The sequence below is a fragment of the Burkholderia sp. NRF60-BP8 genome (assembly GCF_001522585.2).
In the GTDB taxonomy this organism is placed as follows: domain Bacteria; phylum Pseudomonadota; class Gammaproteobacteria; order Burkholderiales; family Burkholderiaceae; genus Burkholderia.
Map to the genome: position 1 here is coordinate 170,817 of NZ_CP013372.1, position 57,671 is coordinate 228,487.

48 protein-coding genes (2 of these 48 cut by a window edge) are annotated in these 57,671 nt (G+C 67.8%); 29 read left to right on the plus strand and 19 right to left on the minus strand.

The features are described from left to right. On the minus strand, positions 1–428 hold the 5' portion of the coding sequence (locus WS54_RS00800; RefSeq protein WP_059786516.1) for a condensation domain-containing protein. Its footprint begins 934 nt before the window's first position; 428 of the gene's 1,362 nt are visible here — the first part of the coding sequence; it begins with the start codon at positions 426–428; the stop codon falls past the left edge of the window. 394 nt (positions 429–822) lie between these two features. Here WS54_RS00800 and WS54_RS00810 point away from each other — a divergent pair, with 394 nt between their 5' ends. Genes WS54_RS00810 through WS54_RS00830 form a run of 5 tightly spaced genes read left to right on the plus strand, consistent with a single transcriptional unit; the run spans position 823 to position 7,034 of the window. Beyond that, positions 823–1,605: a DUF3050 domain-containing protein gene (locus WS54_RS00810; protein ID WP_059786519.1), complete on the plus strand. Its 783-nt coding sequence runs from the start codon at positions 823–825 to the stop codon at positions 1,603–1,605. Beyond that, positions 1,602–1,991 (plus strand): cupin, encoded by a 390-nt coding sequence (locus WS54_RS00815; protein WP_059503763.1) that lies wholly within the window; start codon positions 1,602–1,604, stop codon positions 1,989–1,991. Before WS54_RS00810 ends, WS54_RS00815 begins: the two co-directional genes overlap by 4 nt. Beyond that, on the plus strand, positions 1,988–2,914 hold the full coding sequence (locus WS54_RS00820) for a diiron oxygenase (RefSeq protein ID WP_059786520.1): 927 nt from the start codon (positions 1,988–1,990) through the stop codon (positions 2,912–2,914). Before WS54_RS00815 ends, WS54_RS00820 begins: the two co-directional genes overlap by 4 nt. A 9-nt stretch (positions 2,915–2,923) precedes the next feature. Further along, entirely contained in the window at positions 2,924–6,490 is a 3,567-nt protein-coding gene (locus WS54_RS00825) for an amino acid adenylation domain-containing protein (protein WP_059786523.1), read from the plus strand. A 55-nt stretch (positions 6,491–6,545) separates the two neighbouring features. After that, entirely contained in the window at positions 6,546–7,034 is a 489-nt protein-coding gene (locus tag WS54_RS00830) for an SRPBCC family protein (RefSeq protein ID WP_006479988.1), read from the plus strand. A 28-nt stretch (positions 7,035–7,062) separates the two neighbouring features. On the opposite strand, the gene WS54_RS00835 is transcribed toward WS54_RS00830, so the two are convergent. After that, complete coding sequence (locus tag WS54_RS00835) at positions 7,063–8,049, minus strand: LysR family transcriptional regulator (RefSeq protein ID WP_059786527.1); 987 nt, start codon at positions 8,047–8,049, stop codon at positions 7,063–7,065. A gap of 119 nt (positions 8,050–8,168) precedes the next feature. Further along, on the minus strand, positions 8,169–8,942 hold the full coding sequence (locus WS54_RS00840) for an AraC family transcriptional regulator (RefSeq protein ID WP_179955199.1): 774 nt from the start codon (positions 8,940–8,942) through the stop codon (positions 8,169–8,171). A gap of 116 nt (positions 8,943–9,058) precedes the next feature. Here WS54_RS00840 and WS54_RS00845 point away from each other — a divergent pair, with 116 nt between their 5' ends. The 15 genes from WS54_RS00845 to WS54_RS00915 all read left to right on the plus strand — a co-directional run bounded on the left by WS54_RS00845 (position 9,059) and on the right by WS54_RS00915 (position 27,354). Further along, a complete protein-coding gene (locus tag WS54_RS00845) occupies positions 9,059–10,552 on the plus strand; it encodes a TolC family protein (RefSeq protein WP_059786532.1) in 1,494 nt (497 codons plus the stop codon). A gap of 59 nt (positions 10,553–10,611) precedes the next feature. Then, positions 10,612–11,736: an HlyD family secretion protein gene (locus WS54_RS00850; protein WP_012338921.1), complete on the plus strand. Its 1,125-nt coding sequence runs from the start codon at positions 10,612–10,614 to the stop codon at positions 11,734–11,736. Continuing rightward, positions 11,733–13,316, plus strand: coding sequence for a DHA2 family efflux MFS transporter permease subunit (locus WS54_RS00855; protein ID WP_059786535.1), 1,584 nt, complete (start codon positions 11,733–11,735; stop codon positions 13,314–13,316). Before WS54_RS00850 ends, WS54_RS00855 begins: the two co-directional genes overlap by 4 nt. Before the next feature lie 322 nt (positions 13,317–13,638). Continuing rightward, positions 13,639–13,974, plus strand: coding sequence for an ArsR/SmtB family transcription factor (locus WS54_RS00860; protein WP_059786538.1), 336 nt, complete (start codon positions 13,639–13,641; stop codon positions 13,972–13,974). Positions 13,975–13,994: 20 nt separating this feature from the next. Continuing rightward, the gene (locus WS54_RS00865) at positions 13,995–14,489 is read left to right on the plus strand and encodes an arsenate reductase ArsC (RefSeq protein WP_059786541.1); all 495 of its coding nucleotides are present in this window, start codon (positions 13,995–13,997) and stop codon (positions 14,487–14,489) included. A gap of 65 nt (positions 14,490–14,554) precedes the next feature. Then, on the plus strand, positions 14,555–15,625 hold the full coding sequence (gene arsB, locus WS54_RS00870) for an ACR3 family arsenite efflux transporter (protein WP_059786618.1): 1,071 nt from the start codon (positions 14,555–14,557) through the stop codon (positions 15,623–15,625). A 47-nt stretch (positions 15,626–15,672) separates the two neighbouring features. Beyond that, the gene (gene arsH, locus WS54_RS00875) at positions 15,673–16,413 is read left to right on the plus strand and encodes an arsenical resistance protein ArsH (protein WP_059786542.1); all 741 of its coding nucleotides are present in this window, start codon (positions 15,673–15,675) and stop codon (positions 16,411–16,413) included. 124 nt (positions 16,414–16,537) lie between these two features. Continuing rightward, complete coding sequence (gene arsN2, locus WS54_RS00880) at positions 16,538–16,999, plus strand: arsenic resistance N-acetyltransferase ArsN2 (RefSeq protein ID WP_059786545.1); 462 nt, start codon at positions 16,538–16,540, stop codon at positions 16,997–16,999. Positions 17,000–17,232: 233 nt separating this feature from the next. Beyond that, the gene (locus tag WS54_RS33480; protein WP_159086620.1) at positions 17,233–17,964 is read left to right on the plus strand and encodes a hypothetical protein; all 732 of its coding nucleotides are present in this window, start codon (positions 17,233–17,235) and stop codon (positions 17,962–17,964) included. A 129-nt stretch (positions 17,965–18,093) separates the two neighbouring features. After that, complete coding sequence (locus WS54_RS00890; RefSeq protein WP_059786548.1) at positions 18,094–19,503, plus strand: circularly permuted type 2 ATP-grasp protein; 1,410 nt, start codon at positions 18,094–18,096, stop codon at positions 19,501–19,503. Between the two features lie 61 nt (positions 19,504–19,564). Continuing rightward, positions 19,565–20,515: an alpha-E domain-containing protein gene (locus tag WS54_RS00895; RefSeq protein WP_059786551.1), complete on the plus strand. Its 951-nt coding sequence runs from the start codon at positions 19,565–19,567 to the stop codon at positions 20,513–20,515. A 12-nt stretch (positions 20,516–20,527) separates the two neighbouring features. Then, positions 20,528–21,328: a transglutaminase family protein gene (locus WS54_RS00900; protein ID WP_059786554.1), complete on the plus strand. Its 801-nt coding sequence runs from the start codon at positions 20,528–20,530 to the stop codon at positions 21,326–21,328. Continuing rightward, the gene (locus WS54_RS00905; RefSeq protein ID WP_082725204.1) at positions 21,325–22,152 is read left to right on the plus strand and encodes a peptidase; all 828 of its coding nucleotides are present in this window, start codon (positions 21,325–21,327) and stop codon (positions 22,150–22,152) included. Before WS54_RS00900 ends, WS54_RS00905 begins: the two co-directional genes overlap by 4 nt. A 273-nt stretch (positions 22,153–22,425) precedes the next feature. Continuing rightward, positions 22,426–25,275 (plus strand): two-partner secretion domain-containing protein, encoded by a 2,850-nt coding sequence (locus WS54_RS00910; protein WP_082725205.1) that lies wholly within the window; start codon positions 22,426–22,428, stop codon positions 25,273–25,275. Positions 25,276–25,599: 324 nt separating this feature from the next. Further along, entirely contained in the window at positions 25,600–27,354 is a 1,755-nt protein-coding gene (locus tag WS54_RS00915; RefSeq protein WP_159086621.1) for a ShlB/FhaC/HecB family hemolysin secretion/activation protein, read from the plus strand. Between the two features lie 40 nt (positions 27,355–27,394). Here WS54_RS00915 and WS54_RS00920 read toward each other — a convergent pair whose 3' ends face one another. Both WS54_RS00920 and WS54_RS00925 read right to left on the minus strand, forming a co-directional pair. Continuing rightward, positions 27,395–28,249 carry a hypothetical protein gene (locus tag WS54_RS00920; RefSeq protein WP_059786621.1) on the minus strand — a complete coding sequence of 285 codons (855 nt, stop codon included), beginning with the start codon at positions 28,247–28,249 and terminating at the stop codon, positions 27,395–27,397. A 26-nt stretch (positions 28,250–28,275) separates the two neighbouring features. Continuing rightward, complete coding sequence (locus WS54_RS00925) at positions 28,276–29,874, minus strand: hypothetical protein (protein WP_059786564.1); 1,599 nt, start codon at positions 29,872–29,874, stop codon at positions 28,276–28,278. Positions 29,875–30,225: 351 nt separating this feature from the next. Between WS54_RS00925 and WS54_RS00930 the strand changes: the two genes are divergently transcribed. The 4 genes from WS54_RS00930 (at position 30,226) to WS54_RS00945 (ending at position 36,347) form a co-directional block, all read left to right on the plus strand. Next, positions 30,226–30,537 carry a hypothetical protein gene (locus WS54_RS00930; RefSeq protein ID WP_059786567.1) on the plus strand — a complete coding sequence of 104 codons (312 nt, stop codon included), beginning with the start codon at positions 30,226–30,228 and terminating at the stop codon, positions 30,535–30,537. Positions 30,538–30,623: 86 nt separating this feature from the next. Further along, positions 30,624–31,337 carry a glycosyltransferase family 25 protein gene (locus WS54_RS00935; RefSeq protein ID WP_236872725.1) on the plus strand — a complete coding sequence of 238 codons (714 nt, stop codon included), beginning with the start codon at positions 30,624–30,626 and terminating at the stop codon, positions 31,335–31,337. A 408-nt stretch (positions 31,338–31,745) separates the two neighbouring features. Next, on the plus strand, positions 31,746–35,219 hold the full coding sequence (locus WS54_RS00940; protein ID WP_236872726.1) for a YadA family autotransporter adhesin: 3,474 nt from the start codon (positions 31,746–31,748) through the stop codon (positions 35,217–35,219). A gap of 738 nt (positions 35,220–35,957) precedes the next feature. Next, entirely contained in the window at positions 35,958–36,347 is a 390-nt protein-coding gene (locus WS54_RS00945; RefSeq protein WP_059786576.1) for a GreA/GreB family elongation factor, read from the plus strand. Positions 36,348–36,567: 220 nt separating this feature from the next. Here the strand turns inward: WS54_RS00945 and WS54_RS00955 are convergent, their stop codons facing one another. Together WS54_RS00955 and WS54_RS00960 are read right to left on the minus strand one after the other, a co-directional pair. Continuing rightward, positions 36,568–36,786, minus strand: a complete 219-nt coding sequence (locus tag WS54_RS00955; RefSeq protein WP_059786584.1) for a hypothetical protein — start codon at positions 36,784–36,786, stop codon at positions 36,568–36,570. A gap of 326 nt (positions 36,787–37,112) precedes the next feature. Then, positions 37,113–38,774, minus strand: a complete 1,662-nt coding sequence (locus WS54_RS00960) for an APC family permease (RefSeq protein ID WP_059786586.1) — start codon at positions 38,772–38,774, stop codon at positions 37,113–37,115. Between the two features lie 572 nt (positions 38,775–39,346). Here WS54_RS00960 and WS54_RS00965 point away from each other — a divergent pair. Next, the gene (locus WS54_RS00965) at positions 39,347–40,303 is read left to right on the plus strand and encodes a glycoside hydrolase family protein (RefSeq protein WP_236872727.1); all 957 of its coding nucleotides are present in this window, start codon (positions 39,347–39,349) and stop codon (positions 40,301–40,303) included. On the opposite strand, the gene WS54_RS00970 is transcribed toward WS54_RS00965, so the two are convergent. The 8 genes from WS54_RS00970 to WS54_RS01005 form a co-directional block, all read right to left on the minus strand. After that, positions 40,304–41,368, minus strand: a complete 1,065-nt coding sequence (locus WS54_RS00970; RefSeq protein WP_236872728.1) for a hypothetical protein — start codon at positions 41,366–41,368, stop codon at positions 40,304–40,306. It abuts the gene before it with no gap. After that, complete coding sequence (locus WS54_RS00975) at positions 41,358–42,647, minus strand: lipopolysaccharide biosynthesis protein (RefSeq protein WP_059786627.1); 1,290 nt, start codon at positions 42,645–42,647, stop codon at positions 41,358–41,360. The genes WS54_RS00970 and WS54_RS00975 overlap by 11 nt, the downstream gene beginning before the upstream one ends. Continuing rightward, positions 42,644–43,819 (minus strand): polysaccharide pyruvyl transferase family protein, encoded by a 1,176-nt coding sequence (locus tag WS54_RS00980; protein WP_236872729.1) that lies wholly within the window; start codon positions 43,817–43,819, stop codon positions 42,644–42,646. The genes WS54_RS00975 and WS54_RS00980 overlap by 4 nt, the downstream gene beginning before the upstream one ends. Then, positions 43,816–45,021, minus strand: a complete 1,206-nt coding sequence (locus tag WS54_RS00985; protein ID WP_059786588.1) for a glycosyltransferase family 4 protein — start codon at positions 45,019–45,021, stop codon at positions 43,816–43,818. The genes WS54_RS00980 and WS54_RS00985 overlap by 4 nt, the downstream gene beginning before the upstream one ends. Then, positions 45,018–47,288 carry a polysaccharide biosynthesis tyrosine autokinase gene (locus WS54_RS00990; RefSeq protein ID WP_059786634.1) on the minus strand — a complete coding sequence of 757 codons (2,271 nt, stop codon included), beginning with the start codon at positions 47,286–47,288 and terminating at the stop codon, positions 45,018–45,020. Before WS54_RS00990 ends, WS54_RS00985 begins: the two co-directional genes overlap by 4 nt. Next, entirely contained in the window at positions 47,285–47,782 is a 498-nt protein-coding gene (locus WS54_RS00995) for an arsenate reductase/protein-tyrosine-phosphatase family protein (RefSeq protein ID WP_059786589.1), read from the minus strand. The genes WS54_RS00990 and WS54_RS00995 overlap by 4 nt, the downstream gene beginning before the upstream one ends. Next, on the minus strand, positions 47,779–48,981 hold the full coding sequence (locus tag WS54_RS01000) for a polysaccharide biosynthesis/export family protein (RefSeq protein ID WP_108041752.1): 1,203 nt from the start codon (positions 48,979–48,981) through the stop codon (positions 47,779–47,781). Before WS54_RS01000 ends, WS54_RS00995 begins: the two co-directional genes overlap by 4 nt. 126 nt (positions 48,982–49,107) lie before the next feature. After that, positions 49,108–50,496: an undecaprenyl-phosphate glucose phosphotransferase gene (locus tag WS54_RS01005; protein WP_059786592.1), complete on the minus strand. Its 1,389-nt coding sequence runs from the start codon at positions 50,494–50,496 to the stop codon at positions 49,108–49,110. Positions 50,497–51,205: 709 nt separating this feature from the next. Here WS54_RS01005 and WS54_RS01010 point away from each other — a divergent pair. The 4 genes from WS54_RS01010 to WS54_RS01025 all read left to right on the plus strand — a co-directional run bounded on the left by WS54_RS01010 (position 51,206) and on the right by WS54_RS01025 (position 54,870). After that, on the plus strand, positions 51,206–52,036 hold the full coding sequence (locus tag WS54_RS01010; protein ID WP_059786594.1) for a peptidylprolyl isomerase: 831 nt from the start codon (positions 51,206–51,208) through the stop codon (positions 52,034–52,036). Between the two features lie 544 nt (positions 52,037–52,580). Further along, the gene (locus tag WS54_RS01015) at positions 52,581–53,192 is read left to right on the plus strand and encodes a cysteine hydrolase family protein (protein ID WP_059786595.1); all 612 of its coding nucleotides are present in this window, start codon (positions 52,581–52,583) and stop codon (positions 53,190–53,192) included. 62 nt (positions 53,193–53,254) lie between these two features. Beyond that, positions 53,255–53,917, plus strand: coding sequence for a cysteine hydrolase family protein (locus WS54_RS01020; RefSeq protein WP_059786637.1), 663 nt, complete (start codon positions 53,255–53,257; stop codon positions 53,915–53,917). Between the two features lie 59 nt (positions 53,918–53,976). Beyond that, a complete protein-coding gene (locus tag WS54_RS01025; RefSeq protein ID WP_059786597.1) occupies positions 53,977–54,870 on the plus strand; it encodes a LysR family transcriptional regulator in 894 nt (297 codons plus the stop codon). 55 nt (positions 54,871–54,925) lie between these two features. Here the strand turns inward: WS54_RS01025 and WS54_RS01030 are convergent, their stop codons facing one another. The 4 genes from WS54_RS01030 to WS54_RS01045 all read right to left on the minus strand — a co-directional run. Then, complete coding sequence (locus tag WS54_RS01030; protein ID WP_059786599.1) at positions 54,926–55,246, minus strand: helix-turn-helix domain-containing protein; 321 nt, start codon at positions 55,244–55,246, stop codon at positions 54,926–54,928. A 294-nt stretch (positions 55,247–55,540) separates the two neighbouring features. After that, the gene (locus tag WS54_RS34490) at positions 55,541–55,723 is read right to left on the minus strand and encodes a hypothetical protein (RefSeq protein WP_442861310.1); all 183 of its coding nucleotides are present in this window, start codon (positions 55,721–55,723) and stop codon (positions 55,541–55,543) included. Continuing rightward, positions 55,720–56,055, minus strand: a complete 336-nt coding sequence (locus WS54_RS01040) for a SymE family type I addiction module toxin (protein ID WP_082725207.1) — start codon at positions 56,053–56,055, stop codon at positions 55,720–55,722. Before WS54_RS01040 ends, WS54_RS34490 begins: the two co-directional genes overlap by 4 nt. A 285-nt stretch (positions 56,056–56,340) precedes the next feature. Then, positions 56,341–57,671 carry the end of a hybrid sensor histidine kinase/response regulator gene (locus WS54_RS01045; protein WP_059786601.1) on the minus strand. Its footprint extends 1,705 nt past the window's final position, so 1,331 of the gene's 3,036 nt are visible here — the last part of the coding sequence; the start codon falls outside the window, past its right edge; it ends in the stop codon at positions 56,341–56,343.

A 57,671-nucleotide genomic window follows, 5' to 3' on the forward strand; every position in this document is an offset into this window, starting at 1 on the left:
TGCGCGTAGCCGTGATACCAGTAGTAGTGTCCCGGCGCGATGCGGTACAGCGTATGGCGGAAGAACGGCCCGCGCGCCAGCTCGATCGCGCCCGTGCAGTGCGCGCGCATGCCGGCGAGCGCGATGGCGTGTGCGTCTTTCGTGCCGGCGAGGTCGACGTGTTCGAGCGTCCAGTGGTCGGCGAGCGCGGCGTCGAGCACACGCACGGGCGTGTCGCCATCCAGCACGATGCGCGTCGTGTGCAGCGTCTGCGCCTCGCGAATCACCTGCCGCAGCGCGCGTTCGAATGCGCCGGTGTCGAGTGCGCCGCGAATTTCGAAATACTCGGCCGCGTAGATGTGCGTCGACGGGACGGGATACGCGAGCGCGGCCTCCCAGAAATCCCGCTGCGGCGCGGACAGCGGCAATTGAAGCGTCGAATCGGTCACGTCGTTTCTCCTGGAAAGCTTATTCCGGTGGATGAATTAAATGCGCATTTGTTTAATAAAAAATACATATTCGCATCGTGCATTTCATTTTTGATGAATCGCAATTCTTATCCTAGACAGCCCGATTTGCGGCTGTCAATTCCGTGCGGTTCTGTTTGTAATTCTTCAAAGCCTTGCTGGTAAAGGCTTTTGTGGATGGGTGGGTGGTCTGGTCCGGAAAGAATATGAGAATGTCCGTTTTCAATAGGCGGCAAATTATCAGCTTATTTAGCATCGACGCCTGAAATTGCTGCGCAAGCCGAAAACGGCATGCAGGCAATTCGCCGGAAACGGTTTCCGGCGCCGGAAGCCGGCGCGGTGGGCTGGCGCGAGCGGACATTACTAGGAGAGTCCCGTGAATCAACTGGAAGGGCTGGAGCGAAAAATCGGCGAGCAGCACGAGCGGCTCGCGCATCATCCGGTGTTCGGATCGATCCGTACCATCGACGAGCTGCGCGTGTTCATGGAATGGCACGTGTTTGCCGTGTGGGACTTCATGTCGCTCGTGAAGCGGCTGCAGCAGGATCTGACGACCGTCGCGGTGCCGTGGGTCGCGCCGCGCAACGCGAATGCGTCGCGCCTGATCAACGAGATCGTGCTCGGCGAGGAATCGGACGAAACGCCGAACGGCCACATGAGCCACTACGACCTGTACCTGCACGCGATGCGCGATGTCGGCGCGTCGACGTCACGCATCGAGGAAATGGTGTCGCTGGTGCGCTCGGGCTTCTCGGTGTCGGCCGCGCTGAAGGCCGTCGATGCGCCGGAGCCGGTGATCCGCTTCGTCGAGGCGACGATGGCCGCGTGCACGTCGGGCGCGACGCACCAGGTGCTCGGCAACTTCTTCTACGGCCGCGAGAACGTGATTCCCGACATGTTCCGCACGCTGCTCGACGAATGGAAGATCGAGCGCTCGTCGATTCCGCTGCTCGTGTATTACCTCGACCGCCATATCGAAGTGGATTCGGGCGAGCATGGGCCGGCGGCGCGCGCGATGATCCGCGAAGCGGCGGACGGCGACGCGGCGAAGCTCGAGGAAGCGCTGCAGGCCGGGCTCGACGCGATCGACGAGCGGATGCGTCTGTGGGACGGGCTGCTCGCGCATCTCGGCCACACCCGCAACGTGGTGCCGGCATGAACGCGCGCGGGCTCTCCGAGCGCATCGTCGATTTCGCGGCACTCGACTGGGAGCACCCGGCGGCGTTCGACGACGGCATCGACCAGGTCGTGCTCGTCGATACGCTGGACGAGCACGCGAAGCGCGGCATCCGGACCCGGATCGTGCGGTTCGATCCCGGCGCGGGCACGCGCGTGCCGTTCCTGCACGACTACCACGAGGAAGTGCACCTGATCGACGGCGACCAGAGCCTGGTCGACGTCGTGACGCGCGAGTCTCGCGCGACGTATCGGGAAGGCAGCTACTTCGTGCGTCCGGCCGGCACGCCGCATGGCCCGTTTCGCAGCGACGCGGGCTGCCTGCTGCTCGAAATCCATTACTACGGTTCCCCGGAGGACACGCGATGACGACCGCCGTCACATACGTGAGCCACGTCGATCGCTGGGAGGCGCGCGCGACCGTGCGATCGCGCCCGCGGCGGATCGTCGAGGACGACGAACTGCGCTATTACCCGCTCGAACGCCAGCCGCTGTGCGCGCATCCGGTGATCGTCGACGCGGGCGACGCGGTGCGCGACTTCGTCCTGCTGCAGAGCTTCTACAAGTACATTCAGGACGTGATCATCTTCGAGACGGAGATCGTCAACGCCACCGCGTTGCGAATCGCGCGCGGCCGGTTCGCGCACCCGTTTCCGTTCGCGTGCCGGCAGGATGCGATGACCGTCGTGATCGACGAGGACTACCACGCGTACGTCGCGATGGACTATCTGCGGCAGGTCGAGGAGGCCACCGGCATCGCGCCGCTGCCGCCGAACAGCGAGATCGAGCTGTCGCGCGCGATTCCGCGCGCGGTCGAGCGGGTCGGCGCGCAGTATCGCGACGGCATGGAGCTGCTGTGCGTCGCGATCTCGGAGAACACGGTCACGGCGGAAGTCGCGGCGTTCTCGCGCGACGCGACGCTGAAGCGCTCGGTGAAGGGCGTGATGGCCGATCACCTCGCGGACGAAGGCCGTCACTCGGCGTTCTGGATCAATCTCGTGAAGCTGTACTGGTCTGAGATCGACGAACTCGCGCGGCTCGCGCTCGGCGAAGGGCTGCCGTGCTTCCTGCGCGAATACCTGAGCGCCGACCTGCAACTGCAGTTCGATCGCCGCCTGATCGATGCGCTCGATCTGCCGGCCGCCGAGCGTGCACGGATCGCGGACGACATGGTCGGCGCGTATCCGATCACGAGCCAGCATCCGATGATCGTCAACATCCGGCAGTTCTTCCGGATGAGCGGCCTGCTCGATCACGCGCCGACCCGCGCGGCCTTGTCCGACTACCTGTGAGTCACGTCGATGAAAGCGATCATCATTGCGATCGGCGGCCAGACCCGTCTCGCTGCACGGCTGGCGGCTGAACTCGAGGCGACCGGCCATACCGTCTGCATCGCCGACGGACGCGACGGCCCGCTACGCGACGCGGCCGACGCGCTGCTGTTGCCGGCGCCGGCACCCGACACGTTGCGCAACGCGGCCGAGTGGTCGATCGTCTGCGGCGCGCCGGACCCGGCCGTACACTGCGCGCACGCTCGGCCGCTACGGTGCGAGATCGTCGCCGATGCCTTTCCGCCGCGCGAGGCACGCGTCGCGTGGCTCACGGACGCGGCGCCGGGCGACACGCGCGAGCTGGCCCACGCGACGCTCGCGTTCGGCGTGGCGCTCAACGGTGCCGATCTCGCGGACGAGATCGCCGCGTGCGCGGTCGATCTGATGCACGAAGTCGCGAGCGGGATCGCCCGCGAGCTGAGCGATCCGAACGACGCGCCGCGCGCGACACCGCCCGGGCCGGCCAACGTCGTGCTCGATCTCGAACGGCTGGCCGGCTGGCACGCGTCGAACGATACGATGGCCGAATGGCCGTGCGAACCGTCGCTGCCCGAACTCGTATCGCGTGCGGCGGCCGGTGCGCCGGATGCCTGCGCGCTCGTCGCGGCCGACGGCCAACTGACCTATCGCGAGCTGGTCACGCGCGCCCGCCAGGTTGCCGCGCGCATCGCCGCGCGGCCGGCCGCGCCGCGTGTGGTCGCGGTGCGACTCGACAAGGGCGTCGCGCTGTACCCGGCGATCGTCGGCGTGCTGGGCGCCGGCGCGACCTGCGTGCCGCTCGATCCCGCGTTTCCACCCGAGCGGGCCCGCACGATCCTGCGTGAATCGGGGGCGCAGGCGCTCGTCGTCGGCGGGGCGGTCGAGCCGGCGCTGCTCGACGGATTCGACCTCGACGTGATCGACTGCGGCGCGCACGCGGAAGCGGACGCGCACGCCTCGCCCGATGCGCTGGCCGGCCAGTGGCCGCTCGAACGGGATGCGGACCGCGATGCGCGCTGCGCGGTCGCGATCTACACGTCGGGGTCGACCGGCGTGCCGAAAGGCGTGATGCTGTCGCACCGGAACATCGTGCAGTTCTGCCACTGGTATCGCGCGCACGTGTCGCTCGATGCGTCGTCGCGCGTGCTGCAGTTCTCGACGGTGGCGTTCGATGCGTCGCTGCTCGACATGTTCCCGACCTGGCTCGCCGGCGCGACGCTGGTCGCGCCGAGCGAAGCGCAGCGCCGCGAACTCGACGCGCTCGCGACGCTCGTCGCCGACGCGCGCATCACGCACGCGTTCCTGCCGCCCGCGCTGCTCGCGGCGCTGCCGGATTGCGACTGGCCCGCGCTCGCGCACCTCGTCACGGGCGGCGACGTGTGCGACCCCGACACGATCGCGCGCTGGAGCGCGAACCGGCGGCTGCACAACATCTACGGGCCGACCGAATGCACGGTGCTCGCGACGACGGGCGAACTGCGCGCCGGCGACAGCAACCGGCGCATCGGCCGGCCGATCGCGAACGCGCGCTGCCACGTGCTCGCGGCCGACGGCCGTCCGGTGCTCACCGGCGAGGAAGGCGAGCTGTGCATCGCCGGCGCGGGCGTCGGGCTCGGCTATCTCGGCCGGCCCGACCTGAGCGCCGAGCGTTTCGTCGCCGATCCGTACGATGCGCCCGGCGCGACGATGTACCGGACCGGCGACATCGCCAGCTGGGAGCCGGACGGCACGCTGCGCTACGTGGGCCGCCGCGACGCGCAACTGAAGATTCGCGGTTTTCGCGTCGAGCCGGGCGAGATCGAGACGGCCGCGCTGGCGGCGGGGCTGTACCGCCAGTGCGCGGTGGTGCCCGACGAGCGCAAGCGCATCCGCCTGTTCGCCGCGAAGCCGGTCGACGCGGCGGCGACGCCCGATGCGCTGCGCGCCGTGCTGGCCGCCACGCTGCCCGACTACATGGTGCCGTACGACATCACGACGCTCGACGTGCTGCCCGCGACGCCGAACGGCAAGATCGATCGCGCCGCGCTCGCGCGCCTGCCGGTGTCGCGTGCGGGGAGCGACACGCGCGATGCACCGCGTGGCGCGCTGGAGCTTCGTCTCGCCGCGATGTGGGCGACGCTGCTCGAACTCGCGCCGGACGAGATCGGCCGCGATGCGTCGTTCTTCGAACTGGGCGGCCATTCGCTGCTGGTGTCGCGGCTGATGCTTGCGGTGAAGCGCGAGTTGGGCGGCAACGCGGCGCTCGCGCGTTTCATGGAGCGGCCGACGATCGCCGCGCTCGCGGCGCTGCTAACCGACGAGTCGGGCGAGCGCGGTGCGAACGTGCCGGCGCGCGTGCACGACGATCGCCGCCTGCCCGACGACGTGCGACTGCCGGCCGACCAGCCGGCGGGCGACGGCCCCGGCGCGGTGTTGTTGACCGGTGCGAACGGCTTCCTGGGCAGCTTCATCCTCAGCGAACTGATCAGTCATACGAATCAGATCGTCTACTGCGTCGTGCGCGGCGACGACGACGCGAGCGCGCGCAGGCGGCTCGACGAAGCGGCGTTCGTCAACGGGCTCGGCCATCTGTGCGGGCATCCGCGCGTGCGCGTGCTGCGCGGCGATCTCGGCGCGCCGCGTCTCGGCTTGTCGGACGCGGTGTGGCAGACGCTCGCGGCCGAGGTCGGCGCGATTCATCATAACGGCGCACACGTGAACCACGTGTACGACTACCCGTACCTGCACGCGGAGAACGTCGGCTCGACGCTCGAGCTGCTCCGCCTGTGCTGCAGCGGTCGCCGCAAGGCGCTGCATTTCGTATCGACGCTATCCGCGGCGAGCGCGACGGGCCCGACGGGCCGCCTGATCGAGGCGGCCCCGTCGGAGGCCGGCCCTGCCTTCGTCAACAACGGCTACAACCTGACGAAGTGGGTGTCCGAGCATCTCGTTGCCGAAGCGGCTGCGCGCGGGATCGACACGACGATCCTGCGGCCCGGCAACATCACGGGCCATTCGCGCACGGGGCTGTGCCAGCCGGGACGCAACCGGATCCTGCTGCTGCTCAAGGGCGCGGTGCAGCTCGGCTGCGCGCCGCTCGCGACCGAGGGCGGGTTGTTCGACCTGAGTCCGGTCGACTACCTGGCGCGGGCGATCGTCGCGTGCACGCTCGACGGTGCGCGCACCGAGCGCGTGTTCCATCTGCACAACCCGCGCCCGCTCGACTGGGCCGGCTACCTGCGCGCACTCGCGCGGCGCGGCTATCCGCTGCGTTTCGAGGCGCCCGAGGTCTGGCGCGAACGGCTATTGTCGATCGACGAATCGAATGCGCTGTTCGACGTCGTCGCGTTCTATCTCGACGACCGGCAGGACGACATCGGCGACATGGCCGTCATCGACCACGCGCGCACCGAGGCGACGCTGCGCCGGCTCGGCGTCACGTATCCGGACAAGGACGACGCGCTGCTCGATGCGCATTTCGGCTATCTCGCCGAATGCGGCTTCATGCCGCCGCCGCCCGAGCCGACGCCGCGCGCGAACGACGCCCGCCGCGACGCCGAGCCCGAACCCGCGTGGTGAAGACGTACCCCATTTGATCAATCGCTGTCATCGCATCATTCATCAAGGAGGCATCATGCTGCAACGTACTGCAACGCAACCCCGTCCGTCCACGCTCGTCTACGCGCCGCAAACGCCGATCCTGTCCGGCTCGGCCGATCTCGACGTGCCGGCGCGTGACGCGTGGCGCGTGGTCGGCGATTTCGCCGGCTTCTCGCGCTTCATCACGGGGCTCGACCATACCGACATGATCGGCGAAGGCGTGCGCTCGCTGCGCATCAAGCATTTCGCGGACGGCAACGTCGTCGTCGAACAGCTCAACAGCCACGACGACGAAGCGATGGTGATGACGTGGAGCCTGATCCATACGTCGTTCGACATCGGCAATCTGTGGGCGCTGATGCGCGTCGAGCCGCGCGGCGACCAGGCCTGCACGGTGACGTGGGACATCGCCGGCGAACCGTCGCACGGCGGCGCCGCGCGCCAGCCGGAATTCGACGCGTTCGTCACCGGCTTCCTCGACATGGCGATGACGAACCTGCGTGCGCTGTTCAAGCCGCAGTAACCGTGCATTGCCCGCCGGTGCCGTGCCGCTACGCGGCGGCGCCGGCCCACGCGCCGGCCTTGCCCGGCGCGTGGTTTTTTTTCCTGGCCGGTGGTGCGCACGCGTCGTCGTGCATCTGTGCGAACGCATCGCGTAGCGCGGCCTTCATGAAGTCGACCCACGCGCGCGTTTTCGCATCGAGATGCTGACGTGACGCGTACACCAGGAACACGCCGATTTCCTCCGCCTGGTAGTCGGGCAGTACACGCACCAGCGCGCCCGAGCGCAAGTCTGCCGCGGCGACGAAGTCCGGCAGCAAGCCGATCCCCGCGCCTTCGCGCACCGCGATCGCGAGCGACGCGGCGACGTCGGCCGTCATCGACGGATCGACGTCCACCGTCTGTGCTTCCGCGCCGTTCCACAGCGTCCAGATGCGCTCGTGATACGCGGGCGCAACCAGCTGTACGCAGCGATGGTGAACCAGCGCGCCGGGCGAATCGGGCGTGCCGTGCGCATCGAGATACGCGGGCGATGCGCACAGCACGCTGCGGATGCGGCCGACGTCGATTGCGACCTGTTCGGAACTCGGCAGGCTCGGCATTGCGATCACCGCGACGTCGTAGCTGTCGCGCACCAGTTTCGGCAAGTGCGGCGCGAGCGTCAGGTCGACGCTGACGTCCGGGTAGCGCGCCTGGAATTGCCCGATCAGCGGAATCACGAAATGGTTCGCGATGCTGGCGCTGCAATGCGCGCGCAGCCGGCCGTGCGGATGCACGCGCGCGTCGCGCGCCTCCCGCTCGCTCGCATCGACGGCCAGCGTGATGTCGCGGGCGCGCGCCAGATAGCGCTCGCCCGCTTCGGTCAGGCACATCGAACGCGTCGTGCGGTTCAGCAACCGGATGCCGAGACGATGCTCGAGCGACGCGACGAGCCGGCTGACGTGTGCGGTCGTGATGCCGAGCCGTTTGCCGGTCTCGGTGAAGGTGCCCGCGTCCGCGAGCGTGACGAACGCCTGCATGCTTTGAATCAGATCCATCGGGATGACGAAACCTCTGGCTGGCCAGGTGGCAATGCCGCTACTGTAGCGACGGCTGCGGCACGCCGCGCGCGCGCATCAGCGATCGATCATCGCAAAACGGACAATCGACGGACGGATCAGCGTCGCCGGAAGTATTCGCTCGGCGCGACGCCGAGCGTCTTGCGGAACATCGCCGCGAACGCGCTGGGGCTGTCGTAGCCGTGTTCGAGCGCGAGTTCGAGGATCGGCGTGCCGGCGGCGAGGCGCGGCAGGCTCAGCAGCAGCCGCGCGTGGCGGCACCACGCGCCGTGCGTCATGCCCGTCTCGCGTTTGAATGCACGGGCGAGCGTGCGCTCGTTCATGTGTGCGTCGCGCGCCCACGCCTGCAGCGTGACGACCGACGACGGGTCGTTGATGAGCCGCGTGCACAGCGCGACGAGCGTGGGATGGTGCGGCATCGGCACGTGCAGCGACAGCGACGGCGCGATCTCGATCTCGTCGAGGATCAGTGCGAGCACGCGGCCCGCGCGGTGCGACAGGTCGTAGTCGGCGGGCAGGTCGCAGGCCGTCACGATCAGTTCGCGCAGCAGCGTGCCGACTTCGATCACCCGGCATTCGGCCGGCAGGCTCGGCCGCACTTCCGGGCCGACGAACACGGTGCGCATCTGCACGTCGCCGGCCGAGCGGATCTCGTGCTGCGTGCCGCCCGGCACCCACACCGCGCGGCCCGTCGGCACGACCCAGCTGCCCGCGTCCGCGTGCACGATCATCACGCCGGAAATCGCGTGGATCAGCTGGCCCTGGCGGTGCGAATGCGGCGGGTACGCCATGCCCGCCGGCGAGTCGGAGGCGACGACGGCGATCTGCTTGTCGCGCGCCTGGCGCTCGAGTGCGATGAAGAAATTTTCCAATTGATCGGGATTGTCCTTTTCTCGACGACGAATGCGCTTTACGCGCGAGATCGACCGCATAGGTCGAAATTACCATAAGCCCATCGTTTGTTCGACCTCCTTGCCACTGCCACCCGATGCGCGTTCCGTCCATTCCGTCCGCTTCGCCCGTTTCTCCCGCCGTCGAGACACGCTTGCCGCGCGTGCGGCGCGCCACCTGTGCGGCCGTGCTGCTGGCGTCGGCCGCGCTGGCCGCGTGTTCGGTCGGCGAGCCGTATCGGCCGCCGGTGTCCGACGCGACGCGCACCGGGCCGTTTGACGCGGTGGCCGACGTGCCGGCCGCGGCCGCCGGCGAACCGCCGCAACGCTGGTGGCGGCTGTACGACGATCCCGTACTCGACGGCCTCGTGCGCGATGCGCTGGCGCAGAACCGCGATCTCGCCGCGGCCGTCGCGCGGGTCGAGCGTGCGCGTGCCGTGTTCGACGAGGCGGGCGTCGCGCGGTTGCCCGACACGACGGCCGGCTTCGGCGTCGACTACGGCAAGCACGCGCCCGACCAGATCGTTGCGGCGGCCAAGGACACCGATGCGCGGACGCGCTGGGGTTTCGCGCCGTCGTTCTCGCTGTCGTGGGAAGTCGATCTGTGGGGCCGCGTGCGCCATCTGGTCGATGCCGCGCAGGCCGACGCCGACGCGGTGCAGGCCGCGTCCGATGCGATGCGCGTCGTGGTGGCCGCCGAGACGACGGCCGCGTATGCGCAGGTGTGCGCATACGGCGAGCGGATCGACGTGGCCGAGCAGTCGGTCGGCATCGCGGACCGGCTGGCCGCGCTGACGGCGAAGCAGCGCGCGCACGGGCTCGTGTCCGACCTCGAAGTGGCGCGTTCGCGCGCGTTCGCCGACGACACGCGCGCCGATTTGCCGGCGCTCGTCGGCTCGCGGCGCGCGGCGCTGTACGAACTCGCGGTGCTGACCGGGCGCGCGCCCGGCGCGCTGCCCGACGCCGCCGCGCATTGCCGCACCGCACCCGTGCTGGCGCGGCCGTTCCCGGTCGGCGACGGCGCGTCGCTGCTGCGCCGCCGCCCCGACCTGCGCGAGAGCGAGCGCCAACTGGCCGCCGCGAATGCGCGGATCGGCGTGGCGACGGCCGAGCTGTATCCGTCGATTTCGCTCGGCGGCTCGGTGAACTGGCTGTCGACCGGCGGCGATCCGTCGACGCTCGGCGACAAGTACGCGATCGCCTGGGGCGTCGGCCCGCTGATCACGTGGCGCTTTCCGAACATGGCGGCGAACCGCGCGCGGCTCGCGCAGGCCCGCGCCGACGACACGCTCGCCCGCGCGCAGTTCGATGCGCAGGTGCTGCGCGCGCTGAAGGAAACCGAACAGGCGCTGGCTCGCTACGGCGCCGCGTGGCGCCGCCGCGCCGCGCTCGAAACCGCGCGTGCCGAGCATGCGCGCGCCTATCGCCTCGCCGAGCTGAACTACGAAGCCGGCGCCCTCGATTTCCTCGGCGTGCTCGACGCGCAGCGCAGCCTCGTCGCGGTCGATTCGGCGCTGGCCGAGTCGACGCAGCAGGTCTCGCTCGACCAGGTCGCCGTGTTCAAGGCGCTCGGAGGCGGCTGGCAACCGTAGCCGGCTGCGTTCGCCGCGTCCCTGTCCGTTCTCTTGCACGCCAACTCATCATTCCGATCATGAGCACGACTGCCGTACCCGAAAAAGCCAAAACCGCCCGGTTCTCCCGGCGCCAACTGATCGCCGCGGGCGTCGTGCTCGCCGTCATCGCGCTCGCCGTGTTCGGCTGGCACTGGTGGACCGTCGGCCGTTTCATCGAAAGCACCGACGACGCGTATGTCCGCGCCGACGTCGTGACCGTCAGCTCCCGCGTGTCGGGTTACGTCACGCAGGTCGCCGTCGACGACAACCAGCCGGTGAAGCGCGGCGACGTGCTCGTGCGGCTCGACGACCGCGACTATCGCGCGAAGGTCGACGATGCGCAGGCCGCCGTCGCGGCGGCCGACGCGACGCTGCAGGCCGAGCAGGCGGCGGCCGCGACGCTCGACGCGCAGATCGGCCAGCAGCGCAGCCAGATCGCGCAGGCCGACGCCGATGCGGCCGCCGCGCGCGCCGAAGCCGCGCGGCGCGACGCCGATGCGACGCGCTACAAGCAACTGCTGGCCGAATCCGCCGCGAGCGGGCAGCGCTGGGAGCAGGCCCACGCGGACGCATTGAAGGCGCGCGCCGAGCTGACCCGCGCCGGCGCGGCCGTGCGGGTGCAGACCGACCAGCAGACCGTGCTGCAGCGCCGCCGCGAACAGAGCACCGCGGCGATCGCGCAGGCACGCGCCCGGCTTGCGGCGGCCCAGGCGAAGCTGGCGCTCGCGCAGCTCGATCTCGATCACACGGTGATCCGGGCGACGCGCGACGGCAGCGTCGGCCAGCGCGCGGTGCGGGCGGGCCAGTACGTCGAAGTCGGGATGCCGCTGCTCGCGGTGGTGCCGCTGAGCGACGTGTACGTCGTCGCGAACTTCAAGGAAACGCAGTTGGGCGCGATGCACGACGGCCAGCCCGTCCAGATCGACGTCGACACCTATTCGGGCCATACGCTGCACGGCCGCGTGATCGGCCTCGCGCCGGGCTCCGGGGCGCAGTTCGCGCTGCTGCCGCCCGACAACGCGACCGGCAACTTCACGAAGATCGTGCAGCGCATCCCGGTGAAGATCCGCGTCGATGCGCCGCCGGCCGGTGTCGTGCTGCGACCCGGGATGTCGGTGATCGCGCGCGTCGACACGCGCGGCACGCAAGGGGCCGGCACGTGAGCACGACGACCGCGCAGGCTGCGCACGAAGACACCGTTTCGCTGCGCGCGTGGGTCGCGGTGCTCGGCGGCGTGTTCGGCTGCTTCATGGCCGGCATGAACGTGCACGTGACCAATGCGTCGCTGCCCGACATCCGCGGCTCGCTCGGCGCGAGCTTCGAGGAAGGCTCGTGGATCACCACCGCGTACCTCGTCGCCGAGATCGTCGTGATTCCGCTCACCGGCTGGCTCGTGCAGGTGTTTTCCGCGCGACGCGTGCTCTTGGTCGGCGCGACCGGCTTTCTCGCGTTTTCGCTCGCGTGCTCGGTCGCGCCGAGCATCTCGACGATGATCGTCGCGCGGGCGCTGCAGGGCGCGTTCGGCGGCGTGCTGATCCCGCTGTCGTTCCAGCTGATCGTCACCGAATTGCCGCCGTCGAAACATCCGCTCGGGATGGCGCTGTTCGCGATCGCGAACAACGTCGCGCAGGCGGCGGGGCCGTCGGTCGGCGGCTGGCTCACCGACATGTATTCGTGGCGCTGGATCTTTTATCTGCAGATTCCGCCGGCGATCGCGCTGGTCGCGGCGATCGGCTGGGCGATCCGGCCCGTGCCGGTGCAGCTCGGGATGCTCAGGCGGGCCGACTGGTTCGGCATCACGACGATGGCGGTGGGCCTGAGCGCGTTGCAGATCGTGCTGGAGGAGGGCGGACGCAAGGACTGGTTCGCGTCGGACCTGATCGTCGAGCTGTCGATCGTCGCGGCGCTCGGGCTGGCGGCGTTTGTCGCGATCGAGCTGCGGCGCAAGGAGCCGTTCATCAACCTGCGGCTGCTCGGCCAGTACAACTTCGGGATCGCGAGCCTGATGCAGTTCCTGTTCGGCGCGGTGGTGTTCGGCGTGGTGTTCCTCGTGCCGAACTACTTTGCCGAGCTGCACGGCTACAGCGCGCGCGACATCGGCCTCGCGATGATTCCGTACGGGCTCGTGCAGTTCGCGATGTCGTTCCTCACGCCGCCGTTGATGCGCCGCACCAGCCCGCGGACGACGATCGTGCTCGGCTTCGTGCTGGTCGCGGCCGGGTGCCTGATGAACATTCACCTCGACGCCGACGCCGCGTCGAACGTGATCGTCCCATCGCTGATCGTGCGCGGCATCGGGCAGTCGTTCGTCGTGATCGCGCTGGCGGTGATGGCCGTCGACGGGATCGAGAAGGCGCAGCTCGGGTCGGCGTCGGGCGTGTTCAACATGGTCCGCAACGTCGGCGGCGCGATCGGCATCGCGGTGATGAGCCAGATCGTCGTCGAGCGGCAGAAGCTGCATGCGATGCGCATCGGCGAGGCGGTCACGCCGTTCTCCGAGGCGTTCCAGGAGCGCATGGCGATGCTCGCGCGGCTGCTCGCGCGCGTGCATGCGCCGCGCGCGGACGTGCTGCCGGGCGGATCGTTCTCCGGCGTGCATGAACTTGCGCTGGGGCTCGTCAACCAGCGCGTGATGCGCGAGGCGCTGCTGATGGCGTACAGCGATACGTTCCTGATCGCGGGAATCGCGATGATCGGGTGTACGGCGGCGGCGTTCATTCTCAAGGGGAAGAAAAAGGCGTGAGGGCCGGCTGTGTGCGGGCCGTGCGTCTATTTCCTGCATCGTGAGGAACCCGTGAGGTTAGCGTGTGCCGGCGCTCGTGCGCGACACGCTATGCACTATGCGTTGCGCGGCAAGAGAACGACAAATGGCCGGGCCGCTGTGGCTGACCTCGATCCGGAGTGCCGTGTCCGTCGCCGTCCCGCGAAGATCGCCGCCGATCTCCGTCTCGATCTACCGCTCCGTGCTTTGCAGGTTCGCGAAGGCGACGGACCGCATCCTTTCGCTGCATCGCCGAATACTGTCGGCGGTTTCCATTATTTTATATTTCGACTATTATCGAAATATGGAAACGAACCAGACCGTCGCCGCCTTGTCGGCGCTCGCCCACGAATCCCGGCTCGCCGTGTTCCGCGCGCTCGTGCAGGCCGGGCCGCGGGGCCTACCCGCGGGGCAGATCGCCGTTTTGCTCGACGTGCCGCCATCGTCGCTGTCCTTTCATCTGAAGGAACTGGCCCATGCCGCGCTCGTCACGAGCCGGCAGGAAGGCCGCTTCGTCATCTACAGCGCGAACTTCGCGACGATGAACGGCCTGCTGGCCTATCTCACCGAGAACTGCTGCGGCGGCAATCCATGCTCGCCGGTGTCCGCGTGTTCGACGTCCGGCACGCAAACCTGTTGACGCGTTCGCGCGCATTGCCCATGACCACCCACGTACTGATCCTCTGTACCCACAACTCGGCGCGCAGCGTGCTGGCCGAGGGGATGCTCAACCATTGGGCCGCGAAGCTCGGCAAGGACGTGCGCGCGTACAGCGCGGGCAGCGCGCCGAGCGGCCGGCTCAATCCATTCGCGCTGGACGCGCTGACGAACGCTGGCGTCGACACGAGCGGCTACCGCAGCAAGCGCTGGGACGAATTCGTCGGCGCCGGCGCGCCTGAAATGCGCGTCGTCATCACGGTATGCGACAGCGCGGCCGCCGAAACCTGCCCGTACTGGCCCGGCAGCCCGGTGAAAGTGCACTGGGGCTATGCCGATCCATCGAATGCGCCGGGCGGCGATGAAGGCAAGCGTCTCGCGTTCGAACTCACGCGCGAGGCGCTCGGCTACCGGATGCTGCAATTGCTGGCGCTGCCGCTCGATCGCATGAGCAACGCCGAACTCCAGGCGGCACTCGTGGAGATTTCCCGAAACTGACTGCGCGCATGGCGACCGGCGAGAAGCCGCTGGCCGCTCGCGACACCGAGATCGATACCCGTCCAATGAACGCACCCGACGTCTCGCCGGCAGGCAAGGCGGCCGCCATGCCCGCCATCAATTTCTTCGAACGCTATCTGACCGTCTGGGTGGCACTGTGCATCGTCGCCGGTATCGCGCTCGGGCAAGCGCTGCCCGGCCTGTTTCAGCACATCGGCCGGATGGAATATGCACACGTCAACCTGCCGGTTGGCCTGCTGATCTGGGTGATGATCGTTCCGATGCTCGTGAAGGTCGATTTCGGCGCGCTGCATGAAGTGCGTCGGCATGTGAAAGGCATCGGCGTCACGCTCGTCGTGAACTGGCTCGTCAAGCCGTTCTCGATGGCGCTGCTCGGCTGGCTGTTCATCCGGCATCTGTTCGCGTCGCTGCTGCCGGCCGACCAACTCGACAGCTACATCGCCGGGCTGATCCTGCTGGCCGCTGCGCCGTGCACGGCGATGGTATTCGTGTGGAGCCGGCTGACGGGCGGCAATCCGCTGTTCACGCTGTCGCAGGTCGCGTTGAACGACAGCATCATGGTGGTCGCGTTCGCGCCGCTGGTCGGGCTGCTGCTCGGGATGTCCGCGATCACGGTGCCGTGGGCGACGTTGATCACGTCGGTCGGGCTCTACATCGTCATCCCCGTGATCGTCGCGCAGGTCTTGCGCAAGCGGCTGCTCGCCAAAGGGCAGGCGGCATTCGACGCCGCGATGTCGAAGATCAGCCCGTGGTCGATCGCCGCGCTGCTCGTGACGCTCGTGCTGCTGTTCGCGTTTCAGGGCGAAGCGATCCTCAAAGAGCCGCTGGTCATTGCGCTGCTCGCGGTGCCGATCCTGATCCAGGTGTTCTTCAACTCGGCGCTCGCTTACTGGCTCAATCGCGCGGTGGGCGAGAAGCACAACGTTGCGTGCCCGTCCGCGCTGATCGGCGCGTCCAACTTCTTCGAGCTGGCCGTCGCGGCCGCGATCAGCCTGTTCGGCTTTCATTCGGGCGCGGCGCTGGCGACCGTCGTCGGCGTGCTAGTCGAGGTGCCGGTGATGTTGCTGGTGGTGCGCGTCGTCAACCGGTCGAAAGGCTGGTACGAGCGCGCGTGAACGAACGGGCGTATCCATCTGCATGAACGACATCCTGATTCATCGCCATGACACGGAGGGCAAGCGTGCTTGATCTTTCGAACGACCTGCCGCAACTCGATCTCGAATCGTTTCGCGTGCCGGATGCCGGACAGTTGTGGCCGGCTTCTCCGTCCACGCATGCGCCGCGGTTCCTGTTGCTGTACGGCTCGCTGCGCGAGCGCGCCTTCAGCCGCCTGCTGATCGAGGAAGCCGCACGCCTGCTGACGGCGATGGGCGCCGAGGTGCGCGTGTTCAATCCGAGCGGCCTGCCGCTGCCCGACGATGCGCCGGAGAGTCATCCGAAGGTCGTCGAGCTGCGCGAACAGGTGCAGTGGTCGGAAGGCATGGTGTGGTGCTCGCCCGAACGGCATGGCGCGATGACCGGGATCATGAAGGCGCAGATCGACTGGATTCCGCTGTCGATGGGCGCCGTCCGGCCGACGCAGGGCAAGACGCTTGCGGTCATGCAGGTCAGCGGTGGCTCGCAGTCGTTCAATGCGGTCAATCAGATGCGCGTGCTCGGCCGCTGGATGCGCATGCTGACCATCCCGAACCAGTCGTCAGTGGCGAAGGCGTTCGCGGAATTCGACGAAGCCGGGCGGATGAAGCCTTCGGCCTATTTCGATCGGGTGGTGGACGTGCTGGAGGAACTGGTCAAGTTCACGCTGCTGACGCGCGATGTCGGGCCGTATCTCGTCGATCGGTACAGCGAGCGGAAGGAGAGTGCGGAGGCGTTGTCGAAGCGGGTGAATCAGCGGAGTATCTGATGCGAGGCAGCGTAATGACCTCCCGGTGATTCGTGGAGCATCGCCGGCCACTTGCGCGTCGATCCTGATCACACGCTTGAATCGCAACTGTTTTGCCGAGTCTTTACTGTCGAGGATTGACGCCATGCAACTTCGCGCTGCCGCTGTATCGGATCTGACCTCGATCGAGGCGCTGCTTCGTGCTGCCGGCTTGCCTGTCGCCGGTGTGGCGGATCATTTGCTGAATTTCATCGTAGCGATGGATGCCGACGGCATGACGGCATGCGGCGGCATCGAGTATCACGGCGATTTTTCGTTGATTCGATCGATCACGGTGGCTGAAGGCGCGCGTGGAAACGGTCTGGGAAAAGCGATCGTTTCCCGGCTGCTGGATGCGTGTCGCGGTCGTGCTGTCGAGGCGGTCGTATTACGTACGACGACTGCGGAAACCTATTTTGCCCGATCGGGTTTCGTGCGCATCGCGCTCGGCGATGTCCCAGCGCCCCTGTTGGCATCCGGTCAGTTCGCCGGTGTGTGCCCGGCATCCGCAACCGTCATGCTTCTTGACATGAATATCGAGCCGAGCAGGACCGGCGCCGCGTCGTGATGATTGCTGCGACCGCCGGAGCCGGCCTGCATCGCATTACCCATTAGCGTTTCGTTACTTCCAGCATGACGGCGTCAGACATGTGGCCGCGCCCACTGACCGCCATCGAATGCCCGCGCTTCAGCCGGTCGTGAACGAAGTCCGGCCGACAGTCGACGTTTCGTGTTTCGCACCCAAGGCGTAGACGGTATGCCGACCCAGGACCGGGCGGCGACCGTTTGCCGGCAGGGACGGTGACGACCAATCTGTGCCGTCTGATTGTGCGGGCGTGTATTCGTCACCTTGTTGCCCATGCAACAGTCAAACCCGGCGAATGTAGCCGTCATGCTCCGCGTGGCTTGCCGCATCAACGGATATCAAGCCGAATCAGACGGGTCCGATTCACGCGTGCCCGTGTCATTCATAGAATCGCATGCATGTTGTCGGCAACGGTCGACATCGGTCGGGTATCCGAGAATCCGTTCAATTCGAATGTGCGATTTACCGGCATACCGAACGCAACGCAGCATCATCACTTTCATCTCGCGCGAACGGGGTTCGTTTCGCGCCGAGGACGGAGCCACATGAACATCATGGGCCATCAGCACATCATCGGGCGGCTTCCGGCAGCGCTTGCGACCTTCTTCAGCGGCGCGCCGCAACGACGCACGGCGATCCTCGCAGCGCTCGGCGGCCTGCTGTTCGCATTCGAGTGTGTCGCAGCATCGCGTTCGCCCGACATCGACGATTCGACCCGCAAGGTGCGTGAATCGGCAGCTCGTGCGGCGGCGCATGCGAAGGCGCGTTATCCGCGCAAGCCCGCCGCGTCGTCCGACACCGCGAAGGCGCTCGGCATGACCGATGCGGAGCTGACGTCGTGGCTGACCGACATTCGCCAGCAGGCCGCGTCACCGATCCTCCGTCCGCCTCGGGATGGCGACGTCCAGCTTCATCCGACGCGTTCAGCGCGTCCGACGGATTCGTGATCCGGCCCACCGGCATTTCCTCCCGCGACCCGGCCCGATCGCCGGTCGCATCCGTCGCCCGTTCCCGCGCGCATCGCGTCACGCCGCGCCGCGCGACGTGACACGTCCAACCATAAAACGGAGACCCGCATGCAGTTCTACGACGAGATGCATCTCGAAGGCGGCGCCGTTCGGCCCCATTACGACGAATTCGGACGCTGGCTGAGCCGGCAGACCGACGACACGATGCGCCGCAAGCGCGCCGAAGCCGACCTGATGTTCCGCCGCGTCGGCATCACGTTCGCGGTGAACGGCGACGAGTCGGGCGGCGAGCGGCTGATACCGTTCGACCAGATTCCCCGCATCGTGCCCGCCGATGCATGGCGCACGCTCGAAGCCGGCCTGAGGCAGCGCGTGCAGGCGCTCAACCTGTTCCTGCACGACGTCTACCATCGTGGCGACATCGTGCGCGCGGGTGTCGTGCCGGCCGCGCAGATCTATGCGAACGCGCAGTATCGTCCGGAGATGCAGAACGTCGGCGTGCCGCGTGACATCCGCGCGCACATCGCGGGCGTCGATCTCGTGCGCGCCGGCGACGACGGCGCGTTCTACGTGCTGGAAGACAACCTGCGCGTGCCGTCGGGCGTGTCGTACATGCTGGAGAACCGCAAGATGATGATGCGGCTCTTTCCCGACCTGTTCGTGCGCAACCGCATCGCGCCGGTCGCGCACTATCCGGACCTCCTGCTGGAAACACTTCGCGCCAGCGCGCCGGACGGCGTCGACGATCCGGCCGTCGTCGTGTTGACGCCCGGCATGTACAACTCCGCGTACTTCGAGCACACGTTCCTTGCGCAGCAGATGGGCGTCGAACTCGTCGAGGGCAAGGACCTGTTCGTCGACAACGGGCACGTGTACATGCGCACGACCCACGGACCGAAGCGCGTCGACGTGATCTACCGCCGGCTCGACGACGATTTTCTCGATCCGCTCGCATTCCGCAGCGATTCGGCGCTCGGCGTGCCGGGGCTGCTCGGCGCGTATCGCGCGGGGCGCGTGTCGATCGCGAATGCGATCGGCACCGGCATCGCGGACGACAAGTCGATCTATCCGTTCGTCCCCGACATGATCCGCTTCTATCTCGACGAGCAGCCGATCCTGAACAACGTGCCGACTTACCAGTGCCGCAAGCCCGACGATCTCGCCTACACGCTCGCGCACCTGTCCGATCTCGTCGTCAAGGAAGTGCACGGCGCGGGCGGCTACGGGATGCTCGTCGGCCCGGCCGCGACGAAGGCCGAAATCGACGCGTTTCGCGCGCGGCTCGTCGCCCAGCCCGACAACTACATCGCGCAGCCCACGCTCGCGCTGTCCACCTGTCCGACCTTCGTCGAAGCCGGCGTCGCGCCGCGCCACGTCGACCTGCGTCCGTTCGTGCTGTCGGGCCGCACCGTGAAGATGGTGGCGGGCGGGCTCACGCGCGTCGCACTGAAGGCAGGCTCGCTGGTGGTGAATTCGTCGCAGGGCGGCGGCACGAAAGACACGTGGGTCGCGGGATGAGCGGCACGCGCAGGCGCGATCGAGACGGCGACGGCCCGGATCACAAGACAAAGGAGGCAGCATGCTGAGCCGCACCGCGGATCATATCTACTGGATGGCGCGTTATCTGGAGCGGGCGGAGAACACCGCGCGCATCGTCGACATCAACCTGAAATCGCTGCTGCTGCCGCACGACGACGAACGTCAGCGCCGCACGCTGCGTGCGCTGCTGCGCTCGGTCGAACTCGAGCCGGCGTTCGCCGCGAAGCATGGCGAACCGGCGCCCGCGACGGTCGTCGCGTTCCTCGTCGCGGACCGCGACAATCCGTCGAGCATCGTGTCCTGCCTGCGCAGCGCGCGAGAGAATGCACGCGCGGTGCGCGGCCTGCTGACGACGGAGTGGTGGGAGACGATCAATCACACGTGGATCGAATGCGTCGAGCAACTCGCGTCGGATGCACTCGCGGCCGATCCGCACGCGTTCCTCGAATGGGTGAAGTCGCGCGTGCACCTGGCGCGCGGCGTATCGATCGGCACCGCGATGCGCGACGACGCATATTACTTCTCGCGCCTCGGCACGTTCCTCGAACGCGCGGACAACATCGCTCGGATGCTCGACGTGCGCTTCCTCGACATCGAGCAGGCCGCAGCCGACGGATCGCCGGACGGCATCGACGAGTTCTACTACTGGACGTCGATTCTCACGTCGGTGTCGGGAATGGAGATCTATCACAAGGTCTATCGCGACGTCGTGACGCCCGATCGCGTCGCCGAACTGCTGCTGCTGAACCCCGCGATGCCGCGTTCGTTGCGTGCGGCGATCGACGATTTCTGCATGACGCTCGACAAGCTGAAGAACGGCGCGTCGGCCGAATGCGAGCGCGAGGCCGGCCGGCTGCGGGCGGAACTGCACTACGCGGATATCCGCAAGATCCGCGCGCAGGGGCTGCATGCGTTCCTGAACGAATCGCTCGAGCGTGTCTATGCGCTCGGCAACATGGTCTCGCGCACGTTCATGATGTCCGCGAGCTGAACCGGGGTTTCCATGTATCTGACCATTCGACACGAGACGACCTATCGTTACTCGGCACCGCTCACCTATTCGATCCAGCAGATCCGGATGACGCCGCCGTCGCTGCCGTCGCAGTATGTCGCGGGCTGGCGGATCGCCGCGCCCGGCCTGCTCGACGCGTCGACCGACACCTACGGCAACGCACTGCATTCGCTGGTCGTCACGCGGCCGCTGACCGAGATCGCGCTGCACGCACACGGCGCGATCGACACGCAGCCGCTCGATGACGGCCGGCTCGGGCTCGACCCCGGGCCCGTGCCGATCGAGCATTACACGTGCGCGACGCGGCTGACCGAAGCCGACGACGCGATCCGCGCGCTCGCCGCGCCGCTCGACGCGAGCGACGCGCCCGGCGCGTTCATCGCGCTGGCGGAGCGGATCGCGGACACGGTTGCCTACCGGCAGGGGATCACCGCGGCGACGAGCACGGCGGCCGACGCGCTCGCGTTGCGGCACGGCGTGTGCCAGGACCACGCGCACCTGATGCTGGCGTGCTGCCGCGCGCGCGGTGTGCCGGCACGCTATGTGAGCGGCTATTTCGACGCGGGCGACGTGCCGCATGCCGCGAGCCACGCGTGGGCCGACGTGTGGGTGCGCGAGCTCGGCTGGGTGTCGGTCGACATCACGCATGCGCGCTTTGCGGGCGAAGCGTATTGCCGCGTCGCGACCGGCCGCGACTACGAGGCGGCCGCGCCGGTGCGCGGCATGCGCATCGGCGGCGGCGACGAATCGCTCGACGTCAAGGTGGACGTGCAGGCGGGAGGTGCGCGATGACCTATTGCGTGGCCATGCGCGTCGACGAGGGGCTCGTGTTCCTGTCCGATACGCGCACCAATGCGGGCATCGATCATGTGAGCACGTTCCGCAAGATGGTGGTGTTCGAGGTGCCGGACGAACAGGTCGTCGTGCTGCTGTCGTCCGGCAATCTCGCGATCACGCAGGCCGTCACGCAGCGTCTCGCGTCGCAGCCGGATACCGATCCGCAATCGATCTGGCGCGTGCGCTCGCTGCACGACGCGGCACGGCTCGTCGGCGATGCGGTGCGGGCCGTGCATGCGCGCGATGCGCAGTCGTTGCGCGAGTTCGGCGTCGATTTCAACTGCGGCTTCATCGTCGGCGGGCAGGTGCGCGGCGAAGCGCCGCGACTGTTCCAGATCTATGCGGCCGGCAACTTCATCGAGGCGTCGCCGTTGAGCCCGTACGTGCAGATCGGCGAGGCGAAGTACGGCAAGCCGATCATCGACCGGATGCTCGACGAATCGATGCCGCTCGCGGACGCGACGAAGTGCGCGCTGATCTCGATGAATTCGACGATCCGTTCGAACATGTCGGTCGGGCTGCCGGTCGATTTGCTCGTGTACGAACGCGATGCGCTGCGCGCGACGAAGTTCGCGACGTTCGACGAGGACGATCCGTATTACTGGATGCTGCACGCGACGTGGGCGGAGCGGCAGCGTTCGATGTTCGACGAGATTCCGAACCTGCCCTGGGACGAGGTGGCGGCGGTGCCGCCGCCGAGGGCGGCGCCGGAGCGGACGGCGTTGCGGGACGGTGCGGAGATGGAGCGCGAGCGCGAATCCGGAAGGACGATCTGGTAGGCGAAACCGGCCACCTCGTCTGGTCTGCATGACGAATCTTCAAGGGAAGAATTCAGCCTGGTCCGAAAGCATCCAAGCCCCGTCCTGCCGTGCGGCAGAATCATCCTGGTCTGATGGACTCGCCGAACTGGCCTGCGTAGCATCCGCCGAATGCATCGGTCGTTGTATCTCGTGTGTCGGAATTTCTTGCCCGTTCGGCTGTTCGGTCCGATGCAACCGCGAACGGGTACGTGAGAGATCGATCCGATATAGACCAATTTGGAAAAAATCAGAATGAAATCGAAGCAGTCCTATGAATCAGTAGAGCGACAAGCGCGCCGATGCGTGCTCAAGCCGCTCGCGATGCTGGTGCCGCTGATCGCGGCCGGCCACGCCTATGCGGTCCAGGGCGGCACGATCGCGGCCGGCGCCGGCAGCATCGCGCAAAACGGCCTGAACACGCAGATCGACCAGACGTCGTCGAAGATGATCGTCAACTGGAAGAACTTCGACATCGGCAAACACGAAACGGTCAACATCGCGCAGCCGGATGCGAATGCGGCAATCCTGAACCGCGTGCAGTCGGCGGACCTGACATCGATTCAGGGCGCGCTGAACGCGAACGGGCGCGTGTTCGTCGTGAACCCGAACGGCATCGTGGTCGGCAAGGGCGCGACGATCAACGCGAACAGCGTGGTGCTGTCGGCGGCGGACGTATCGGACAGCGACTTCATGTCGAACCGCACGCTGACCTTGCAGAACGGCAACGGCGCGACGGGCACCGTGCGCAACGACGGCTCGATCAATACGAAGAGCGGCGCACTGCTGGCCGGCGCACGCGTGATCAACGGCCCGGACGGTACCGTGTATGCCGATAACGGCAACATCGCTTTGGCGGCCGGCGGCAAGGTGATGCTCCAGCTCGACCCCGACGGCGGCATGGAGTCGGTCTACGTTAGCACGGGAGCGCCGGGCGCCCTGGCGGCCAACGACGGGCGAGTGTATACCGATAGCGGTTGGGTACGGCTCGAAGGGTACACGACCGACGCGTTGCGTTCCGAAGTCGTACGCAATACCGGTTACGTCACGGCAGGATCGCTCCGCGATCTGGGCGCGCCGGAGGGCGCAGGCACCGTGACGCTCCGTGCAAGCGGCGATACGCCGACGAGCGCGGGCATCCGTGCCAGTGGCCTGATCGAGGCGGGCAGCGTCGGAATGGACAGCTCTGGCGACCTGGCGCTGAATGGCGTGACGTTGACCGGTCCCGAGAAGGGATTCAACGCGTCCCTGAGAGCCAATCGGATCGATGTGTCGGGGGACGGCGTGGTGTCCGCGGGCAATCTGCAGTTCGTCGGGCGAGGCGAGGACGCGACGTATCTTCAGCAGGGCGATGTAGGTACGACCGATGGCTCCATCCGCGCGTCGGGGTTCGACCGCATCGCCCAGACCGGCGGGACGCTGTACGCACGCGGCCCCATCGACTTGGCCGCGCGCGACATCGTGCTCGGCGACGTGCAGACGCTCGGCACGCTGAACGCTCGCGCCGGTCGCAACCTCGACGTGAACGACGGACTGCGGGCGAATACGGCCAACCTCCTTGCAGGGAACGACCTGACCGTTTCCGGTACCGGTGCGGTCAATGCGCTCAGCGCCGGATTGAACGCCGGCAACGAACTGAACGTCGACGGTCGGGTCGGGGTGACCGGCGCGGGTTTGCTGAACGGCAAGAACGTGACTATCGCCGGTGCGGTGACCGCGCCCGCCGCCGGGATCGGCGAGCTGCGAATCAAGACGGCGGAAGGCGGTGGCGGCACGCTCCGTATCGATGGCTCGGTGGACGGCAGGCGCGTCGAGCTGTACGGGGACCAGGCGGTCGAGCAATCCCGGGACGGCGTCCTGCGTGGCGCCAACTCCTTGCAAGTCGCGTCCGGCGGGCACGTGATGCTCGGTGGGACCGTCCATGCACCGTCCGGGTATTCCGTCACGGATCACGGTTCCTTCCGCTATGCGCCAGGCGACTATGCACCGGGGCAGGCGCACGGCGCGACCGTCGCACCGGTCGAACCGGTGCAGCCGGGGCGCGGCGGCTCGATCGTGGCCGGTGCTGGTGCCATCTCGCAAGACGGCAAGGTGACCGACGTCGCACAGTCGACCGACCGGATGGTCGTCAACTGGAAGGACTTCGACATCGCACGCGACGAAGCGATCAATTTCCGGCAGCCGACTGCGAATGCGGCCGTGCTCAACCGGGTCGCGTCGGGCAAGGTCACGTCGATCGACGGCGCGCTGAATGCGAACGGCCGCGTCTTCGTGCTGAACCCGGATGGCATCGTGGTCGGCAAGGACGCGACGATCAATGCGAACGGCGTGACGCTCGCGGCGGCGGACACGTCCGACGACGACTTCATGCAGAAGCGCACGCTGCGTTTCGATACGAATGCCGGCAAGCGCGGGATCGTGCAGAACGAGGGGACGATCGCGACCAGAACGGGCGCGGCGCTGATTGGCCGCCAGGCGACGAACCTCGCGTCCGGCCGTATCACGAGCGGCAACGGCAACGTCGCGCTCGCGGCGGGTGGCAGCGCGACGCTGTCGCAGAACGCCGACGGCAGCCTGAACCAGATCGACGTGACGGGCGCAACCGATCACGCACTGGTCGCGAACGACGGCCGGATCACGGCCGACAACGGTTACGCCAGCCTGCATGCGTATGCATCGGGCGCGGCCGACGCGGAAATCGCACGCAACCGCGGCCAGATCGATGCGATCAACCGGTCGAACGCGAGCCGGTCGGCAAGTGGCCCGGGCAAGGGCGACGTGCTGATCAGCGGCCGCAATGCGGACGGTGGCGGTGACCAGGGCGGCATCGTCAATATCCGCGGCCGGATCACCGGTCAGACGGTTCGTCTCGCGAGCACCGGCGACCTGAACGTGTCGAACGGCGCGACGCTGAACACGCGCAATGTCGGCCCGGACTATGGCGTGACGCTGGTCGGCCGGCGCGTGACGATCGCATCGACCGGCGCGACGATCAACGGCGACGCGACCGTGGAGGGTGTCGGCGACGACGCCGTCTATACGGCGCAAGGGCCGCTGAACACGTCCGGCACCTTGTCGATGCGCAACATCGGCACGTCGCGGTAAGCATCGCGGACTGCCCGCCGCACGCAACCATCGGCGTGCGGCGGGCGGCACGTAAAAGCGCGAAGCCCGTATTCGTTTCGCGCACCGTTCGGGAGAAGGCGTTCCTTGGTCCTCCTGCCCGGACACGGCAATTCGACCGTCGCGGCGCAAGCCGCGAATGCGTCATCCGACGGAGAATGCGCGGCAGCGCGCCGCGCACTCCTGCCTTTCCGCCGCAGCGCAGGCCTGCGGCGTCGAATCCCGAATCCCTTGACGAGCTGCGAGACCGGACGCCGCGACACGGTATCCGCGCCTGACTTGCGGCAATGGTTGGCGGAACTCATCATGAAATCGAGATTGACGGTCGGTCGCCGCATGGATGCGGCGACGGTGCGCATTTCCGCGTCGGCAGTGCTGCTGCTGGCCGCGGCCCGGGCGGAAGCGCAGACGCCGCTGCCGCCGGCGAACGCGGGCCAGCTGTTGCAGCAGAACCAGTCGTTGCTGTCTCCCGACTCGAATACCGCGCGCGAGCCGGGCGATTCGGGCGATGCGGTCGTCGATCAGCGCGCGGGTAACGGGAGTGGCGGTGCGGCGACGTTGCACGTCGAACGCTTCGAGTTGAACGAAGCGCTGGGCGAACCGCTCGACAGCGACATCGCGCGATTGTTCGCGGGCGCGGCCGGCCACGATCTGACGTTCGAGCAGATCACCATCGTGCGGATGCAGCTCAATGCGCTGCTGCGTCGGCAGCTTGGCCTGCTGGTATTCGCCGTGTTGCCGGAACAGGACGCGAGCAACGGCATCGTGCGTTTTCGCATCGTGCGCGGGCACGTCGAAAGCATCGAGCTGAACAACCGCTCGCGCGTGTCGGACGCGACGCTCGAACGCTTCGTGCCCGGTGCGGGCGCGCATGGCGCTGCGTTGCGATCGATCACGCGCCCCGATCTGGGCGACCTGCAGCATGCCGCGCAGATCGCGCGGACGCTGCCCGGCGTCGCCTCCGTCACGCCACTGCTGACGCAAGGCGACACGGAGGGCGGCACGCGCGTGGTGCTCGACGTCGCGCCCGAGCCGGCCATCGAAGCGGCGGCCATCGCCGACAACGCCGGCTCGCCGAGTACCGGACGCTACCGGGTCGGTGCGCAAGTGACCGCGAACAGTCCGCTCGGCATCGGCGATCGCGCGCGCGTGGTGGCCTATAACGCGCCGTCGGCGCTTCAGGATCGCGACGGTGCGCATGGCAAGACGTGGATCGGACTGGCGTCGTACGACGTTCCGCTGGGCGGCGCGGGAACGCGCGGCGGCGTTCAGTATTCGCGCGTCCAGTATGCGCTGGGCGGGCCCCTGCAGGATCTCGGCGACGGTTATGCGGACGTGATCGGCGCGTATCTCAAGCATCCGTTGCTGTCGGCACCCAACGACGACCTGAGTGTCGGCGTTGCGTACAACCGCAAGCTGCTGAAGGACGCGTTTTTCTCCTACGCGTTTCGCCGGCGCTCGAATGTGGCGAGCGTCACGTTGAACGGCTCGCATTTCGGCGACTGGAAGGGGCGGCCGAACGGATTGCAGTATGCGCTCACGGCGGATGCGGGCGACGTCCGGCAACTCGACGTCGGGCTGGGCGATCCGTCGACGCAAGGACCGTTCGTGAAGTGGGGCGGCTCCGCCGATTTCACGCAGACGCTGTGGCCGGGGGCCAATGTCCGCGCGCGCATGAGCGCGCAGTTCGCGAGCCGGCATCTCGATCCGTCGGAACAGATGTCGCTGGGCGGGCCGAATGCGGTGCGCGCGTACGGCTACGATGCGCCGAGCGTCGATCAGGGCGCGGTTGCATCGGTCGATCTGACGCAGCAGATCGCGGCGGTGCCGGGGCTGTCGGCGCGTGTGTTCGTGGACGCCGGCCGCGGGCAGGTCAACAAGTCGCGCTCGCTTGCCGGCGCGGACAATACGTGGAACGCACGCGGTTACGGCGTGGGGGCGTCATATCAGTACAAGGCGCGCGCGCGGGTGGACGTTTCGCATGCGTTCCGGATCGGTGCGCCAGCCGGCCAGCGGCCGGACAGCGGGCAAACCTGGGTGACGGCGACGCTTGCCTTCTGATTCGCGTCGCGAGGGGCGCCGGGCCGCGAACCCGGCGACGTCACGCGTATTGCGCCCGTTTCGGCCGCAACAGCGGCGCGAGCGACAGCGCCTGAGGATGCCGGGCGATCGTATCGAGTGCGGCCGCCTCGAGTTCGCGGCGTCGCGCGCGATCGGCGACCAGCTCGACGCACGCGTCGACCAGCGCGTCGTAGGGTGCCGCGTGAAAACCGCCTGCGTAATCGGGATCGACCGCGGTGGTCGGCGACACCTCGCCGACCACGGCCTTGCCGTTCGTCATCAGATAGAACACGCGCACGATCTCGAAGATGTGCGACGCATAGTGATGCAGGTTCAGCACGACCTTCGCGCGCGCGATGGCCGCGTCGCGTGCGGCGCCATACGCGTTGTTGATGATACCGACCGTCAGCCCGCGCGCCTGGAGCGCATCGAGAATCGCCGCGCGCCGGGGGCCGATCGTGCCGTAGAACAGCACGTCGATATCCTGTTCGACGTCGTTCGGAATGCGGCGCAGCTTCGGATGAAAGCCGAGTTTCAGCTGGCGGGCTTGCCGCGCGCCGAGCGCACGCAGCTTCGCGAGATTGCGTTCGCTGTAGTCCCAGGTTTCGTAACGCGACGTCCATGCGTAGATATTTTCATTCCACGGCTGTTCGTCGACGTGAATCTGCTCGGTGTTGACGACGATCGTGTCGTCCGGCACGTGCTCGGCCGCGCGCGGATCGGCGAGGTGGCAGCCGATCAGGATGTTGCGCGCACCCGGCATCATGTTGTTTTCGGTGAAGCGAACGGCGTGGCCGAGATCTTCCAGCCCGTATGCGATGACTTCGGCGAGTTCGGTAAACGCGCCGGAATGCAGGTAGCCGGGCGGGCGGACGATGCAGACGTTGTAGTCCATGACGATGTCCTCGTGCTGGTCGCCCGTCACGCGGCGAGCGCGCCGAGATCGGCGGCCACCTCGTTCAGCACGGGATCCCAGTCGGCGAACGTCCGCTGCCGGTACAGCGAGGCGCTCGGGTAGAACGGGCTGTCGTCTCGGTCGCGCTGCCATACCCAGTACGGATTCGTGTCGAGGAGGACCCACGTGAATTGCCCGAGCGCGCCGCTCAGGTGCGCGACCGACGTGCAGACGGTGATCACCAGGTCGAGCGCATCGACGAACGCGGCGGTATCGTCGAGCGTCGTCCACGCCCGCGTGAAGTCGGTTACCGTGAAACCGTCCGCCCGTGCGGCCTCGATGTCGTGTTGCGCGCCGGGTTGCAGCGAGTAGAACGCGACGCTGTCCTGCAGGTGGCCGAACGCCTGCGCGTAGCGTTCGAGGCCGACGCGGCGGAACGGGTTGCGCTGGTGCGTGAGGCTGCCGGTCCACGCGAGGCCGACTTTCAGCCGCCGTTCGCCGGCGAGCGCCATGCGCCACGCATCGCTCGCAGCCGGATCCGCATGCAGGTACGGCGTATCGGTGGCCAGCGCGTCGCCGTCGAGGCCCAGCATCCACGGAATGCTCATCAACGACAGCTCGTAGTCGAATGCCGGTAGCGTGTCGGGCTGCGTCGCGACATCGTAGATGTCGACGTGTCGCGCGAGGCTGCGTTCGAGCAGCGCGCCCATCTGCGGAAACGAATTCCAGACGATGCGCCCGCCTTCTCGATGCACGCGCTCCGCGAGCAGCGGCACGTAACGGCTGAACTGCAGCACGTCGCCGAATCCCTGCTCGCCCCACACGAGCAGCGTCTTGCCTGCGAGCGATTCGCCGCGCCAGCGCGGGTGTTTGAACACGGGCCGGCGGCCGCGCAGTTCGCCGGCACCTTCCCAGCGTGCCTCGTAGTGGCGCAGGCCGGAGGCGAAGTCGCCGCGCACGAGCTGGAGCAGCGACAGGTTGTGGCGATGCAGGGGCTCGTGCGGTGCGAGTTCGACGGCGCGCTGCGCGTAGTGTTCCGCTTCGTGCCACCGGCATGTCTCCTGCAACGCGGTCGCCATGCTGCTGATGGCTTTGGGATCCTGCGGCGCGAGCGCGACGGCGCGCGTGGCTGCGCGCAGCGCGCCGTCCGCGTCGAACCGGTTGAGTCGTGTGACGACGGCGTTGATCCACGCGTGCGTATCGTTCGGATCGTCGTCGAGCGCGCCTTCGAGCAGCGCATGCTCGATCTCGCGGTCGCCACCCGAAAGGCGAATCGCCAGCGCCAGGTTGTTCTTCAGCAACGGCCACGCGGGCGCAAGCTCGAGCACACGCGAATACGGCGCGATCGCGTCGGCGTGACGGTCGGCCGTCTGCAGCGCGTAGCCGCAGTTGAACGCGGCGGCCGGCGAATCGGGATGCGCGTGCCAGTGCCGCATCGCCAGTGCGACCGCCTGCTCGACTTCGCCCCGCTCGACGAGCACCTGCGTCGCAGCGGCGACCGTTTCGTCGTCGGTGTGGGTGTCGGCCCGCGGCGATGCGTCGGCGAGCGCGTGACGCGACGAAGCGCCATCGTCGGACGACACGGTATCGGCAAAACGGGGCGCAAGGGCGGGCGTGGTCTGCATGGATTTCTCTCCGGTGCATCGTTCGCGCGTCGTCGGGCGGCGAACCTGTCGTTAGTCGGGGAGCGGCGTTCGCGCAAGCAGGCCGGCTCCGTGTCGGTCACCACTTTAGGTGCCCGCATGCGGCAACTAAATCGGACTGGTCTTAATTTGCGTCGAATCGACCGGTCGGCGGCCGCGTGGCTTGGTGGTCGTCAACGTGTATCGCGCGATGCCGGTAGGACCAGTCCGATTCCGCGTGCGGGGCGGTCGGTTTGGGACCAGTCCGATAGAGGAATGCAGTGATCGCGCCTTTAATACGAGTCGTTCCGATCGGTATCGATCGACCCGACATGCGTAACGGAGGTGATTGACATGAGCAACGCGGATTTTCTGGTGAAAGGCACGGTAGTCGGCATGGTCGCGAGCTCGGCGACGGTCGCGCTCGTGCACGTCGTGATCGAGACCGGCACGCGCTGGACAGGCGGCGTCGTGGTGACGCTCGTGACGGCGCTGATGATGGCGCTGGCGCTGCTGGTGCCGCCCGTCGTCAAGGCGTGGCGCAACCGGAAGACGGTGATCGATCCGTTCTTCTCGCCGGAGGACCTGAAGCCGATTCTGCAAGGGCGCGTGCTAGGGATCGTGCTCGGCATCGTGTTCGGCATTTCGATCGTCGGGGGATGGTAATGAGCCACGCGACCGTCGAATGTCATGACGCCGACGAAGCGGCCGGCGCGGCACAAGCACGTCGCGCGCCGTCGGTTCGTCGACACGTGAGCGTCATCTCGCTGCGCGACAGCGTCGGGCGTCGCGAGGCGTTCCGTGCGAACAATCCCGCGCTGGAATTCGAGTTCGTCGAGGCTGTCGACGGCCGGGCAATATCGGACGACATGCTGCGGCATAGCGGCCTGTTCGCGCCCGGGCTGCCATATACGCGCGGCGCATACGGCATCGCGATGACGACGTACCGTCTGTGGACCACCATCGCGGCCGGCGACGAACTCGTGACGATCGCGGAGGACGATGCGATTTTCCGCGCGGATTTCCACGACGCGACGCTGGCCTACCTGCGCGCGCATCCAGATGCACACGACTTCATGGCGTGGGGCTACAACTTCGATTCGATTCTGCGCGGCTCGATTTTCAACGATCGGACGCCCGTGACGATCTGTTTCGACGAAGCGTCGCTCGGGCAGTCGGTCGACGCGTTCCGCGCCGATCGCAGCCCGGTGCTGATGATGAACCTGCTCGAGTTCTACGGCATCTGCGCGTACACGATCTCGCCGGCCGGCGCGCGCTTCCTGCTCGATCGCTGCTTTCCGCTGCAGCCCGAGATCCTGTTCTCGCATGGCCTGGGCCGCGAACTGCCGAACTACGGGATCGATGTCGCGATGAACAAGTTCTATGGCGCGATGCGCAGCGTCGCGTCCTTTCCGCCGCTCGCGATCACGCCGAACGTGCGTGCAACTTCGACGATCCAGGTCTGACGTTGCAGTGGGCGATGGGTGCCGCTCGCCATTTGCTTGACCGGAAACGGATATCGTTCGTCCCCGCCGGATGTCGGCGGCGCCTCGAATCCGTTTCCGGATCGACGACGGGGAATTCGGGTGCGCCTCGAGGTCTCGGCAACGCTCTTCCATCGGCGTGATTGTCAGCCGCCGATTCAACACCTTCATTCGCGCGCGCAAACGTCCCTCCGCTGTCACGAAATCGACTGACGCAGAGCGGACTGTCACGTGCTTTTCCCAACCTTGGCCATTCCTTTCGACGCTTGCGCGTGATCGAACGACCACGTCCGGGATTCGGCAATCGACGGCGCGGCAATGACCTTATGGAGAGTGGCGTTCCGGCCGTGTCCGATCGTGGACTGACGGGGCGGGAGCTGCGGGCATCCCATGTATGGCATTGGTCACGACGGCTCACGTGTGACGACCAGCGGCGGCGGCATGTGTTCGCCGGCTTGTAGGGCGGGTCTTACGCGGATACCACCGAGATTCGGACCCGGACGACAGAATCGGACGAGCCCGATCCCTACCATTCTTTCAGTACCCCGACAAATTGAAAGGAGTAGGGAAATGAACAAGACATATCGGAATATCTGGAACGCGGCGACGGGCACGTGGACGGCCGTGGCCGAAACGGCGAAATCGCACTCGAAGGGCTCGGCGCGCGCGGCGCGTCAGGCCGTGGTCGCACTCGCGCTGGGTGGTGCGGTGGTTGGCGGCGCATACGCGGCCGACGCGTGCTCGACCGAAGATGATCGCTCGGGCTGGGTTGATGCTACCGGCGCGTGTGTGCTCGCGAGCACGACGGGAGGGATGAGCAGAAGCTCAGCCATTACCAGCAACCCGCTCAATGACGCCCTCATCAAGGTCAATGCCGGAAATGCAAACACCGAGGCGACCGCCTCCAACACCGGTTCCATCGCAATCGGTGGCGGCGCGATGGCGACAGCCAGCGGCTCGAACGGGCCGACGGGCGGCGGCATCGCCATCGGGCAGACTGCAAGCGCTTCACATAGCTCGGTATCCGTCGGTACCAATGCCTTTGCAGACTCCGTCGCGGGTCGAGCAACTGCGGCGGCCTTCGGCACGGCGTCATATGCGAACGGTGCCGGCGCGACTGCGCTGGGCGCCAATGCGAGCGCCAGCGGGTCGCAAGTTCTTGCTGTCGGAAGCATGGCATCGGCCCGGGCCGATAACGGAACCGCCGTAGGCTATGGGGCATCGATTGGCGCGCAGGGTGCCAATAGCGTAGCGCTCGGTAACGGTTCGACGGCATCTGACGCGAATGTCGTGTCGATTGGTACCGCGGCCGCGGGCGGCCAGCGAAGAATCGTCAACATGGCGGCCGGCACGCAAGACACCGACGCCGTCAACCTCGGCCAGATGAACGCCGCGCTCGCACCCAAGATCGACGACACGTACGTTAAGATCAATCCGTCCACAGCCACCGCCGCGGTGGCCACCGGCGGGGCAATGGCCATCGGCGGCAACGCGCAAGCCACCCTCGGCGGCGCAACGGCCATCGGTAACGATGCAGTCGCGACTGCCCGGAACACGACCTCCCTCGGCTTCTATACGTCGGCTTCGGGCGGCGCAGCCACCGCAATCGGCGCCTATGCGGAAGCGACGGCGGAGCACGCGATCGCCCTCGGCGTTGCCGCGTCGGCTGGGCATGCCGAATCGGTTGCGATCGGCGTCAGCTCGACCACCGATCGCGACAACAGCGTATCGGTCGGCAGCGGCAAGCTGCAACGCCAGATCACCAACATGGCCGCCGGTACGAAGGCAACCGACGCCGTGAACGTATCGCAGCTCACGCCGGTCGTGAACGCACTCGGCGGCGGTGCCGCGATCGATCCGACCACGGGCGCCGTGACCGGCCCGACGTACACGCTCGTGAACGGCGGCACGCAGACGACGGTCGGCGGCGCACTCGGCGCGCTCGACGGAGAACTGACGGTTGCGAAGGGCAACATCGCGCAGAACACGACCGATATCACGAACATCAACAACCAGCTCGGCGACCTGGCGAGCGGCACGATCGGTATCGTCCAGCAGGCTGGCGCCGGCGCGGACATCACGGTTGGCGCGAGCACCGACGGCACGACGGTGAACTTCACGGGCACGGCCGGCGACCGCAAGCTGGCCGGCGTGGCGGCAGGCGACGTGTCGGCGACGAGCAACGAAGCGATCAACGGTTCGCAACTGCATGGCGTGTCGCAAAGCGTCGCCGATGCGATCGGCGCCGGCTCGCAGGTCAACCCGGACGGCTCGATCACCGCACCGAGCTTCACCGTCGGCGACGGCAACGGCGGCACGACCACGGTTCACACCGTCGGCGACGCCGTGACGAACCTCGATGGCCGCGTGACGATCAACGAAGGCGACATCAAGAACCTCGCCGACCAGATCGGCAACGGCACCGTCGGCCTCGTCCAGCAGGATGCGACGACGCGCGACATCACGGTCGCTCAGCACACCGACGGCAAGGTTGTCGATTTCACCGGCACGGACGGCGCGCGCAAGCTGATCGGCGTGGACGCGGGCGAAGTATCGGCGACCAGCAACGAAGCGATCAACGGTTCGCAGCTGCACGGCGTGTCGCAGAGCGTTGCTTCGGCGATCGGCGCAGGTTCGCAGGTGAACCCCGACGGCTCCATCTCCGCACCGAGCTTCACGGTCGGCGACGGCAACGGCGGCACGACCACGGTTCATAACGTCGGCGACGCCGTGACGAACCTCGACGGCCGCGTGACGAACAACGAAGGCGCGATCACGAACATCAACCAGCAGCTCGCGGCAGGCCAGATCGGCCTCGTGCAGCAGGACCCGACGACGGGCGCGATCACGGTCGGCGCGACGACGGGCGGTTCGTCGATCAGCTTCGCCGGCACCGGCGGTGCACGGACGTTGAGCGGCGTCGCCAACGGCGTGAACGACGACGATGCAGTAACGATCGCGCAGTTGAAGGCGACGGGCCTGATCGACTACACCGGCAAGGAAATCGCGGCCGTGACCTACGACGACATCACGCTCGGCAGCGTGACCTTCGGCGGCTCGGGCGGCACGGCGCTGCACAACGTCGCGCCGGGGCTGATCGCGTCGGGCAGCATGGACGCGGTGAACGGCGGCCAGCTGTACGACCTGCAGCAGCAGTTCGCGCAGCAGTACGCAGCCATGGACGGCCGTGTCGGCGCACTCGAGCAGAACCCCGGCAACGGCGGCGGCTCGGGTGGCCCGGGCAACGGCATGGGCCCCGGCAACGGCACGGGCGGCGACGGCTCGCTGGTGGTCGGCACGGGTTCGAACGCGGCCGGCTCGAACAGCAGCGCGGTGGGTCAGGGTGCGGTCGCCACGGGCGACAACGGCTCGGCGTTCGGTCAAGGCTCGGTCGCGTCGGGCGAGAACAGCACGGCAATCGGGCAGGGTTCGAACGCGAGCGGCAACGGCTCGGTGGCGCTCGGCCAGGGTTCGGTGGCGGATCGCGACAACGCGGTGTCGGTCGGTTCGGCCGGCAACGAGCGTCAGATCACGAACGTCGCGGCCGGCACCGCGCCGACCGATGCGGTCAACGTGCAGCAGCTGAACGATAACATCAACAGCGTGCGCTCGCAGATCGACAGCAACCGTCGCGATTCGAACGGCGGCACGGCCAGCGCGGTCGCGATTGCCAACCTGCCGCAGGCATCGTTGCCTGGCGAAAGCATGGTGTCGGTCGCAGGCGGTACCTACGGTGGCGAGTCGGCAACGGCGTTCGGCATCTCGACCGCGACCCGTAACGGCAAGTGGGTTGTCAAGGCATCCGGTTCGACCAACACGCGCGGGACGGTAGCGGTTGGCGCGGGCGTCGGCTACCGCTGGTAACGGGTCATCAGGCTCCGGTGCGTACGCGAGCCGTGTCCCGCCCGAGCGTTGTTTCCTCCTCCTTTCAGTGAGGGCGGCGCGGCGGACGTACGCCATTCAGGGAAGGGCTCCGGCTATGCCGGAGCCCTTTTTTTTTTGTACTTGCGCGATTGAGTCCGCGTTCGTGGGAGCGATCCCGCCGTGACTCGGCGCGTCGATGACGGATGCCGGAAAAATTCTGGGACCTGTCTGATAGAAGGCCGGAAGGCCACCGGTCAAAATGAATATGTCGAGTGCGCGGGAATGCGCCACCCGGCAGCTTTTCGCATGGCACACAGCTTCGTCGCGTCGCCCGATCCGGTCGACGGCTTCGGCAAGGCTCGGTGCGTGCGCACAACGCTTGTGTGTCGCCGGTTCAGGTCGGAATGTATCCGTCCGATCACCGCGGATGCGTATCGATACGGCGGATCTGCCGCATGCTCGCGGATCACACGATACGTCGAACGCATTTCTCAATTCATCGTTTAGGGAGTTATCGCCATGAGTCCGTTTTGCCTGGTCGACATGTCGACTATCGGGAGACCGAAGCAAATTAACTCGCATGCGGTCGCATCGAACATGCGCCGTTTGACCGACGGGATGTCGGCCTTCGTTCGTGCACTGTTGCGCGGACGCCGCGCAGGCGCGCGCTTGCCGGCGGCGCATCCGCCGCCGTCCCCGCCAAACCGGGCGGCATGACCGTCCAGGAGCATGAAACCCATGAACACTGCCATCGCACAACTTTCAGAATCGGACGTTTCCCGTCTCGAACGCGTGTCGGCGCGCGACAGCCGCTATCAGGCGATGCTCGACGAACTGCTCGAACGCGCCGACATCGTGGCGCCCCGGCGCATCCAGTCGGATGTCGTCACGATGAACTCGTCGGTCACGCTGACCGACCCCGTGTCGGAAGCGAGCACGACCTGGACGATCGCGTATCCGGACGACGCGCGCTTCGAGGCCGGCCTGCTCAATGTGTTTTCGCCGGTCGGCATGGCGCTGCTTGGCGCGCGCCAGGGCGACCGCGTGTCGGTGTCGCTGCCGGATGGCACGCACACCCCGATGACGATCACGCGCGTCGAGTATCAGCCGGAAGCGAGCTGGGCGTGATGCATGAGTCGCTCGTACGCGGGATATCTTGGGGGGAAGGAGGAGAAGCGCTGACGGGTGTTGTACTCGCCAGGGAGCGCAGCGGAATCGCGAGTATCGATGAAGGCGTGACCGGCGGCGTCGACGTCGTGAAGCATCCTGTCCGCAGCCGATCGGGTCGAGAGAAACGGGCGAATCATTGCGATTCGTCCGTTTCGTTTTGTCGGCGTGTTTCGGCGCGCTATGCCGGATCGATCGTGAAGTGCCTGAATGCGTAGTGCGCGCGGCAGGTCCACAGCGTCGCATCGCCGCGATGAAACACCGCGACCCCGTCGCGTACCGTCATCCGCGTGCGCGGATATACGGCGCTGTGCCCGTTGACCGCCGCGGCAAGATCGTTGCGCTCTTTGCACGCGGCCCAGTATTCGCCGTCCTGTAATGTCGTCGGTCGATGAGTCATGTTGCCTCCGGGAAGATCGCCACCGCATGCATGCGGCAAGGCTTCGGTGCGGGCGCTCGACGCTCGCATCTGGCAGCGTTATCGAGTAGCAGCAGGATCAGCGCCCTTCACAGCGTGGCCGCGCCCACCGGCCACCGTCGAATACCCGCACCGAAGCCGCGCGGGCGAAAGGTGCGCGGTATCCGGAATCTCCCGCGCCTCCCGAGCGCAGCCCTTTACGGGACTGTCAGACCTTGGGATTCCGGAACCGCGCGAAACAAGCTTAGCGTCGAAAACCGCGCACGCCCATCAGACCAGGCTGAATCGGCGCGGCAGCCCGTCGACGCTCAGTGCACCCAAGCGAAGTAGTACGCGCCGGCGATCGTCAGCGCGGCGGCAATCAGCGTGGCGTACGGCGCGAGATTGATCCATGCGCTGCGTTTCGGCACGTCGAGCTCCATGTCGTGCTGCATCTGCGCGGGGAAGCGGCCACGGTCCTGCCAGTAGTGTCGATAGACGAACACCGGCACGATCAGCAGCATCGCGATCAGTCCGTTGCGCAGCGTGCCTTCGCCTTGAAGGTCCGCGCCCGCGCCTGCGTAGACCAGGTTCGCGAAGCCGCACAAGGCACCGGCTGCCAGCAGCCAGGTCGGGCAGCGGAACGTCCGATCCCAGTTGCCGCGATCCATCCGGTGGATCCAGCCCGATTGCAGGTTCAGGAACACGAACAGCATGTAGCAGACGTTCGAGATCGACAGCACCGTCATGTAGTCCGACATCATCAGCAGCACGAGGTTGAAGCCGAGGTCGGTCCACATCGCGCGCGTGGGCGAGCCGTGCTCGTTCACATGCGACAGGTACTTCGGCAGCCAGCCGTCGACCGATGCCTGGTACAGCGTGCGCGACGAACCCATCATCGACGTCATCACGATCAGCAGGATCGACAGCATCAGCATCACGACGATCGCGTTCGCGACCCAGGCGCCGCCGCCGACCAGTTTCGCCATCGCCGCGCCGACACCCGAGCCGTCGCGAATCGCCGGGTCGAGCATGGCGTCCGTGCCGAGCGCGCCCTGGAACGCCATCGGCACGAGCGTCATCACGACGAGACACAGCGCGCCCGACCAGAAGATCGCCTTGGCGGTATCGCGACGCGGATCGCGGAATTCGCGCGTGTAGCAGACGGCCGTTTCGAAGCCGTACGAAGCCCAGCCGGCCATGAACATCGCGCCGAGCGCCATCGTGACGCCCTGCCCGTTCCACGCGCCGAACGTCGAAGCCGTGAGATTGCCTTGCGCGTCGTGGCCGAGCGGCAGCAGCGGGAGCAGGTTCGACATCGGCACGTCGCCGGTGACGAACGGAACGATGCCGATGATCAGCAGCGGCGTGAGCGATGCGATGCCGAGAATGCGTTGGGTTTTCGCGGCCTTCGATGCCCCGCTGTGCTGGAGCTTGAACGTGACGAGCAGCAGGATCGTCGCGATGATGAACGTCGCGTTGATTCGCAGCGACAGACCGGGCTTGATGAAGCTCAGGTCGGCGAGCGTGATCCGCCATTGCAGTATCGCCGCATCGGCGGGAAAGAGACTCGTGAGCGCATAGCTGGCCGCGAGGCCGCAGCCGAGCGCGAGCATCGGCGACCACGCGAGCCAGTTGCACCATACGGACACCGGGGCAATCAGCTTGCTGTAACGCACCCAGCCGATTGCGCCGTATACCGAAGCGCCACCGGATTTGTGCGGGAACAGACCGGAGATTTCGGCGTAGGTCGCGCTTTGAATCAGCCCCATCGTGATCGCGGCGATCCAGATCGCCCACGCGGGATGGCCGATCGTCGCGGAGACGCCGCCGATCGTGAACAGCACGCCGGCCGGCACGCCGCTCGTGACCCAGAAACCGTCTTTCCAGGTAAGGGTGCGTTGCAGCGTCTGAGGGTCGGGGGCGACGTCGTGCGACGTCGCGCGAGGGTCCGCGCCGGCGGCGCGGGTAGGCAATCCTGCTTCGCTCATCGGTGTGTCCTGTTGCGATTCCGATGCGCAACGGCGCGGTCGTCGCGCCGACGGGCTGGCCGATGACGCAGCCGCGCCATTGCCGGGAATCGGGTGAAGAAGGCGGCCGAAGGCCGACGAAATAGGGGGCGCGCATACATTGCGCCGCGAAGGCCGACAGGGCCGTGATCGCGGCGCGCATGCGCGGCTGCCGCACGGCACGAACGCGGTGCCGGGCACGCGCGTCGAGGTTCGAGGTGCACGACTGCGCGCGCCCGCGTGTCTTGCGACCGAACGACGATGGTCGCGACAATCGGCAGGCGGAACAATCGGACTGGTCGGATTCTGACGACCGTGTCGAACGCACGCGATGCGCCGGCTCGGACGGGTCCGATTGCGGGTGCGCCCGGCCTGCGCGATGCTGTTGCCATTTCCGGGAATCAATGCATGGGTCTGCTGATCATTTCGATATGCGTCGCCGTTGCCATCTTCATCGTGTTGTGACTGCTGTCCGCGAGTCGGCGTGCGCATGGGTACGCGCGCCCGGCACATCGTTGCGGCCGACGGGGAACCGGGTCGGCAAGCTGGCGGCCGTGGCCGCCGCTTGTCTGCTGGCGGCGGCAGCCCGCGCCGCTGGCCCCGTTCGCTGGCCGGACGCGGCAAGCGGCGCGCCGCTCGTCGGCGCACAGGTCAAGATTCAGTCGTTCACGCGTGACGATGCGCGCCGGATTCGCGACACCGGCTTCACGTTCGTGCGTTTGGGCGCATGGGCCGACCGTCTCGATCAGGCCGCCTATTGGGCACAGCTCGACGACGCGTTCGCCGCCGCACGATCCGCGGGTTTGCCGGTGCTGCTGACGGTGCGCTCGCTCGGCGCGTTCGCGACGCCGCGCGGCATGGGGCCGGCGGCGGTGTCGCTTGCGGGGGCCGGCGAGCGGCTGGCCGATGCCGTCGACGCGCTCGTGCGTCGGCATGGCCGCGACCTGATCGCCGTCGAACTCTGGAACGAACCCGATCTCTCGCGCTACTGGCCGACCGGCGATGTCGCGCGAACCTTCCCGCCTTTCGCGGGTGCGCTGTGCCGGCGGCTGTCGAAAGGCGCGCGCGCGGTGCCGATCGTCGGCTTCGGTTTCGCGCGCGCACCGCTGCCGGGCAGCGTGCCCGGCAACCTGCTTTCCAGCGTGCAGACCGCCGCACCGGGTTGCCTCGACGCCGTGTCGTACCACGCATACGGAATGACGCCCGCCCAGGTCCGTGCGGCGGCGCGCGACATCGACGCACGCTACGGCTTGCCGGCGATCGTCACCGAGGTCGGCGCGGCGTCAACGGGCGGCGACGGCGAGCGGCGTCAGGCGCACCGCCTGCGCACGCTGCTCGATGCGCGCGGAGAACTGCAGACGCCGCTGATCTCGCTCTACGAGTGGGCGGATACAGCGGGCGCCGACGACGCGGCGCAACGCAGTTACGGCATCGTGCATGCGGACCGGTCGCCGAAGCCCGCGCTCGACGCGGTCCGCGCGGCGTTGCATGCGCGGCCGCCCGAGCGGTAATCAGCCGCGCGCGCGCCGCGTGCGGATCGTCCACAGCGCGACCGCGAACAGCGCGACGCTCGACAAGTGCCGCAGATAGCTGCCGAGATCGGGCTCGAACAGCATCGACACGGCCACGTGGCCGAGCACGAGGCACGCGAGCAATTCGCCGTCGCGCGACTGCCCGGCCGCACCGTCGATCGCGGGCCGCGCCGGCAGGCGTCGCCACGCCGCGCACAGGAACAGCGCGATCAGCGCCTGCATCGCCCAGCCCTTCGGATCGAACGAGAAGAACACCGGCAGGTTGAGCCGGACCAGCGAATACGCGTAATTGCCGACGAAGTGCACGAACGAGTCGGGCGGAAACGGGTTGTAGAAGCTCGTACGCGCGCCGAACGGCGACGAGTACACCAGATAGTCGACGGCGAGGTCGCGCGGTTGCTGAAGCAGCATGTAAGCGGCGTTCGGCAGCGCGATCAACACGGCGACGAGCAGCAGCACGATGGCCGCTCTCGGCAGCGTCGACACGCGTCGATACAGCCATGTCGCAAGCGCGATCGTGAGAATCAGCGCGAAATAGCTGCGGATCGTCGCCGCATAGCCGAGATAGAGCACGGCGGCGATCAGCATCGGTCGCGCCGTGCCGCGCAGGCGTGCGGCGGCGAGCACCGCGACCGACATCGCGACGACGATCGTGTCCTTGCTCGCGACGAACAGGTTGAAGAACAGGCACGGCGCGATCAGCGCGAGATAGACGACGAGGCCGCCCGGCCGGCGCGTTTCGCGCAGCGCGAGCCAGATCGTCGCGACACCGAGCGCGATCACGAACAGGTCGGTACCTGTATTGCCGAGCGCCTGATACAGCTTGCCGACCGCGTCGAACGACGAGCCGTCGTAGGTCGAGCCGCCGCCGATCTGGGTCTGGATCTTGTCCGCGTCGCGGAAGATGAACTCGGGCAGCAGCGCCCGCGCGTTCACGTAGACGCCGACATACAGCAACGCGACGAGCGCCGCGATCGCATTGCGCAGCCCGTGGCTCAGCAGCGGCCCGCTGCCGATCACGCTTCGGATCAGATTACGCAGCATCGCCCGCTCCACAGCGTTTGCCGCGCGCGGCCTGCGCGCGCGACGTGACGATCCAGGCGAGCCATGCGATCACCGCGATGCTCGCGACGAGATGGGCGAAGGCCGCACCGAGCGCGTGCTGGTCCTGCACGAGCGCGATCGACATCGGCACGCACGCGAGCGTCAGCACGGCGATCACGCACGCGACCGTGCGCCCCGCGCGCAACGCGACCGCCGCGGCCCACAGCACGTCGGCGGCGGCACGCAGCACGAACGACAGCAGCAGGACCGCGAGGATCGCGGACGACGGCGCCTCGTTGCCTGCGTGCGCGAGCCGGAACAGCCACGGATGCACGGCGGCGATCGCCAGCGCGGCGGAGCTGGTCAGCAGCAGCGACGCGCGCAGCGCGCGCGCGAGTTCGGCGCGAAACGCCGGCGCGGCGGCGCGCGAACGATCCAGCGCGCAGACGAGGCGCGGCGCGGCCACGGCGACGACGGTTGCCGACGCGACGGTCTGGATCGCGTTGGCGATCGACCAGACGAACACATAGCGGCCGAGTTCTTCGGCATCGAGCTGCGCGGACGCGACGAAGCGCTCCAGATATTGCAGTACCGACAGCAGCAACAGCGCGACGAAGAACGGGGCGCCGTCGCGCCAGACCGCCGCGAGCCGCACGCGCGTGGCAGACAGCGCGGGCATCGCCGGCAGCCGGCGTGCGGCGCCCGCGATCAGCACCCATCCGGCGGCCACGACGAACACGTCGGCGGCGATCCAGATCGCGAACAGGCCGTCGATCGAATCGATCGTACGCAGCGCCAGCGCGGCGATCGCGACGCCGGCCCACGCACCGGTGCGAACGAACAGTAGCCACGATGCGGCGCGTGCACGATGCAGCGAGAACAGCCACGTGTTGACCTCGAGCGCCGCGTGCTCGGCGCACGCGACGAGCACGACCGGCAGCAGCCGTGCGACGGCCAGCGCGTCGACATGCGCGGCTCCCCACGCGCCGACCGGCAGCGCGGCCGCGCCGCACAGCAGCGCATAGACCAACGCGTACAACACCGACAGCCGCACGCACGTCCGCACCGCGTCGCGCGGATCGGGGCCGGCGAGCCGGCGATTGATTTCGGTACTGAAGCCGAGCCCGAGCACCTTCGATGCGACGACCGACACCGCGAGCGCGACACCATAGACGGCTACCGCGTCGAAGCCGAGCGTGCGCGCGACGACGATCGTCAACATGAACTTCAACCCGAGCGCGGCAACGCGCAGCATCAGGCGGGACCAGGCGGCGCTCATCGCACGGCTCCGTTCGCGCCGTTGCCGAGCGCATCGCGCAGCGCGTCGACCAGCTTCCGGCGTTCGTCGCCGAGGCGCGCGAGCCCGGTTTCGGCCTGTACCCAGAACCGGCGCAGCGCATCCGGCGCGAGCAGCGTGTCGCACACGGCGTTCGCGTCGAAGTCGGCCGCGTTCGCGACCCAGTGGCCGACGCCGAGATCGGCATATGCGCCGAAGCCCTTGCGCTCGTAGCTCAGGTGATACGCGGGCACGCCGTGCAGGATTGCCTCGAGCGCACCGTGCAGGCGCACGGAGACGACCGCGTCGGGCGTGTCGCCGGCGAGCACGTCCTTCAGCGAACGCGGCGCGTCGAAGCCGCGTTCGCGGTAATACGCGGCGTCGTCGTTGCCGCGCCCCTGGCTTTGCACCGCGAACGTGACGCGGCAGAACGCGGCGAGCCGTTCGACCAGCGCGTCGGTCGATGCGAGATAGCGCGCGCATTGCGCGTCGCTCCACGCGGGCGGCCGGCGCAGCACCAGCGCGACGTGCGCGGGTGTCGACGCGGCGGAACGCACGCGTTCGCGCAAGCCCATGGCCCGGCGTCCGAATTCGAGCACCGCGAGATCGGGCGCGCGGCGCGTGTTCGCGTTGCCGGCGAGAAATGCGACCGAGCGGTCGTCGCGCGCGAATACCGCGTCGAATCCGGCGAGCAGCGACGTCAAGTGCCCGGCGAGCAACGGATTGCCGGCCGCCGGCCCGATGCTCTGCGGCAGGTAGACGGCGGGTTTGTTCGCCGCGCGGGCCGCGCGCATCTGCACGAGATGCCCGGCTTCGAGCTTGAGCGCTTCGAGCGCGTTGCGCGCGCGGAGGTAGCCGCCGCCGACGCCGACGATCAGGTCGGTGCGTCGCAGCAGCGCGCGCAGGTCGGCAAGCGCCGGGTTCGCGCCGACGGGCAGCGCGGCCATCGCCGCGCCGATCAGGCGGCCGGCGCCGCCCGCGGCGAGCACGGGGGCCGGGCGCACGTCCGGATACGCGGGGAACGACGCGGGATCTGCGGCGACGATCGACACTTGCGTGTCGGCGCCGAACGCGTCGCGCAACAGCGCGACCGACAGGTCGACGAGCAGTCCGTCGCCGGAATTGCGCGCGCTGTACGCATGCAGCAGTGCGACGTGAGCGGGGCGATGCATCATGCGTTCTCCTGAAGTAGCGCGCGATAGACGGCGAGCGTGCGGTCGACCATCGCATCGGCCGAGAAATGCGGGTACGCGTGCGCACATTGATCGCGCATCAGCCCGAACGCGGCCGGATGGTCGACCAGCCGCCCGATCGCCTCGGCGAATGCGGCGGGGTCGTCGCTGTTCGGCACGGTCAGACCGACGCGATGCGCTGCGATCAGTTCGTCCGCGCCCGCGACGCGGGTCGCGACCATCGGCACACGCGCGGCGACCGCTTCGAGGCACACGTACGGAAATCCTTCGTAGCGGCTCGGCAGCGCGAGCAGGTCGAATGCGGAGAAGTAGCGGCGCGCGTCGTCGACGCGGCCCGCGACGTGCAGGTTCAGCGGCAGATCGCGGGCTTCCTCGCCCGCCGCACGCGCGAACTCGCCGGAGCCGATCGCGACGACCTGCACGCGGCGCTCGAAGCGCCCCTCCAGCAAACGCGCGGCGCGCACGAGGCGGTCGACGCCTTTCTGGTGATCGAAGCGCCCGACGAAGCCGACAACGAACGTGTCGTCGGCCAGCCCGAGCGCGATGCGCGCGGCTTGACGCGCGAGCAGCCGCGGCGGCGTCACGCCGTTCTCGACGACGCGAATCCGGTGGCGCGCGATGCCGAGTGCGTGCAGATGGTCGGCCTCGGCCTGCGACACCGCGATCACGGCGTCCGAGCAGCCATTGCCGAGCACGCGCTCGATGCTGCCGTAGAACGCGTGCTTCGCGGGCGACAGCGTCGGGTTCAGCGTGTAGACCGCGTGCGGCGTATAGACCTGCTTCCACGGCCCGCGACACAGCCGCGCCAGCGCGCCGGCCTTCGAGCTGTGGCTGTGCACGATGTCGGGCCGCAGGCGGCGCAGCAGCCGGCGCAGCGCCAGCGCCCCGCGCACGTCGTGCAGGCCGACCGCGCGCCGCAGCGGCAGCCGGTGGAACGAATGGCATTGCGCGGCCGCGCCGGCGAGCATCGCGTCGTCGAAGCGTTCGCCGAGCGGTGCGATCAGATGGATTTCTGCGTTCGAGCGCGCGCGCAGTCCGGCGATCAGGTCGGTCAGGTGGACGGCGACGCCGCCGCCGGCCGCCTCGACGACGAGCGCGACGCGCAGCGGCGGCTTGGCGGCATGGTCGGCACGGGGAAGGGCCGGCGGCTCGGACAGCGCCGGCGCGAATTCGAGATCGCTCATGCGGACCTCCGGAACAAACGGCTGAGCAGCGCGCGCACGCGGGCGACGTGCGTGCAGCGTGTGTCGCAGGTGTAGCGGTACGCTTCGTAGCGGTAGCCGCCGTATTTCGAGCCGAACGCGGACGCGCCGGAGCGCGGATCGAGGCCGTTCAGCACGACGCCGAGCGTGTCGGCGGTGCGTCGCGGCAGGCGCTTCGCGGATTCGACGAGTTCGCCGGCCCGCGTCGCGCCGGCCCGGGCGACCAGCAGCGTCGCGTCGGCGTGTGTGTTGAGCCATGTCGCGTCGGTCGCCGCGAGCAACGGCGCGGAATCGACGACGACGAGGTCGTAGCGCGCCCGCAGCGACGCGAGCAGCGGGCCGACGCCGGCGTGCTGCAACAGCGCAGTCGGGGCAGGCGGCAGTTCGCCGGTCGGCAGGAAGTCGAGATTCGGCGCGATGTTGCGGCGCAGGATGTCGTCGACGCTGGCGCGGCCGTCGAGCAGTTCGGCGAAGCCGAGGCCGCGTTCGAGCCCGAAGTACTGGTGCAGGTAACCTTTGCGCAGGTCGCCGTCGATCAGCAGCACGCGGCGGCCGCTCGCGGCCTGCACGGCGGCGAAGTTGACCGACACGAACGATTTGCCGGTGCCCGGCGTCGGCCCGCTGATCAGCACGAGTGGATGCGCGATGTCCGCGAGCGAGAAGTGCAGCGCGGTTTGCAGACTGCGCAGCCCTTCGATCGCGGGTTCGTACGGATCGTCGTAAGCGAGCACGTGCAGGCCCGTGTCGTGCTGTTCGACCGCGCGCATCAGCTTGCGCTGACGTGCGGCGGCAGGCAGCACCGCGCGTACCGGCAGCGACGTATGGCGCTCGATCTCGTCGACGGCTGTGAGGCCGCCATACAGGAATTCGCGCATGAACGCGGCGATCACGCCGAGCGCGAGACCGAGCAGCGCGGCGGCGGCGATCACGACCGGCCGGTTCGGCCGCACGGGGTCGGCGGGCGCGACGGCCGCGTCGACCACGCGCACGCTCGCCGTGCGGCCGGCCTGCACCAGTTCGAGCTGCTGGATGTTATTCAGCAGCGCGGTGTACAGGTCGGTGTTGACCTTCACGTCGAGCTGTGCGCGCACTTCCTCGGCCTGCTGCGCGGGCAGCCTCGCGATTCGGGTGTCGAGCGCGCCCTGCTGCCGTTTGAGCGTCGCGAGTTGCGCGTCGAGGGCGGCCATGTCGGGGTGCGTCGGCAGGAAGCGGCGCGAGAGTTCGTCGCGCTTTTGCTGCAGTTCGAGCGCGCGCGTTTGCAGATCCGCACCTTGCTGCAGCGCGACCTTGCCTTCCTCGGCGAGATCGATCGAGCCGGTGCGGCTGCGCAGCGCCGCATAGCGCGTTTCCGCGCGTTCGAGCTGCTGCTTCACGATCGGCAACTGCCCGTTCAGGAACGTCAGCGACTGCGCCGCGTCGGCGGAGCGGCGCGCGATGTTCTGTTCGACGTAGCGGCTCGCGATCGCATTCAGCGTCGCGCTGATCTCGGCAGGGTCGTCGCCGCGCAGCGACGCGACGAGCACGCCCGACTGCTTGACCTTCTCCTGGACGTCGAGCGCGGTGCGCAGCGTGTCGATGGTCTCCGCGCGGGAATGGCGGATCAGCCTGAAGCGCGTGCCCGGCTGCGCGTCGAAGCCGGTGATCTCGATCTGCAGCGGGCCGTAGCGCGTCGCGAAGGTTTCCATGCGGCCGACGATGCCGACGGCGTCGCCTTGCAGGTCCGCGCCGGTCAGCCGGTAGCGGGCAGCGTCGAGCCGCACGACGTGGAACGTGTCGCCTTCGGCGCGCGTCGGCACGTCGAAGCGGGCGACGTCGACGCGCTCCTGGCCCCACGCATAGCCGCCGATGCCGAACAGCCCGGGCGTGACCGCGCCGTCGTTGAAGCGCGCGACGAACGCGCCGACGACCGGCACGCGCGACGGTTGCGCGACGATGTAGCTGCGCAGGTCTTCCACGGCGCGCGTGACGACCAGCCGCGACGACACGATTTGCGCCTCGGCCGATGCCGGCGAGCCGACGTTGAAGAACGATGCCGCATCGCCGAGCAGGTTCTTCGACGTGGCGTCGGCCGCGTCGTCGGTCTGGATCATCAGGTCGGCCTGATAGGTGGGCGGTGCGACGAACGCGTAGAGCGCGCCGGCCGCGACGCAAGCCGCGGCGATCGACGCGACGGTCCAGCGCGCCTGGCGCAGCACGTCGAGCACGCGGACGAGATCGATCTCGCGTTCGGGGGAGGAGGATGTGTTCATGACCATGAGACGGAAACGGGAAGGGCCGGCCAGCGCGCGTCGAGGCGCGGCAGCCAGCTGGCGACCGCGAGATCGATCAGCGCCGCGCTGCGGATGAAATCCGCGCGCGTGCCGCGATACGGGTCGGGAATGTCGAGTCCGGGGAGCGCGTCGTCCGACGCGCGCGCGTATTCGCCGAGCCGGAATACGCGGCCGCGCAGGAACGGATGGCGCGTTTCGAGCACGCGGCGCTGGCCGTCGTCCATCACGAAGATGAGCGCGGCCCGCTTGCACAGGTCGGTCGTAACGGGGCGGGCGCGATGCGTGTCGAGCGACAGATTGCGCGCGGCGGCCATCTCGCAGGCGAGCGGATCGGCCGGGCGGCGCGGCGGCGGCGCGAGGCCGGCCGACGCGATGTCCGCCTGCGGTAGCCGCGCGGCGAGCTGCGCGGCCGCGAGCGGGCTGCGGCAAATGTTGCCTTCGCACACGACGAGGAGGAACGGGCGCGTACTCATTTCGCGGCGATCCCGGCGGCGACGCCCGTGTTGACGCTCGGCAGCAGCAGGCTCAGCACGCGGCTGAAGCGCACCAGGCCGTTGCCGTCGACGTAGACGACGTCCTGCGGTTCCAGCTCGAACTGGTTCGCGAGCACCATCGCGACCGGCGAGCGCGCGTCGAGATGGAACACCGTCGGCGCCCGGCCCTGCGCGCCGCGAATCACGAACAGCTGCGCGGCGTCGGCCGTATTCGAGTTGATGCTGCCGGCCTGCAGCAGCGCGTCGCTGAGCGTCAGGCGGCCGTTGCGTTTCGGCAGCGCGCGCATCGGGCGGTTCACTTCGCCCATCACGTACACGCCGTTGTCGTCGCGTGCGCTGATGCGCAGCAGGTCGCCGCCGCGCAGCACGATGCCGGACGGATTGCCGCGCGTTTCCAGCAGGCGCGTCAGGTTGACGTGCACCGGCACGCCGTCGCGCACGATCGTGACGTCGCTCTGGTCCGCGGCGGCCGTGAAGCCGCCCGCGCGCGCGATCGCGTCGGTCAGCGTCATCGGTACGTCGTTGACGGGCAACGCGCCGGGCGTATGCACTTCACCGTCGACATACACCTGCTGCGACCGGAACGACGCGACACGCAGCGTGACCTGCGGATTGCGGTAGATGGCCGCCAGCGCACGCGTCACGCGCGCCTGTGCTTCAGCGGCCGTCAGGCCCGCTACCGGCAGCGCGCCCGCGTACGGGAACGTCAGGTTGCCGCGATCGTCGACCACGAAGCCGGCGACGGGATCGGCGGCGCGCGGCGGCGTTTGCGGTGCGCCGCCTTGCGCGGCCGCGAGTTCGGGGTGATCCCAGACGGTGATCTGCAGCACGTCGCCGGGGCCGATCCGGTACGACGGCGCGCGCGGGGCGGCCAGCGCCGACAGCGACGCGGATGCCGCGTCGCGCGCAGCGCGCTGGTGCGCGAGCAGCGCCGGATCGATCGCCACGATCGGCACGGCGACGCGCTGCGCGGCGCTCGACGATGCGCCGGCAGCGGCGTTGGCGGCAGCGGCCGGCGTTGCCGCGGCGTTCGGTTCGCCCGCGGCCGCGTCGGGCGCGGCGGCGGTCATTGTCATGCCGGGCGCGAGCGCGCATCCGGACAGCCACACGCAGGCCGTCAGGACGAGCGCGAGCGCACCGCGGCGGCCAGTGGCCGCCGATGCGATCGGAATGCTCATGATTTCCTTCCAGTAGCGCCACGCGTGTCGACGCGGCGGCGGGGGCGGGCTCGCAGGGGGCGAAGCGACGCCGGGGTCAATCGGAACGCGGCGGCCGGGATGCCGCCGCGCGAACGGCGACGCCGTTCAGTAAGCGTTGGGATGCACGATCCCTTTCAGCACGGTCGCGCCGATGATCCGAAGATCGAGCGCGAACGACCAGTTGCGCAGGTAGTACAGGTCGTGATCGACGCGCGACTGCATGCTCTCGACCCGCTCGGTCGCGCCGCGCCATCCGTTCACCTGCGCCCAGCCGGTGATGCCCGGCTTGATCCGGTAGCGGTGGATATAGCCGTCGACGAGCGTGCGGTACTGCGCGTCGTGTTCGACCGCATGCGGGCGCGGGCCGACCACCGACATGTCGCCGAACAGCACGTTGATGAACTGCGGTAGCTCGTCGAGGCTCGTGCGGCGCAGGAACGCGCCGACCTTCGTCACGCGCGGGTCGTTGCGCGTCGCCTGCACGACCGTGCCCGGCTGCTCGACATGCACGCGCATCGTGCGGAACTTGTAGATGTCGAACGTGCCGCCGTCGCCGCCGCGCCGCTTCTGCGTGAACAGCACGGGGCCCGGCGAACTCAGCTTGATCGCGACGGCGATCGCCAGCAGCAGCGGCATCAGCAGGATCAGCACCACGGCTGCGAACGCGCGATCGAAGACCGCCTTCGTCAGTTGCGCGCCGCGCGACAGCGGCGGTGCCGCGAGCGCGATCGCCGGCTCGCCGAGAATCTCGTCGACGCGGCTGCCGAACAGCGCGTGCCGGCTGACGTCGGGCATCAGGCGCAGTTCGACGAAATCGTTGCGGAACTCGTCGATCACGGGCTCGACCGCGTCGTCCTCGATCGCGAGTGCGATCCACACTTCTTCCACCTGGGCGCGCCGCACGCAGGCGGCGAACGACGGCAGTGCGTCCAGCACGCGCGTGTCGTCGTCGAGCGCCGGCGTGCCGCCCGACGTCCGGTATGCGCCGACGAGCCGATACTGCGACGACGCATCCGCCCGCAGCGTGGCGGCAAGGCGCTCGATGCGCGCGCCGTCGCCGACGATCGCCACACGGCACGGCGCGATCGCCGCGCGGAGGCTGCGCCCTCGCACGACGCTCAGGCCGATGCGAAACACGACGAGCGCGATCGCGACGCCGATCGTCCAGTCGAAGAACCAGTGCAGCAGCACGATCGTGAGCGTGGTCAGCGCGACCATCTTCACGAACACGAAGCCCTGCACGACGAGCCACAGCGCAAGCGTGCGCAGCGCGGTGCGCGTCGCGGGCCGGCGCGCGCCGTCGATGCCGGAGCCGGCGAGCCGCAGCAGGAACGCCGCAAGCAGCGCGCTGACGCCGACCAGGATCGATTCAATGCGGAACGAAGCGAGATCGCGGAACGAGCCCGTATGCGCCCACGCGGCGATCGCGACGATCATGACGACGTCGACCGCGCAGATCACGAGTTCCGCACCGATCGGTTGCCTGATTTTCATGTTCGAGTTCCCTCGTTGTCTGATGCGCGCGAGCGGCGCGCGGCGAATAACCGTGCCGGCCGCATGACTTCATGCGACAGGAAGATCGATTCGTTGATATGAAGTACTACGCAATGCACGTAGTGCAGTCTCGGCCCGCACGCATCGCCGCCGAACACCGGGGGCACGTGAAAAAAAGCCGCCGCCCCCGGGGGAGGGCGGCGCGAACGGAGACATTAATCGCGATGAATTTCGCGCGACATGCCGGTTGACAGGGGTTGAGTCATCCGGCACGGCCATTGTGTCGAATGGGTCTGATGCATGGAATCAGATCAGTCTTATTCGTCTGTCAATGATTGTGAAAGCAGAATCAGACCGGTCTTATAGCCGAGCGCCTTGCTGCTCGCGGAAAATTTCTTCGTCGAACGGAGCATGGTGAGCCGTTCGATACCTCGTATCCGAAGCTCCGCTTCGTTCAAGCGCCGCCCCGAACCGGGCGGCGCCTTTTTTCCCGGATACGTGCCGCACGACGAAACGCGTTGGTCCGGCATCGTTCGTCACGAACGAATGCCCTGCGGCGGCCGGTGGGCTCGGCCGCTGATCGACTCTCCAGTTGATTGACGGAATCACGCTGCCATATGCGAGCGCAGGGCATTCCTTCCTGTGTGCCGGCATATCGCGTCGTGCGTGCGTGCCGTTCCCTGTGTATAGCCAGATAAAGGAGTGCATCATGAAGACCCGACTTCGCGCCGCCGGCGCCCTGATCGCGATTGCCTGTGCAGTCGCCGCGACGAACGCCGTCGCCGCCGACCCGCAGCCGCTGCCGAAAGGCGTGGCGATCGTCGTCAACAACACGCCGGTCGCGCAGAGCGACTTCGACGCCGCGGTCAAGGCGACCGGGCAGCCGGATTCGCCGCAGCTGCGCGCGCAGATCAAGCGCGAGCTGATCATCAAGCAATTGCTCGCCCAGGCCGCCGACAAGGCGAACTACGGCAGCCGCCCGGAAGTGCAGGGCATCGTGTCGCGCGTGCGCGACGACGCGGCGACCGATCTGTATCTGCGCGACATGGCGCGCCCGCAGCCGGTGACCGACGCGCAGGTGAAGGCGCGTTACGACGCGATCGTCGCGAACGCGGGGCAGTTCGACTATCGCGCGGAAGTCATCGCGGTCAAGGGCGCGGAGAAGGCCAACGCGGTGCTGGCGAAGCTCAAGCAGGGCGTCGCGTTCGATGCGGTCGCGCAGGAATTCAATACGACCGCCAACGGCGGCGTCGCGCAATGGGTGTCGCTGAAGACGCCGCTGGTCGAAGGTCAGACCGCAGGCGTGCCGCTGCCGGTCGCACAAGCGATCGCGGCGGCGCAGGTGGGCGCGACGACGGGCCCGGTGCGGATCGGCGACGTGTACGCGATCGTGAAGCTCGACGAGAAGCGCAAGCCGGTCGTGCCGAGCTTCGAGCAGGCGAAGGGCGTGCTGCGCCAGCAGCTGGAAGCGCAGGCGGGCGAGCGTGCGCTGGCGCAACTGGTCGACAAGCTGGCCGCACAGGCGACGATTCAGCAGTAACGCAGTAGCGGCGCGCGGCGCATGACCGGCCGCCGCGCACCGTATCGATTGCCGATTCAGCCCAGTCCGATTGGGTTGGCCGGCGATCGACGCTAAGCTGGTCATGCGTGGCATCGAAGCGATGTCGACGGCGGCCGGTGGGCGCGGTCGCATGCACAGCTACCTCTCTGTAGCACTACTCCTCACGCTGCCTTATGCGAGCGTCGAATCCAGGCGTTTCGAGTGCCACGCACCTTCTTCTTTACGATCCCGTCGACCATCGGGCACGTGTCCTGATCGACGGTATGGGTTGGCCGCATGTTTGACTGCCCGAGACTGCGCCACGTCGCAACGCCGGCGGTCGATCCCAAGCATTCCGGATGCATCACGTTCAAGCCTTCGCCGTCGCGACGTCGAGCACGTCTGTCGTGTGCGGTCAATTGATTGATGGATCGCGTTGGACGAATTTGTGCATGCTGTGCACAGGTTTTGTCGCCTCCACCACGTAGCGGACAGCATACCGCCATCCATAAAATGGCCTCATCACTTTTTCAAGGACTGCGACATGAACAATCCGACGCTGCGCCACATTCTCGGCGCATCCAGCCCGAACATGCTGCCGGCGCAAACCACCGCATTGCTGGTCATCGATTTCCAGGACGAATACTTCACGGGCGCGCTGCCGATCCCGAACGGCGCGGAAGCGCTCCGGAACGCTGTTTCGCTCGTCGAGCATGCGGACCGCAACGGCTGGATGGTCGTGCACGTCATGCATGTCGCGCCCGCATCAGCGCCGATTTTCGCGATCGATGGCTCGACCGTCGGGATTCACCGCGACATTCTTCCGAAGCGCGCGCATCGGCTCGTCGAGAAAGAGACGGTGAGCGTGTTCGCCAGCACCGATCTGGCGGCTGCGCTGAAGCGCGACGGGATCACGCATGTCGTGATCTGTGGGCTGATGACGCATGCGTGCGTGGCAGGTGCCGCGCGCGATGCGGCGCCGGCCGGATTCGAAGTGGTTGTCGCAGCCGATGCGTGCGCGACGCGCGACATCGTGGTCGACGCACAGCTTCAGGTATCGCACGACGTGCTGCACCGCGCGGCGCTCGCCGAGATCGCCGATACGTTCGGCGCCGTCATGAATACGCGCGACGTCCTGTCGCTCGCCAACCGTTGATTCGACAAGGAACCGTCATGTCATTCCGCCTTCCCCGTTTCATGCAAGCCGCCGTGATCGGCATGTCGCTCGCGGCCGCGTCGGCAGTCGTCCAAGCTGCGCCCGCGCAGGACAAACCGACTCCGACCATTCGCGCGATGTCCGGCGCGACGCCGATCGATCATCTCGATCCGAAGACCACCGCGCTCGTCGTCATCGATTTCCAGAAGGAATATTTCAGCGGCAAGATGCCGATTCCGGACGGCAAGCAGGCGATGGCGAACACGCAGAAGCTGATCAAGTTCGCCGATGCCGCGAAGATGCCGGTGTTCCAGGTTCAGCACATCGCGCCGGCCGGCTCGGCCGTGTTCGCGATCGACGGCGACACGGTGAAGTTCCAGCCGGGCATGGAGCCGCGCGCGCACGACAAGGTCGTGCAGAAGAAGACCGTCAGCGTGTTCGCGAGCACCGATATCGACAAGCAGCTGAAGGCCGCGAACATCAAGACGATCATCGTCGCGGGCCTGATGACGCATGCGTGCGTGGCCGGTGCCGCGCGCGACGCGGTGCCGCTCGGGTATCAGGTGGTGGTAGCATCCGACGCGTCGGCGACGCGCTCGATCAAGCGCGCGAACGGCGCGACGGTCGACAGCGCCACGCTGCACCGCGCGGCACTGGCCGAGGTCGAGGATACCTTCGGCGACGTGCTGACGACGTCCGAGATCACGAAGCTGCCGCTGCGTTGATCCATTGCCAGATGCGTCCTCCGGGGCGCGCTACTTTCTGACAGCCTCACCCGTTCATCATGGACCAGTTGCTCGCCATGCGCGTGTTTTGCTGCATCGTCGAGGCGGAGGGTTTCTCCGCCGCGGCGGCGCGGCTCGATACCACGCACTCGTCGGTTTCACGCCAGTTGAAACGGCTCGAGGCCGAACTCGGCGTGCAACTGCTGAACCGCAATACGCGGCGCTTTACGCTGACCGCGGCCGGCGCGCAGTACTACGCGTCGTGCGTCGATATCCTCGCGCGCGTCGAGGCCGCGGCGAATGGCGTGATGAACGAAGGGGCGCGCGTCGCCGGCGTGCTGCGCGTCAGCGTGCCGCTCGCGATCGGGACGCTCGAGCTGGCCGACTGGCTGCCTGCGTTCCAGCGTCGTTACCCGGACGTTCGTGTCGACATGTCGTGCAGCGACCGGATGGTCGATCTCGTTGCGGAAGGCTTCGATGCGGCGCTGCGGATCAGCGGCCCGCTCGACGACAGCAGCATGGTCGCGCGCGTGCTGACCGAGTCGGACATCGTGCTGGTAGCGTCGCCCGCGTATGTCGCGCGGCGCGGGCTGCCCGTTGTGCCGCAGGAGCTTCGCGAGCACGAGCTGCTGACGCGTGCAGGTCCGGCCGCCGCCGCGGAATGGGTTGTGCAGCCGGCGCAGGGAGAAGCGGTGCATATCGAATTGCAGGGCAGCCTGAAGACCGACGCGATCACCGCGACCTACGCAGCCGCGCTGGCCGGTCTCGGCATCGCGGCTTTCACGCGGCACACGGTCCAGTCGGAACTCGCGCGCGGGCAACTCGTGCGCATCCTGCCCGGTTGCACGCTGGGCACGCGCTGCTATTACGCGCTCTATCCGCAAACGCGGCATCTCGCGCCGAAGGTGCGCGTGTTCGTCGATCATATGGCCGCGCATTATGGTCCGCGCTGAGACTCCGGTGCCAAACAGCTGAACTGGCGATTCGCTTCGACGTGCTTTACGGGTGTCAGCCGCTAACCGTCACGCCTGCCGGGCGCGAGCACTGTGCGGGCTGCACGACGATTTCCACGTGTTGGTCCAGCGACACCAGTGCTTTCATTAGCCGCGTCAATGAAATGTTTTGGAGCTTGTAGCGACGCACCTGCGATACCTTCGGCTGAGTCATGCCGGTGCGCGTCGCCACCTCGGTCTGACTCAGGCGACGTTTTTCGATCAGGGTGTTGAGTTTGAGCGCGAGCGCCGCCTTGGCCGTCAGTTCCGTGGCGTCGTCGAAGCCGAGGTCGACCCGCACGTTGTCGGTGCCTCGAAGAGGGGCCTGGTGATTCATCACGTCACTCCTGCCTGCCCATGACGGGCAAGTACTGCTTCCAATCGCTTCCCGAGCGGTTCGATATCCGGTCAAGGCATGGCGTGGTTGTCGCCTCGTGTGCAGCAGCCGGGCCCAGCCGCCGCACACGTACTTCAGTTCACTTCTCCAATCGTCACACCGTAACCGTGACGCCTGCCGGATGCGTCGGCCCTGCGGGCCGCACCACGATTTCCACATGCTGGTCGAACGACACCAGCGTCAGCATCAGCAGATCCAGCGAAACGTTCCGAAGCCTGTCGCGCTGCTCCGGTGTCACCGCCGGCCGGGGGTCATCTCGGCGAGCGCCGCGGTTTCGGCCTCGGTCAGCCCGTGCGACGCGATCAGCGCGTTGATCTTCAGCGTGAGCGTGGCCTTGGCGGACAGGACCTCGGTGTCGTCGACGTCAGGACCGAAAGGCGCGTTTTCGTCGCGTTGACGTGCGCGGTTGTAGTTCATTGTGCTTCCCCCGTTACCGTTGCGAACTGTTGCAGTGCCATCGCGGGATCGACAGTCGGGGAAACGCCGGCCCGAACTGCATCGCCGCCGCATGCATCGAGCGACGTGATGACCAGCCGCCCGTGCGTCGCCTCGATCCGCAGGCGTTGCCCTGGCTCGAAGCCTGCTGCCTCGACCCAGCGGCCGGACAGCTTCGTCCACAGATACAGCACAGGAGGTGCACGGTCGGCGAGCCGGAGATGCGGAACGAGTCGGCGATGCCGAAACGATGCTTCCTCGGTGACAAAACAATCGTGAAAAACTGCCGGTACGCTATGATTCGCGTCAGCCATGGTTGACTCCGTGGTTGAGTTGGCTGTGGTCAGCGGGCCGTGAGTGTTCGTGCACTCACGGCCCGCGCTCGTTTACGCGCTGACTTCGGCCCGCATGCCTTCGCATCGCGAAGCCACGACAACACCGCGTTGTCTGCACGCGCAAACGTGTCTCCGCGATAGCCGAATCGGCGCGGAGCAGGGTCAACGGTTAATTGCATTGCTTCAAAACTGGCCATCTAGGCAAGTCGCGCATAAGCGCAACTAACCGTACCGACTCAACGCGGTTCGCGCCACATCCACACCTCAACGCTCCACGATATTTTCCGCAGATAGCGCGCTGCCATCGTGCGCCGGCTGCACCGCCACGCGCCGCGCAAGCGCCGCCGCGGCATCCGATCGATATTGGTCGAATTCCCGCGCGAACGCGGCGGCGTCGCCGTCGATCGCCAGCCGTTCGAGCATCGCGCAGCGCGCCGACAGGTCGCTTTCCCCGATCATCGCGAACGCGCCGCGCATGCTGTGGATTTCGGTGCGCGCGGTTTTCAGGTCGCGATGCGCGAGCGCACGGGCGATCGCGGCATCGGCGCGCCGCGTCGCGTCGGCCAGCACCGCGTGCAGTTCGGCCGGCAGCGGCCCGTCCGCGCGCGACAGCGCATTCCCGGCCGGCCGCGCGTTGCGGCGTGACCCCGTGTAGCGCGTGATCGCCTGTTCCAGCGATTTCAGCGACGTCGGCTTCATCACGATCTCGTCGATGCCGGCTTCGCGCGAGCGACGCTGTTCGTCCGGCTCCGCATGCGCGGTCACCGCGAGGATTGGCAGCGCGTGGCCGCGCTCGCGCAGCACGCGGGCGAACGTGTAGCCGTCGAGGCCCGGCATGTTGAGGTCGGTCATCACGAGCGCATAGTCGTGGCGCGCAACGAGTTCGAGCGCGTCCGCGACGGTCGCGACGACGTCCGCGCGATAGCCGAGCACGTCGAGCTGGTCGTGCACGAGCGAGCGGTTCACCGGGTTGTCGTCGACGAACAGCACGCGCGCGTTCGATACGTCGTCGGAGGTCGCGCCGGCGGTCGCGCCAGGCCGTTCGTCGTGCGGCAGCGGCAGCGTGACGATGAACGTCGAGCCGACGTTCGGCACGCTGTCCACGGCGATGCGGCCGCCCATCGATTCGGCGAGCTTGTGGCTCAGCGCGAGCCCGATGCCGGTGCCGCCGAAGCGGCGCGCGGTCGAGGCGTCGGCCTGCGCGAACGGCTCGAACACGCGCGCGAGCTGCGCGGCCGTCATGCCGATCCCGGAATCGCTGACGCGGATCGTCACGGGCGTCGCGTCCGCACCCGCCGCCGACACCGACAACGCGATCGAGCCGCGCTCGGTGAACTTGATCGCGTTGCTGACCAGGTTGACGACGATCTGTCGCACGCGCATCGGATCGCCGACATATGGCCGCGCGATGCGCGGATCGACTTCCACGCACAGCGCGACACCCTTCGCGGCCGCGACCGGCTCGAACAGTTCGACGACGTCGCGCACGAGCTCGTCGATGCGGAAGCTGGCCGCCTCGAGCGTCATCCGGTTCGCCTCGATCTTCGTCATGTCGAGCACGTTGTTCAGCATGTCGAGCAGCATCCGCGCGGCCG

Coding starts and splice junctions, on each gene's coding strand:
- WS54_RS00815 (WP_059503763.1), top strand. CDS start 1,602: ATGAACGCGCGCGGGCTCTCCGAGCGCATCGTCGATTTCGCGGCACTC.
- WS54_RS01040 (WP_082725207.1), bottom strand. CDS start 56,055: ATGGCTGACGCGAATCATAGCGTACCGGCAGTTTTTCACGATTGTTTT.
- WS54_RS00960 (WP_059786586.1), bottom strand. CDS start 38,774: ATGAGCGAAGCAGGATTGCCTACCCGCGCCGCCGGCGCGGACCCTCGC.
- WS54_RS00930 (WP_059786567.1), top strand. CDS start 30,226: ATGAGCAACGCGGATTTTCTGGTGAAAGGCACGGTAGTCGGCATGGTC.
- WS54_RS01020 (WP_059786637.1), top strand. CDS start 53,255: ATGTCGCTCGCGGCCGCGTCGGCAGTCGTCCAAGCTGCGCCCGCGCAG.
- WS54_RS00910 (WP_082725205.1), top strand. CDS start 22,426: ATGAAATCGAAGCAGTCCTATGAATCAGTAGAGCGACAAGCGCGCCGA.
- WS54_RS01015 (WP_059786595.1), top strand. CDS start 52,581: ATGAACAATCCGACGCTGCGCCACATTCTCGGCGCATCCAGCCCGAAC.
- WS54_RS00915 (WP_159086621.1), top strand. CDS start 25,600: ATGAAATCGAGATTGACGGTCGGTCGCCGCATGGATGCGGCGACGGTG.
- WS54_RS00920 (WP_059786621.1), bottom strand. CDS start 28,249: ATGGACTACAACGTCTGCATCGTCCGCCCGCCCGGCTACCTGCATTCC.
- WS54_RS00995 (WP_059786589.1), bottom strand. CDS start 47,782: ATGAGTACGCGCCCGTTCCTCCTCGTCGTGTGCGAAGGCAACATTTGC.
- WS54_RS00860 (WP_059786538.1), top strand. CDS start 13,639: ATGGAAACGAACCAGACCGTCGCCGCCTTGTCGGCGCTCGCCCACGAA.
- WS54_RS01000 (WP_108041752.1), bottom strand. CDS start 48,981: ATGAGCATTCCGATCGCATCGGCGGCCACTGGCCGCCGCGGTGCGCTC.
- WS54_RS00895 (WP_059786551.1), top strand. CDS start 19,565: ATGCTGAGCCGCACCGCGGATCATATCTACTGGATGGCGCGTTATCTG.
- WS54_RS01010 (WP_059786594.1), top strand. CDS start 51,206: ATGAAGACCCGACTTCGCGCCGCCGGCGCCCTGATCGCGATTGCCTGT.
- WS54_RS00985 (WP_059786588.1), bottom strand. CDS start 45,021: ATGAGCGATCTCGAATTCGCGCCGGCGCTGTCCGAGCCGCCGGCCCTT.
- WS54_RS00940 (WP_236872726.1), top strand. CDS start 31,746: ATGTATGGCATTGGTCACGACGGCTCACGTGTGACGACCAGCGGCGGC.
- WS54_RS00850 (WP_012338921.1), top strand. CDS start 10,612: ATGAGCACGACTGCCGTACCCGAAAAAGCCAAAACCGCCCGGTTCTCC.
- arsH (WP_059786542.1), top strand. CDS start 15,673: ATGACACGGAGGGCAAGCGTGCTTGATCTTTCGAACGACCTGCCGCAA.
- WS54_RS00890 (WP_059786548.1), top strand. CDS start 18,094: ATGCAGTTCTACGACGAGATGCATCTCGAAGGCGGCGCCGTTCGGCCC.
- WS54_RS00955 (WP_059786584.1), bottom strand. CDS start 36,786: ATGACTCATCGACCGACGACATTACAGGACGGCGAATACTGGGCCGCG.
- WS54_RS00975 (WP_059786627.1), bottom strand. CDS start 42,647: ATGAGCGCCGCCTGGTCCCGCCTGATGCTGCGCGTTGCCGCGCTCGGG.
- WS54_RS00980 (WP_236872729.1), bottom strand. CDS start 43,819: ATGATGCATCGCCCCGCTCACGTCGCACTGCTGCATGCGTACAGCGCG.
- WS54_RS00900 (WP_059786554.1), top strand. CDS start 20,528: ATGTATCTGACCATTCGACACGAGACGACCTATCGTTACTCGGCACCG.
- WS54_RS00825 (WP_059786523.1), top strand. CDS start 2,924: ATGAAAGCGATCATCATTGCGATCGGCGGCCAGACCCGTCTCGCTGCA.
- WS54_RS00925 (WP_059786564.1), bottom strand. CDS start 29,874: ATGCAGACCACGCCCGCCCTTGCGCCCCGTTTTGCCGATACCGTGTCG.
- arsB (WP_059786618.1), top strand. CDS start 14,555: ATGAACGCACCCGACGTCTCGCCGGCAGGCAAGGCGGCCGCCATGCCC.
- WS54_RS01030 (WP_059786599.1), bottom strand. CDS start 55,246: ATGAATCACCAGGCCCCTCTTCGAGGCACCGACAACGTGCGGGTCGAC.
- WS54_RS00865 (WP_059786541.1), top strand. CDS start 13,995: ATGACCACCCACGTACTGATCCTCTGTACCCACAACTCGGCGCGCAGC.
- WS54_RS00970 (WP_236872728.1), bottom strand. CDS start 41,368: ATGCTGCGTAATCTGATCCGAAGCGTGATCGGCAGCGGGCCGCTGCTG.
- WS54_RS00990 (WP_059786634.1), bottom strand. CDS start 47,288: ATGAACACATCCTCCTCCCCCGAACGCGAGATCGATCTCGTCCGCGTG.
- WS54_RS01005 (WP_059786592.1), bottom strand. CDS start 50,496: ATGAAAATCAGGCAACCGATCGGTGCGGAACTCGTGATCTGCGCGGTC.
- WS54_RS00905 (WP_082725204.1), top strand. CDS start 21,325: ATGACCTATTGCGTGGCCATGCGCGTCGACGAGGGGCTCGTGTTCCTG.
- arsN2 (WP_059786545.1), top strand. CDS start 16,538: ATGCAACTTCGCGCTGCCGCTGTATCGGATCTGACCTCGATCGAGGCG.
- WS54_RS34490 (WP_442861310.1), bottom strand. CDS start 55,723: ATGAACTACAACCGCGCACGTCAACGCGACGAAAACGCGCCTTTCGGT.
- WS54_RS01025 (WP_059786597.1), top strand. CDS start 53,977: ATGGACCAGTTGCTCGCCATGCGCGTGTTTTGCTGCATCGTCGAGGCG.
- WS54_RS00820 (WP_059786520.1), top strand. CDS start 1,988: ATGACGACCGCCGTCACATACGTGAGCCACGTCGATCGCTGGGAGGCG.
- WS54_RS00845 (WP_059786532.1), top strand. CDS start 9,059: ATGCGCGTTCCGTCCATTCCGTCCGCTTCGCCCGTTTCTCCCGCCGTC.
- WS54_RS00830 (WP_006479988.1), top strand. CDS start 6,546: ATGCTGCAACGTACTGCAACGCAACCCCGTCCGTCCACGCTCGTCTAC.
- WS54_RS00945 (WP_059786576.1), top strand. CDS start 35,958: ATGAACACTGCCATCGCACAACTTTCAGAATCGGACGTTTCCCGTCTC.
- WS54_RS00835 (WP_059786527.1), bottom strand. CDS start 8,049: ATGGATCTGATTCAAAGCATGCAGGCGTTCGTCACGCTCGCGGACGCG.